The sequence below is a fragment of the Pseudomonas sp. 2VD genome (assembly GCF_005503585.1).
GTDB classification, from domain to species: Bacteria; Pseudomonadota; Gammaproteobacteria; order Pseudomonadales; family Pseudomonadaceae; genus Pseudomonas; species Pseudomonas aeruginosa.
In genome coordinates this window covers 1-42,526 of the sequence record NZ_SCND01000007.1, presented here as the reverse complement: position 1 = coordinate 42,526, position 42,526 = coordinate 1, and the positions used below count along the sequence as shown (strand labels likewise).

Here is a 42,526-nt window from a genome sequence, read left to right as displayed (position 1 = left end):
GGGTACGCCACCGGCGCGTTGCTTGGCGGGGTCGCGCCGGTGGCGTACCCGCCCTACGCAACCCGCCCGGCTCAACTGCTTACCTTGCCGGTGCGGTCGTTGATCACGAACAGCTTGCCGTTGGCGTCGCGCACGAGGATTTCCGCGCCCGGCTGGCCATCCATGTCGGCCACCGAATCGATGCTGTAGTTGACGTCGCCGATGCGGTAGTCGCTGCTGGCACCGCTGGCGTGGTGGATGACCCGCACCTTGCCCTGCATCACCACGATCAGCTCGTTGCCCGGCTTGCCGTCGGTGTCCGCGGTGCCGCCATAGAGTGCCCAGGCGCTGGCGCCGATGCTGTATTCCTTGCGGGAACTGGCGTTGCTGATCACGTAGATGCCGGTGCTGGTGCGGCCGATGATCTCCGCGCCGGGCTGGCCGTCGAGGTCGGCGATCTGTGCGAGCGCGTGGTAGCCGCTGAAGGTGAAGTCCTTGGCGCCACTGGTGCGCGGGTCGATGACCTTGACGCCGTTGCCCATGTTCAGCACCAGTTCCTTGCCCGGCGCGCCGTCCACGTCGGCGACGTCGAACAGGCCCCAGGTGCCGTTGTAGCTGAAGGTGGCGTCGCGTTGCGTACGGGTGCGATCGAATACGGTGCGCACGCCGTTGCCGATGCTGAGGATGACTTCGTCGCCGGCGACGTTGTCGACGTCGGTGGCACGCATGATCGCCCAGGAGACGTTGCCTACCGGGTACTTGCGCTGGGTGGTGCTGGCGTGGGAGACGATCACCAGGTCGGGACCGGCCTTGACCAGGATTTCCGCGCCGGGCTGGCCGTCGGTATCGGTGGCGCCGAAGACCGACCAGACCACGTTGCCGAAGCTGTAGTTGCGGGTGCTGCCGCCTTCCACCACCTGCAGGTTGGCGCCGTCGCGGTAGACCGCGGCGAGCTGGCCGTTGCCCCGCAGGTCCCAGGTTCCTACCAGAACGCCGGCCGCCTGGGCTGCGCTGGCGCAGAGGGAGAACAGTGCCGTGCCGAGCAGGCAGGCGCGCTTGATCGCTGGTTTCATAAAGTCCCTTTCATATCGCTGTCGAGGCCGGCCGGATGCCGGCCGCAGCAGCATAGGACAGCGCTTGCCGCGCTCAAGGGAAACGCGAGGGATTTGTCGAGCGCTTGGCATTTGTTCGTGAAACTGGTTGCCCGCCCAGCAGGCGGGCGCGGGTGTCGCTCGGCGGCTCGCCGGTCCAGCGCTTGAAGGCGCGGGTGAAGTTGGTTGGATCGCTGTAGCCCAGGTACAGGGCGATACGCTGCAACGACACCTCGGGACGCCGCAGCAATCGCAAGGCCTGGCGCTGGCGAGCCTGGCCGAGCAACTGGCGAAAGCTGGTGCCGGCGTCATGCAGATGCCGCTTGAGGCTGCGGCTGGACAGGTGCAGGCGCGTGGCTACTTCCTCCAGGTTGGGGAAACGCTGTTCCTGGCGTTCCAGCTCCAGCCGCACGCGGGCGCAGATGTCCCGGCGGCCGGCATCGAGCAGCGCCAGTTCGCGTTCGCAGTGTTCGCGGGCGCGGCGCAATGCAGCCGGATCGGCCATCGGTAGCGAGCGGGCGAGCAGGATGGCGGGGAACACCAGCTGGACGTGGGCCTGGTCGTAGCGGCACTGCGGCAGCGGCACAGGCACGGCAGGTTCGGGATAGTCGAAGTCGAGCCTGCCGGCCAGGGCCGGTTCGCCGAGCAGCCAGGCGCCGGAGCGATACAGGCCGATCAGCAGGGCTTCGCTGAAGTACCGGTGCAGCGCCGGCGGGAGCGCAGGGCCTGGCAGCAGGCGCAGGATCACCTGCTCGTCCTCGCGCAGCAGGCTGATTTCGACGTTGCCCTGCAGCAGCGGCATGTAGCGCAGCGCCAGGCACAAGGCATCGCCGAGCGTCGCCGAGGCCATCATCGCGTAGCCCAGGCTGCCATGGGCGGTGGGAGGCGTGCGCAAGGCGAGCTGTGCGCCCAGGCCGGGGTCGCCGCTCAGCGCGAGCGCCGTGGCGGCGATCGCCTGGTACTGCTGCGATGTTACGCGTGCTTCCGGCTCTTCCAGTCGCAGCGTCGACAGACCGATTTCCCGCAGCAGCGCGCGTCCGTCCAGGCCGCGTTCCTCCAGCAGGCCGAGCAGCAGGCGCGGATAGGCGGCGGTGATGGTCGGTGCGTCGGAGTCCGTGCGGCGGCTCATGCTGGCGTGTCCTGGCCCGAAATGATCGGCAGTCTGGCGCGAGCGCGTCTGCCGCTGCATTGGCTGGCGCCGCGATACTGCCCGGCAACGCAGTCAAGCGGAGAACGAGCGATGCATCCCTGGGTACGACGCAACATTCCGCAACTGGCCGGGCGCCTGGCGCTGGTCACCGGCGCCAACAGCGGCCTGGGTTGGCAGGCGGCGCGCACGCTGGCCGGCAAAGGGGCGACCGTGGTGATGGCCTGCCGCAATCGCGAACAGGCGGAGCGGGCGCGGCGGGCGATCCTCGACGAGTATCCCCAGGCACGCCTGGAGCTGGCCGATCTCGACCTGGCCGACCTCGCCTCGATCCGCGCCTGCGCCGCCGGTTTCCGCCAGCGCCACGAACGCCTCGATCTCTTGTTCAACAACGCCGGAGTGATGTTCCTGCCCCTGCGGCGTACCCGCGACGGTTTCGAGATGCAGATGGGCACCAATCACCTTGGCCACTTCGCGCTTACGGGACTGCTGCTGGACTCGTTGCTGGCCGCTCCACGGCCCAGGGTGGTGGGCATGACCAGCGGTTTCAACCAGTTCGGCCGGCTGCCGCTCGACGACCTCAACGCCGAGCGCGGCTACAACCGCTATCTCGCCTATTGCCACAGCAAGCAGGCCAATCTGCTGTTCAGCCTGGAGTTGCAGCGCCGCGCCGGCCAGCGGGGCGTGCTTCTGCAGAGCCTGGCGGCGCATCCGGGCTACGCGGCGACCAACCTGCAGTACGCGGCGCCGGCGATGTCTGGTTCGCGCCTGGGACGCTGGGCGATGAAGGTGGCCAACGGAGCGTTCGCGCAATCGGCGGAGATGGGGGCGCTGCCGGCACTTTCCGCGCTGACCGAACAGCGCTGGTATGGCGGCGCCTATGTCGGCCCAGATCGCTGGCTGGAAACCCGCGGTTATCCGGCGGCGGCGCGGATTCCGCGGAATGCGCGCGACCTGGGGCTGGCCGCGCGGCTGTGGGCGCTATCGGAAGAACTGACCGGAGTACGCTTCTGGTCGTAGTGAAGGCGCCGGGAGACCGGCGCCTCGAACTCAGTGGGCGGCCTGCGCCAGAGTGTTGCCAGGCAGGGCCGGCAGGCGCGCCAGGTGCAGCGAGACCAATACCGCGACCACCAGCAGCGAGCCGATGAACAGTCCGATGCCGTTCCAGCCGTAGTAATGCCAGAACACCCCGCCGAGGGTGCCGGCCAGGCTCGAGCCGACGTAGTAGCTGAACAGGTAGAGCGACGAGGCCTGGCCCTTGGCGCGCAGGGCGCGGCGCCCGATCCAGCTGCTCGCCACCGAGTGCGCGCCGAAGAAGCCGAAGGTGAACAGCAACAGGCCGGCGAGCATCAGCGGGATCGGCTCGAACAGGGTCAGCAGCAGGCCGCCGAGCATCAGCAGGATGACCGCCCAGAGCACCTTGCGTCGCCCCAGCTTGTCGGCCAGCGAACCGACCCAGGCCGAGCTGTAGATGCCCGAGAGGTAAACCACCGAGAGCACGCCGACCACCGCCTGGCTCATGTGGTAGGGCTCGGCCAGCAGGCGGTAGCCGATGTAGTTGAACAGGGTGACGAAGCTGCCCATCAGCAGGAAGCCGATCAGGAACAGCCAGGGCAGTCCGGCGTCGCGGAAGTGCAAGCGGTAGCCGTTGAGCAGGGTCGCCGGCTTCAGCGGTGCCGGCCGGAAGTGTTTCGACTCGGGCAGCACGCGCCAGAACACCAGCGCGGCGACCAGGGCCAGGCCGCCGAGGACCGCCAGTGCGGCATGCCAGGAGATGAAATCGACCAGGACGCCGCTGATCAGGCGTCCGCTCATCCCGCCGATGGCGTTGCCGCCGATGTACAGGCCCATCGACAAGCCGATGTGCTGCGGATGGATCTCTTCGCTGAGATAGGTCATCGCCACCGCGGCCAGGCCGCTCAAGGACAGCCCGACCAGCGCGCGCATCAGCAGCACGCCATGCCAGGTGGGCATCACCGCGCTGCCGAGGGTGAACAGCGCGGCGGCCAGCAGCGAGACGACCATCACCGGCTTGCGGCCGATCGCGTCGGAGATCGGGCCGGTGACCAGCAGGCCAAGGGCGAGCATGGCGGTGGCGACGGACAATGCCAGGCTGCTTTCCGCGGCGCTGATGGAAAACGCCTTGGACAGCACCGGCATCATCGGCTGGATGCAGTAGAGCAGGGCAAAGGTGGCGAAACCGCCGGAGAACAGCGCCAGGGAGGTGCGCATGAACTGCGGGGTGCCTTTTTCGATATAGCGTTCGACTTCGGTGGCGGCTTCCAGCACCTCGTTGGCTGCTTCGCGGGCCGCCTCGATTAACGCGGGTTCTTCTTCGGCCTGTGGCCGGACTTGCGGATTGCTCACGGGGCACCTCTGGGGACGGTGGCGAGCAGGCACAACGAGGCCGCGCCACCTGGATTTCAGGGACAAGGGGTCGTTGTTGGAGGTTATGTGGCAAAGGATATAGATAGGTTTATATGATTTCCAATATATTGATCGACACGATTGATATGTAAAAAGACCTAATTGGAGGGGCCGTGTGGAACTCAGGCACCTGCGCTATTTCATCGCCGTCGCCGAGGAGCTGCACTTCGGCCGCGCCGCCGAGCGCCTGGGGATCTCCCAGCCGCCGTTGAGCCAGCAGATCCAGGCGCTGGAGGAGGAAATCGGTGCGCGCCTGTTCGAGCGCACCAACCGCCGCGTCGAACTCACCGACGCCGGCCGGCTGTTCCTCGACGAGTCCCGCCAGGTGCTGGCCCAGGTAGACAAGGCGGTGCTGCTGGCGCGTCGCGCCCACCTGGGGGAACTGGGCGAGCTGAAGATCGGTTTCACTTCCTCGGCACCCTTCACCTCGACCATACCCAGCAGCATCCATGCCTTCCGCAAGGCCTATCCGGACGTACACCTCGACCTGCAGGAAATGAGCAGCCGCCAGGTACTCAAGGCGCTGCTCGAGGAAAGCCTGCAGGTGGGCGTGATCCGCCCGCTGGCGCTGCCGGATGCGGTGCATTGGGTGGAGTTGTTCCGCGAACCGCTGGTGGCGGTGCTGCGGGCCGACCATCCGCTGGCGGCCGGCAGCGAGGATGGCCTGGCCATCGCCGCCCTGGCCGAGGAGCCCTTCGTGTTCTTCCCGCGCAGCTACGGCACCGGGCTCTACGACCAGGTCATCGCCCTGACCCGACAGGCCGGCTTCAGCCCGCGCATCGCCCAGGAGGCCAGCGAGGCGATGACCATCATCGGCCTGGTCTCGGCCGGACTGGGGGTGTCGATCCTGCCGGCGTCGTTCCGCCGCACCCGGGTCGACGGCGTGGTCTACCGCACCCTGAGCGATCCCGAGGCGACGACTGCGGTATGGCTGGTCCGCCGGCAGAACGAGGGCTCGCCGCTGGCGCTGTCCTTCATCGACCTGGTGACCCGCGAGGCGGCCAGCCTGCGCCGGCGCTGAACCGCTCTATGTCAGGACCGAGACGGCGCTCGCGCTTGCCCGCGGCTTTGCCTATCATCCGGGATCAGGCTCGGCTCACGGAGATTTCCCATGCGGCGCGTGGTGTTCAATCAGAAAGGCGGGGTAGGCAAGTCCAGCATCGCCTGCAACCTGGCGGCGGTCAGCGCGGCGGAGGGCTATCGCACCCTGCTGGTGGACCTGGACGCCCAGGCCAACTCCACGCACTACCTGACCGGACTGACCGGCGAGGACCTGCCGGTGGGGATCGCCGACTTCTTCAAGCAGACCTTGTCTTCCGGGCCCTTCAGCAAGAAGGGCAGGGTCGAGATCTACGAGACGCCGTTCGACAACCTGCACATCGTCACCTCCAGCCCCGAACTGGCCGACCTGCAGCCGAAGCTGGAGTCGAAGCACAAGATCAACAAGCTGCGCAAATTGCTGGACGAACTGGACGAAGACTACGACCGGATCTACCTGGATACCCCGCCGGCACTGAATTTCTACACGGTATCTGCGCTGATCGCTGCCGATCGCTGCCTGATTCCCTTCGATTGCGACAGCTTCTCCCGCCAGGCGCTGTATGGCCTTCTCCAGGAGATCGAGGAACTGCGCGACGACCACAACGAAGACCTGCAGGTCGAGGGCATCGTGGTCAACCAGTTCCAGCCGCGCGCCAGCCTGCCGCAGCAACTGCTCGACGAGCTGGTGGCGGAGGAACTGCCGGTGCTGCCGGTGTACCTGATGAGTTCGGTGAAGATGCGCGAGTCGCACCAGGCTTGCACTCCGCTGATCTTCCTCGAACCGCGGCACAAGCTGACCCAGCAGTTCGTCGAGTTGCACGGGCTGCTCGAAAGCTGAGCAGCCTCTGCGGCAGCGCTTCTACGAGGTAACCAGGACGTCGCAGCTCGGCTGGCGCAGGTAACGCTGCGCCAGGTTGCCGAGCAGCGCCTGCATCAGCGCGTTTCGGCTGTGCCGGCCGAGGGCGAGCAGCTCCGGCTGGCGCTGCTTCAACGCGGCGTCCAGGCTGTACGGCAGCACGCCGGGAACCACTTCGTGGCTCAGCTGCGGCCCGACGCCCGGCAGGCGCTCCTGCTCGTCGCTCAGCAATTGTTCGATCAGCCCGGCCTGGGTGGCCAGGTGCGCGGCATTCTGCCGGGGCAGGCCGAGCACGCCGTCGTCGGGGGACTCGAACACGTGCAGGGCGTGCAGGTCGGCTTCCACCGGCAGCAGGCGGTAGGCCTGGCGCAGCGCGGTACAGGCGCACTGGGAAAAGTCCAGGGCGCTGAGCGCCTGGCGGTAGGGTTCGTCCGCCTCGCGCACGGCGAGCAGCACCGGCACCCGGCTGCGCCGCACCACTTGGTCGAGGGTGGTGTTGCCGAAGCGTTCGAAGGTCTTCTGGTGGTGTGCGCCCATCAGCAGCAGGTCCGGTTCGAGCGCCCGGGTCTGCTGCAGGATGCCGTCGATCGGCTGGCCCCTGAACAGGTGGATGGCGCTGTCCTCGTCGAGGCCGGCCTCCTTGCGCTTGAGTTGCAGCATGGCGCTGACGGTCTTCACCGCCGACGCCGATAGCCCCGGGTCGTACACGTGCAGCAGACTGACCCGCGCATCGTGCTGGCGGGCCAACTGGGCGGCGCGGGCGAGGGCGACGTCGGCTTCCGGGGTGAGGTCGTGGGCGACCAGGAGGTGGCGGATCATGGCGGACTCCGTGGGATGGCTACGCTGGCTTCCCCACTGTCGCGCCGCAGCTCGCTACGGACCTTGATCCACGGCAGAAAAAACCTTCGCCGGGCCCTGCGAAATCTGCCAGTCAGGGTCGCGCGTGGCTGCGTAGCTGGTACAGCGCGGCGCTTTCCGCCACTACCTCGTCCTGCTCGTCGGTGAGTTGCAGTTCGAGGCTGTATTCGGCCTTGCCGCGCTCCCCGGCCTCGGTTTCCAGTTGGCGGATGCGCTCGGCATCCAGGCGTGCCTCGACGCGTATGTCGCCCTTGGCAGGACGGCGGAAGCGCAAGGTCATCTCCTTGACGATGGGATAGAAGCGGGCGCTGTCGAAGCTGGTCAGGAACAGCGCGCCACCGGGAAGTTCGGCGAGGGTGAAGAGCGCCCCGGCGTACATGCTGCCGATGTGGTTCTCGTTGCCGGCGCCCGGCATGCGCAGGCGCACGTAGCCGGGTTCGAGGACTTCCGCCCTGAGTCCGCTGCGCTGGACGAAGGCGATCTTTTCTTCGGTCAGGTGCCTGGCGAGTTCGGTGGGCAGTGGCATGGCGCTCTCCATGTCGGGGATCCCAGCCAGACTAGCCGGCCGGCCAGGCCGGGCAAGGACCGAAACGCTCGCCCGGACTGACCGATCCGCTCAGCGTGCGGCGGCGGCCAGGGCCTGGTCGAGGTCGGCGAGGATGTCGTCGATGTGCTCGATGCCGATCGACAGCCGCACCATGTCGTCGGAGACTCCGGCGCGGGCCAGTTCCTCCGCGTTCAACTGGCGGTGGGTGGTGCTCGCCGGGTGGCAGGCCAGGGACTTGGCGTCGCCGATGTTGACCAGCCGCACCACCAGCTTCAAGGCGTCGATGAAGCGCGCGCCGGCGGCGCTGCCGCCCTGGATGCCGAAGGACAGGATCGCCGCCGGGCGGCCCCCCAGGTAGCGCCGGGCCAGGGCGTGCTCGGGGTTGTCGGCGAGGCCGGCGTATTTCACCCAGGCCACCTGCGGATGCTGCTGCAGGTAGCGGGCCACGGCGAGGGCGTTGTCGCAGTGGCGCTCCATGCGCAGCGCCAGGGTCTCCAGGCCTTGGAGGATGAGGAAGGCGTTGAACGGCGAGAGCGCCGCGCCCATGTTGCGCAGCGGTACCACCCGGCAGCGGCCGATGAAGGCGGCGGGTCCGAAGGCCTCGGTGTAGGTGACGCCGTGGTAGGACGGATCGGGCGTGTTCAGCAGCGGGAAGCGCGACTTGTTCGCCGCCCAGTCGAATCTGCCGGAGTCGACCACGATCCCGCCGATGCTGGTGCCGTGGCCGCCCATGTACTTGGTCAGCGAGTGCACGACGATGTCGGCGCCGTGCTCGAACGGCCGGCAGAGCACCGGGGTGGCTACCGTGTTGTCGACGATCAGCGGCACGCCGTGGCGGTGAGCGGCGTCGGCTAGTGCCTGCAGGTCGATGATGTTGCCCGCCGGGTTGCCGATGGTTTCGCAGAACACGGCCTTGGTCCGCTCGTCGATCAGCGCTTCCAGGGCGGCGATGTCGTCGTGGGCGGCGAAGCGCGCCTGGATGCCGATGCGTGGGAGTGTGTGGGCCAGCAGGTTGTAGGTGCCGCCGTAGAGCTTGGCCACCGAGACGATGTTGTCGCCGGCCTCGGCGACGGTCTGGATCGCGTAGGTGATGGCCGCCATCCCCGAGGCCACCGCCAGCGCCCCGACCCCGCCTTCCAGCGCCGCGACGCGCTGTTCCAGTACGTCGTTGGTGGGGTTCATGATCCGTGTGTAGATGTTGCCCGGTACCTTCAGGTCGAACAGGTCGGCGCCATGCTGGGTGTCGTCGAAGGCGTAGGAGGTGGTCTGGTAGATCGGCACCGCCACCGCGCGGGTGGTCGGGTCAGGGCTGTAGCCGGCGTGGACGGCCAGGGTTTCCAGTTTCATGCAGCGTTCCTTCGGGCAGATTGGAAGGACGCAGCATGGGAAAGCGCGCCGGGCGGGTCAATGCGCCCGGGCAAGGAAAAGCGTGCCTGGTTAGACTGTTGTGTTCGCCGCTTATGCCTGTCAGCGCAGGCCGATGTAGATGTTGTAGGCGCTGATCAGGGTGATCAGGGTGCCGACGATGACCAGCAGGGTGCGCGGCGAAAGCTTCTTGCACAGCAGGGCGGCGAACGGTGCGGCGAACAGGCCGCCGAAGACCAGCCCGGCGACCATCTTCCAGGTGTCCGGCTGGCCGGCGAGGAGGATGAAGGAGGTGGCGCTGGCGATGGTCAGGAAGAACTCGGCGAAGTTCACCGAGCCGATGGTGGTGCGCGGGTCGCTACCCGAGCCGATCAGGCTGCTGGTGACCACCGGGCCCCAGCCGCCGCCGCCGGCAGCATCGACGAAGCCGCCGAAGAGTGCCAGCTTGGCCACGTGGCGCGGTGCCCGGCGCTTGATCACGTGGCGGTAGGCCTTGCTCAGGATGTACAGGCCCATCAGCAGCAGGTAGGCGGAGATGAAGGGCTTGAGCTGGTGGCCGTCGAAGCGGGTTATCAGCACGGCGCCGAGCACCGCGCCGATCATTCCCGGCAGCAGCAGGCGGAGGAAGAGTGACTTGTTGACGTTGCCGAGCTTGACGTGGGAAATCCCGGAAAAGCCGGTGGTGAACACTTCGGCGATGTGCACGCTGGCGCTGGCAGCGGCCGGCGTGGCACCGGCGCTGAGCAGGAAGGTAGTCGCGGTGATGCCATAGGCCATGCCCAGCGCACCGTCGATCACCTGGGCGAAGAAGCCCACCGCCACCGCGCTCCAGAAACCCCGGCTGGTCAGGGCCTGCTCGATGATCTCGAAGCCGTTGCTGCCGCCGTTGTCGAAGAACAGGCGCCAGGCCAGGAAGGCGAGCAGGCCGACCAGGATCAGCACCGCCGCCCACATGGCGGCGCGCAGTACCGGGTGGTCGTCCGGATGGGTGACGAAATCTTCGACAGGAGGCAGACCTAGCGCCTGGTGTTCGGTGTTGATCGAACTCTGGCTGAGATCGAGGTCGCGTATCTTCATGCGGCAAGGCGCCTGACAGGAGGTGGTAGAACAGGCTGGAATAAGTGTGGCGGCGAAGATAATCGGCTTTTCTTAGTGCGTCTAAGAAGTTTTCCGAAGGTATTTATTCCATTGCGGCATTATCGGCCGCCGTTCTGTCAGGGCATCCCGTCAGGAGGAGCAACTGATTTCCAGGTGCCGCCCCCAGTCCGGCGGGCGCCGAGTGAAGCGCTCCATGCCCGGCTGTTCCTCGAACGGGCGACTCAGCACCTGGTGCAGCAAGCGGACTTCCGTGTAGTCGCCCTGCTCGGCCGCTTCGATAGCCTGCTGTGCCAGGTAGTTGCGTAGCACATAGAGCGGATTGACCGCGTGCATGCGCCGGCGCCGCGACTCCTGGTCTCCGCCTTCTTCCTCGACGCGCCGGCGGTAGGCCTCGGCCCAGCGGTCGAAGGCCTCGCGGTCGACGAAGTCGTCGCGCAGGCTGGCCAGCGCCCGCTCCGGAGTTTCTTCGCCGAGTTGGCGGAAGAACAGCGAGTAATCCACCGCGCTGCCCTGCATGCGCTGCAACAGTTCCTGGACCAGGGCCTGGTCGTTCTCCGCGGCGACGCCCAGGCCCAGGCGCCGGCGCATCAGATCGAGGTAGTGGGCCTGGTAGAGGGGCAGGAACAGGTCGAGGCTGGCGCGCAGTTCGTCCACTTCCACCAGTGGTGTCAGCGCCTGGGCCAGGGCGGCCAGGTTCCAATGGGCGATCGGTACCTGGTTGCTGAAGGAGTAGCGGCCGGCGTCGTCGGAGTGATTGCAGATGTGATTGGCGTCGAAATCGTCGAGGAAGGCGTAGGGCCCGTAGTCAAAGGTAATACCGAGGATCGACATGTTGTCGGTGTTCATCACCCCGTGGCAGAAGCCATAGGCCTGCCAGCGGGCGATGAGTTCGGCGTTGCGCTCGACGACCTGGCGGAACATCGCCGCGTACGGCCGCTCGGCTGCGTTGCAGTCGGCGAAGTGGTGTTCCTGGACGAACGCCGCCAACTGTTTCAACTGGTCGTGCTGGCGGGTGTAGTAGAAGTATTCGAAGTGACCGAAGCGCACGTGACTGGGCGCCAGGCGCAGCAGCATCGCCGCGCTTTCCTTCTTCTCGCGCCAGACCGGCGTGCTCGAACCGATCACGCAGAGCGCCCGGCTGCTGGGAATGCCCAGTGCCGGAAGGGCTTCGGAGGCGAGGAACTCGCGGATCGACGAGCGCAGCACGGCGCGGCCGTCGCCCATCCGCGAGTAGGGGGTCTGGCCGGCGCCCTTGAGGTGCAGGTCCCAGTGCTCGCCGGCCTGGTTGATCACCTCGCCGAGCAGCAGGCCGCGGCCGTCGCCCAGGCGCGGGTTATAGGAGCCGAACTGGTGGCCGGAATACACCATCGCCCGCGGCTCGGCCTCCGACCACAGCTTGTGCCCGCCGAACAGCTCGGCGAACAGCGCTTCGTCACTGGTTTCCGCTGGCAGGTCGAGCAGCGCCAGGGTGGCGGGGCTGGCTACCACCAGGCGCGGCTCGGCGATGGGGTCGGGCAGGACTTCGGTGGAGAAGGCGTCGCCCAGGCGGGCGAAGCGGTTGTCGAAGTCGAGGTCGTCGAGTGATTTCAAGAGAGGCCTCCGGCAATTCCCGAGCATTGTGCTGGGAATTGCCGGAGGGCGTCCAGGCCCGAAGGTTCAGCGGGTCGGTTCGGCGGGACCGTCCTGGCCCTTGAGCGCGGGCGGATTGCCGACGCCGCTGTGCTGCGGCTCGCCGACGAACAGCTGGACCTGCTGGCCCTGGAGGTTCTTGACGAACACATCGACCTGGTTGAAAGCCATGTCGATCTTGTGTTCGCGGAAGCTGGTGGCGATCTTCGTCAGGATCTCGTCGGTGGAGGGGTTGCGGTCGCCCAGTTCGCGGACGTGGAAGCGCAGCTCGTAGTCGAAGGTGCTGGCGCTGATGGTCAGGAAGTACAGCAGCGGCTCCGGGTCGCGCAGTACCCGCGGGTTTTCCTTGACCGCCTGCATCATCAGCTTGCGCGCCAGCGGCAGGTCGGTCTCGTAGGCCAGGCCGATCTTGATGGTGACCCGGGTCACGGTATCGCTCAGCGACCAGTTCACCAGTTGCCCGGTGATGAAGGTCTGGTTCGGGACGATGATCTCCTTGCGGTCGAAATCGGTGATGGTGGTGGCACGGATGCGGATCCGACTGACCGTGCCGGACAGGTTGCCGATGGTCACCACGTCGCCTATTCGCACCGGACGCTCGAAAAGGATGATCAGGCCGGAGACGAAGTTGGAGAAGATCGCCTGCAGGCCGAAGCCGAGCCCTACCGAGAGCGCCGCCACCAGCCATTGCAGCTTGTCCCAGCTGACCCCGAGAGTGGACAGGGCGCTGACGATGCCGATGCCGCTGATGGCATAGGAAAGCAGGGTGGTGGTGGCGTAGGCGCTGCCCTGGGCCAGGGTCAGGCGCTGTAGCACCAATACCTCCAGCAGGCCGGGCAGGTTGCGCGCCAGGGCCACGGTGACCACCGCGATGGCCAGCGCCGCGAGGAAGTCGCGCAGGCTGATCGGCACGCTGGTGGCCGCTTCGCCGGTGCCGGCGGTGTACTGGTACAGGGTGACGTTGTCGAGGTAGGAGATCACGCTGATCAGGTCGGCCCAGACCCAGTACAGGCAGACGATGAAGCCGATCAGCAGGGCCAGGCGGATCAGCCGCAGCGATTGCTGGTTGATCTGCTCGATGCCGAGGGTCGGCTCCTCGACGTTGGTCTCGCCGTCGACGCCTTCCTTCGCCGCGTTCTGCCGTTTCGCCAGGGCCCGGGCGTAGGCCAGGCGCCGGGCCGCCACACCCAGGCCGCGGACGAAGGCGGCCTCGATGACGAACCAGAGCAGCAGCAGGTAAAGGGTATCGATGAGACGGTCGGTGAGCTTCAGCGAGGTGTAGTAGTAGCCGAAGCAGACCGCGACGAAGAGCACCAGCGGCAGCGCGGTGAAGAGGAGGCCGACGATCATCTTGATCAGCGACGGACGCTCGTCGCCGGGGCTGCTGAACAGCAGGCGGCTGAGCAGCCAGGCCATGGCCGCGTAGCCGAGCAGGACCACGGCGATGCCGATCACGTCGTCGGCCAGACTCGCCGGCTGGTGCTCGGCCACCGTCACCACGCCGACCAGCGCCAGGACCACAACGCCGAGGCGGACCAGGTGCCTGTCGAGGAAGCCGACCTGTTCGCGGCTCCAGTGGAAATGCCGCTCGGCGATGCCGCCCGGGGTGAGGATGCGATGGGCGGTGTAGAACAGCAGCCAGACCTGGGCCATTTCCAGCAGGGCGCTGCCGAGGGTGGCGTTCTGGCCGCGGGCGTCCAGCAGCAGGGCCAGGCCGGCGACGGCGAAGGTCAGGGTGCCGGGCAGGGCGAGGAGGATGGTGATCAGGATCGCCAGCGGGGTATGCAGCTGGCTGTCGCGCTTGAAGTGGCCGATGTCGTCGTTCAGCTCCGCCAGCTTGTCGTACAGGTAGCGGCGTTTCCACAGCAGAGCGGCGATCAGCAGGAACAGCGGCAGGAACAGCAGCGGCCGATCGACCAGGCCTTCGCCCAGTTCACGCACCCCGGAGCCCCAGGGGATCTCGGTGAGCTGGTTCTTCAGCAGGGTCGGGGTCATCTTGAACCAGGACAGGTCGAGCGGCTGGTTGCTGGGAATCCAGAACATCTGCTCGTCGAGGGTGGTGCGCAGGCTCTCGCTGGTGGAAAGCAGCTGCTTCTGGTTCAACTGCAAGGTGATCGCTTCGTTGAGCAGCGCGTTGAGTTCGTGGTTGAGCCGTTCGAGCAGCTCGGAACGGGTTGCCAGCAGGGTGTCGAGATCCTTGCGCAGTTCCGGCGTGACCTGCTCGCTGGGCTGCTGGGCGAGCAGGTCGTCCAGGTATTGCTGCGGGGTCGCCAGCTTGTCGCGTTCCTGGTTCAGTTCGAACTGGCCGAGGCGCAGGTCGGCGATCTCGTCGGCCAGGCTCTGGTCGGTCTTGATCTTCGGCAGCGCCTGTTTCTGCTTGTAGAGGATGCGCGACAGCAGCAGGCTGCCGCGCAGGACGTTGATCTGTTCCTCGAGGGCCTGGTTGGACTGGGTCAGGTTGTCCAGTTGCTGCTTGGTTTCGAGGTTGCGCCGGGTGAGCACGTTGAGGCGGTCGGTGGCGCGCAGCAGGTAGTCGGAGAGACGCAGGTTCTTGGCGTTCTCCTGACTCAGCAGGCTGTCGGTGCCGGCCCCCTGGGCGCCTTCCTTGGACAGCTCGGCGACGGTCTTTTCCGACTGCTCGCGGCGCTTCTCGCTGATTAGCGCCTGCAGGTCGAGGGTTTCCTTTTCCAGGCGCGAGATCTTCTCGGTGAGCAGATCGTGCTGGCTCTTGCCGAGGTCCTGCAGCAGGTTGTTGCCGGCCAGTTCCTGGCGCAACAGCTGGCTCTGCACGGTCAGCGCGGCCTGCTCGGCGAGCAGCTCGCCGCGACGGTCGGCGTTGATCGCCTTGCCGCTTTCCTTGCCGGCCTTGAGCAGCGAGCCGATCTCCAGGATTCGTGCCTGCATGCTGCTGATGCCGGCCTGGGCTCGTTCCGGGCGGGTCTCGGCGGTGATCGACAGGCTGTTGGCCTCGCCCAGGGCCTTCTGCCACTCGGCCTGCTGGGTGGTGCGGTCGTTGAGCAGCATCTCCAGGCGGGCCACGCTCTCGCCGCTGTAGCGCTCGCTGACCGGGCGTTCGCGGGTCTTCTTCAGGCGCTCCAGTTCGCGCTGGTTATCCTCGATCTGCCGGGGCGCGTCGCTCAGGCGCTTTTTCAGGTCTTCCAGGCTCTGTAGCGCTTCGTCGCGCGCGGCGAGGAACTTGAGGGTCTGTTCGAGTCTGGCCTTGACGACCTTCTGGTCGGCTTCGGCGAGCTTGCGTTCGGCCAGCTTGTCGAGGCTTTGCTGGACGGCTTCGGCCGAGGGCGGCTCGGACTGGGCGAGGAGCGGCGGACTGGCAAGGCAGAGGCCGAGGAAAAGAGTAGCGATCAGGGAGCGGAGGGCAGGCATGGTCGAGAAGAGACTCGAAGAAGGGTGAATGCAGGTTAGTGGTGGCTCCGGGACGCCGCAAGGCGTCACGGAACGGGGATTCGACAGGAAATCAGAGGAAAAGTCCGGGCCCTGGGCGGCCTTCCGGAAACTTCACGCCGACCTTGCGGATACGGTTGCCTTCCAGGGCGGCCACGGTCCAGGTCAGGCCGTTCCACTCCACCTGGTCGCCGATCACCGCTTCGCCGCCGATCTCGTGGGCGATGAAGCGGCCCAGCGCTTGCTCGCCGTCGATGCCGTCGAGCTTCAGGCCGTAGAGCGAGGCCACCGCCGACAGTTGGGCATCGCCTTCCAGCACGAAGTCGCCGAAGAAGCGCGCGCCGAGGCCGCGGTCGGGCGCCTGGCTGAACAGCTTGCCGAGAGCCGGCAGGTCGTGTTCGTGGCCGATCACGCAGAGGATGTCGTCGGCCTCGAGGATGGTGCTGCCCGACGGGTGGAGCAGTTCGGTGCCGCGGAACAGCGCGGCGATCCGGGTCCCGCCGGGCATCTTCAGCTCGCGCAGGGCGGCGCCGATGCACCACTTTTCCTTGTTCAGGTGGTAGACGAACAGCTCCCACTCGCTGGTCGGGTGGATCTCCAGGCCGGCGCGGGATATCGGTGCCGGGTCCGGCGGCACCACCACCCGCAGCAGCCTGGCCGCCCAGGGCAGGCTGGTGCCCTGCACCAGCAGCGAGACTAGGACGATGAAGAAGGCCACGTTGAAGAACAGCTGGGCGTTCGGCAGGCCGGCCATCAGCGGGAACACCGCGAGGATGATCGGCACCGCGCCGCGCAGGCCGACCCAGGCGATGAAGGCTTTCTCGCGGTCGTGGAAGGCGCGGAACGGGATCAGTCCGATCAGCACCGACAGCGGCCGCGCCACCAGGATCATCCACAGCGCCAGGGCCAGCGCCGGCAGGGCGATCGGCCACAGGTCGTGGGGGGTGACCAGCAGGCCGAGGACCAGGAACATGCCGATCTGCGCCAGCCAGGCCATGCCGTCGAGCATGTGCAGGATGCCGTGGCGGCTGCGGATCGGCCGGTTGCCGAGGAGCAGGCCGCACAGGTAGATGGCCAGGATGCCGCTGCCGCCGACGGCGTTGGCCAGGGCGAACACCAGCAGGCCGCCGCTGATCACCAGCAGCGGGTAGAGGCCGCCGGCCAGGTGCATGCGGTTGATCAGTTGCAGCAGCAACCAGCCGCCGCCGAGACCGAGCAGGGCGCCGAGACCGAACTGCTGCACCAGGTGCAGGACGAAGCCCCAGCTGAGGCCGGTCTGGCCGCTGGCGAGCATCTCGATCAGGGTCACGGTGAGGAATACCGCCATCGGGTCGTTGCTGCCCGATTCGATCTCCAGGGTCGCGGTGACCCGCTCGTTGAGACCTTTGCCGCCGAGCAGGGAGAACACCGCGGCGGCGTCGGTGGAGCCGACGATGGCGCCGATCAGCAGGCCTTCCATCCAGTGCAGGTCGAACAGCCAGGCCGCCGCGATGCCGGTCAGGCCGGTGGTCACCAACACGCCCAGGGTGGCCAGCGACAATGCCGGCCAGAGCGCCACGCGGAAGCTGGAGACGCGGGTGCGCAGGCCGCCGTCGAGGAGGATCACGGCGAGCGCCAGGTTGCCCACCAGGTAGGCCACCGGATAGTTGTCGAAGACGATGCCGCCGACCCCATCGTTGCCGGCGATCATGCCGACGGCGAGGAAGATCACCAGGATCGGGATGCCCAGGCGGGAGGACAGCGAGCTGACGAGGATGCTCATGCCGACCAGCACCGCCCCGATCAGGAAGAAATTATTGACGGTGACGGCGTCCAAGGTCGGCCTCCTCGCGGCGGGACAGGGGGAAGGCGACGCTACGGGTCGGTTTTACGTAGGGGAATTACGTAGACAGGATGCAGGCCGCATGCCAAGTGATTCTAACCTGCGGATTTGGCGGACTGTAAAGGGGCGTCGGCGGTTTTTTTCGAAGGAATTCCGAGGCTTTCGCGTTGTCCGGGCGAGTGCGCGCGAACTCGCTGGCGTGGCCGCCAGGCAACGGCAACCCGGCGTTCATGCCCGGACATAAAAAAGCCCCGGACGTGACCGGGGCGGGAAAGGGCAGGCAGGATCAGAACCATTCTTCCTGCATGCTCGAACACACGTCGTCGCGGGCCTCCAGCAGCGCCAGTTCGTGGTGGCAGCCAGGCACTTCCCAGGTCAGGAAGTAGCGAGCGGCCTGCAACTTGCCGCGATAGAAGTCGGCGTCGGCGCAGTCGCCGCGAGCCAGCCCTTCCTCGGCGCGGATCGCCTGCTCCAGCCAGCGCCAGCCGATCACCGCATGGCCGAACACCTTCAGGTACAGCGCCGAGTTGGCCAGGCCCTGGTTGACCTGGCCCTGCATCAGGTCGCCGAGCAGTGCCAGGGTCACTTCGGACAGCCGCGCCACCAGCCGTTCCAGCGGCTGGCGCAGGGCGGCCAGGGATGGATGGGCTTCGGCGCGCCGGCAGGCGTCCTGGATCAGGCGGGTCAGCTGGCGCAGGCCGGCGCCGTTGTTCTGCCCGACCTTGCGTCCCAGCAGGTCGAGGGACTGGATGCCGTGGGTGCCTTCGTGGATCGGGTTCAGGCGATTGTCGCGGTAGTACTGTTCCACCGGGTATTCGCGGGTGTAGCCGTGGCCGCCGAGGATCTGGATCGCCAGCTCGTTGGCCTTCAGGCAGAACTCCGAGGGCCAGGACTTGACGATCGGGGTCAGCAGGTCGAGCAGTTCGTGGGCCTGGCGGCGCTGTTCGTCGTCCTCCAGGGTCTGGCTGTCGTCGAACAGGCGCGCGGCGTACAGGCCCAGGTCGAAGGCGCCTTCGACATAGGCCTTCTGGGTCAGCAGCATGCGCCGCACGTCGGCGTGGCGGATGATCGCCACCTGTGGCGCGCTCGGGTCCTTGCCGTCCGGCAGGCGGCCCTGCGGGCGTTCGCGGGCGTACTCCAGCGAATAGAGGTAACCGGCATAGCCAAGCATCACCGCGCCCATGCCGACGCCGATGCGCGCCTCGTTCATCATCTGGAACATGTAGGCCAGGCCGTGGTGCGGCTTGCCCACCAGGTAGCCGACGCAGGCGCCGTTGTCGCCGAAGTTCAGCGCGGTGGAGGTGGTGCCGCGATAACCCATCTTGTGGAACAGGCCGGCGAGGATCACGTCGTTGCGCGGCCCGAGGCTGCCGTCGGCGTTGACCAGGAACTTCGGCACGATGAACAGCGAGATGCCTTTCACCCCCGGCGGGGCATCCGGCAGCTTGGCCAGGACCATGTGTACGATGTTCTCGGAGAGCGGGTGGTCGCCGCCGGAGATGAAGATCTTGTTGCCCTTGATCCGATAGCTGCCGTCGGCGGCCGGTTCGGCACGGGTACGGATGTCGGAGAGGGAGGAGCCGGCGTGCGGTTCGGTGAGGGCCATGGTGCCGAAGAAGCGGCCCTCGATCATCGGTTGCAGGAAGCGCTGCTTCTGCTCCTCGCTGCCGAAGCTCTCGATCAGGTTGGCGGCGCCCATGGTCAGGAACGGATAGGCCGAGCTACCGACGTTGGCCGCCTGGAAGTGGGCGAAGCAGGCCTGCGACAGCAGGGTCGGCAACTGCATGCCGCCCTGCTCGAAGCTGCGGGTGGCGTTGAGGAAGCCGGCGTCGAGGAAGGCATCCACTGCCGGCTTCACTTCCGGAATCAGCGTGGCTGAGCCATTCTCATAGAGCGGCTCGTGTTCGTCGCCCTTGCGGTTGTGCGGGGCGAACAGCTTTTCCGCCAGGCTCCGCGCGGTGCCGAGGGCGGCATCGAAGGTTTCGCGGCTATGTTCGGCGAAGCGCGGGCGCTGGGTCAGGGCTTCGGCATCGAGGACTTCGTACAGCTCGAACGCCAGGTTGCGGGAACTGAGCAGGGTTTCGGACATGACGACCTCGGCGAAAGGGGATCGTGGGGCGGCGCGGCGAAGGCATCGACCGTCGCAGGCGGTGCCAGGGTGCCAGCGATTCTAGGCTGGTGAATGAAGGTCGCCAACCAACATCGATATGCGTGATACAAGGGCCAAACCTGCGACGGCGAGACCGCTGCCGAAGCCTCGGGAGGCTGGTAGAATCCGCGCCCCTCGCCCATGGGCGAGGGCCTGTGCCGACGCGGGGTCGGCGCGAATCCGCCGGGGCCGGGCGGTCCGGCTAGCAGCGCTGCCTGGCGCTGTCCAAGGAGCAGTCATCATGAACTATCGTCACGCTTACCACGCCGGCAACCATGCCGATGTCTTCAAGCACCTGGTGCTGGCGCGGATCTTCGCCCTGCTGGGGCGCAAGGACACGCCGTACGCCTACCTGGACAGCCATTCCGGGGTCGGCCTCTACGACTTGCAGGGTGACGAGGCCAGCCGCACCGGCGAGTGGGAGCAGGGCATCGCCCGCCTGTGGGAGCGCGAAGGCCTGCCCGAGCAACTGGACGATTACCTGGACGTGATCCGTCACCTGAACCCGGACGGCTCCCTGCGCTACTACCCGGGCTCGCCGGAACTGGCGCGGCGCCTGACCCGCGCCCAGGACCGCGTGCTGCTCAACGAACTGCATCCCGAGGACGGCCGCCTGCTCAAGGCCAACATGGCTGGCGAACGGCGGGTCGCCGTGCACCAGGGCGACGGTTGGCTGCTGCCGCGGGCGTTCCTGCCGGCGCCGGAAAAGCGCGCGGTGCTGCTGATCGATCCGCCGTTCGAGCAGGCCGACGAATTGCAGCGTTGTGTCGCTGCGCTCGACGAGGCGATCGGGCGGATGCGCCAGACGGTGGTGGTGATCTGGTATCCGATCAAGGACGAGCGCCAGCTCAAGCGTTTCTACCAGGCCCTGGAACGTAGCGTCGCGCCGAAGCTGCTGCGTGCCGAGCTGCACGTGCATCCGATCGACGACGCCGAGCGTTTCAACGGCTCCGGGCTGGCCATCGTCAATCCGCCGTGGCCGCTGGAGGACGAACTGCGCGACCTGCTGCCCTGGCTGGCCGAGGTCATGGCCCAGAGCCAGGGCGACTGGCGTCTCGACTGGCTGGTGGCGGAATAGTCGTCAGGCCGGCAGGCACACCCCGGTGCCGCCCAGGCCGCAGTAGCCGTTGGGGTTCTTCGCCAGGTACTGCTGGTGGTAGGCCTCGGCGTAGTAGAAGGGCGGGACGTCGGCGATCTCGGTGGTGATGCGGTCGTAGCCGGCTTTCGCCAGTTCGGCCTGGAAGCTCTCCCGGCTGGCCATGGCCGCGGCCTTCTGGGCCGCGTCGAAGGTGTAGATCACCGAGCGGTACTGGGTGCCGATGTCGCCGCCCTGGCGCATGCCCTGGGTCGGGTCGTGGGCTTCCCAGAATACCTTGAGCAACTGTTCGAAGCTGGTCTCCTGCGGGTTGTAGACCACCAGCACGACCTCGCTGTGGCCGGTCAGGCCGGAGCAGACTTCGTCGTAGGTCGGGTTCGGCGTGTAGCCGCCGGCATAACCCACCGCAGTCACCCAGACGCCCGGTTGCTGCCAGAGGCGACGCTCGGCGCCCCAGAAGCAGCCCATGCCGAACAGCACCTGTTGCAGGCCGGCGGGGAACGGCGCGGTCAGCGGGCGGCCATTGACGAAGTGCGCTTCGGGCACCGGCATGGCGCTTTCGCGACCCGGCAGGGCCTGGTCCGGCGTGGGCAGCTCGCTTTTCTTGGTGAGGATTTCAGAACGCAGAACCATGGCTCTCGTCTCCTGCTCAGGGGGTAGGCGAATGACTCGCGGATGAGCACAGAGAGTACAGCCTTTCCGCGCCGGCGGGGGAGGCCTGGGCGATCAGTGCAGGGTGCGGCAGGGATAGCGCAGCAGGCTGGTATTGAGCAGGTCGCTGGGGATCGGCCGGTCGAACAGGTAGCCCTGGCCGATGTCGCAGCGGTTGCGCCGGAGGAAGGCCAGTTGCTCGGCGCTCTCCACGCCTTCGGCGACTACCTTGAGCTTGAGGTTGTGGGCCATGGCGATCACCGCCGAGGTGATTTCCATGTCGTCCTGGCTGTCCGGGATGTCCTTGATGAAGCTGCGGTCGATCTTGATCACGTCGATGGGGAATTTCTTCAGGTAGCTCAGTGACGAGTAGCCGGTGCCGAAGTCGTCCATCGCCAGGGTCAGGCCGAGGCTCTTCAGGCGTTCGAGTTGCTGGCGGGTATCGTCGGTGGCGTCCAGCAGCAGGCTTTCGGTGAGCTCCAGTTCCAGCTGGCTGGCCGGAATGTTCTCTTCGTGGAGGATCGCCGCGATCGAGCCGACCAGGTCCGGGTCGGTGAACTGCTTGGGCGACAGGTTGATGGCGATCTGCAGCTCGCCCAGCCCGGCCTCGGCCAGCTCGCGGGCCTGGCGACAGGCTTCGCGGATCACCCACTTGCCGATCGGCACGATCAGCCCGGTTTCCTCGGCCACGCTGATGAAGCGGTCCGGGCGGATCATGCCTTTTTCCGGATGCTGCCAGCGCAGCAGGGCTTCCAGGCCGAGCAACTGGCCGCTGCGCAGGCACAGCTTGGGCTGGTAGTGCACCGCCAGTTCGTTCTGCGCCAGGGCGCGGCGCAGGTTGCTCTCGACGAACAGCTTGTAGCTGGCCTCGGCGGTCAGCGCCTCGGTGAACACCTGGACCTGGTGCTTGCCGTTGGCCTTGGCCTTGTGCAGCGCCAGGCCGGCGTACTTCATCAGGGTCTGCGGGTCGCAGCCGTGCTGCGGGGCGCTGGCCAGGCCGATGGAGCCGGTGATGTTGATCAACTGGTTGTCGACGAACAGCGGCTTGTCGAGCATGTGCAGGACCTGCGCGGCAATGCTTTCGCCCTTTTCCACCGCGGTGTCGTCGAGCAGCACGGCGAACTCGTTGCTGGCGAAGCGCGCCAGGGTGGCGCCGTCGCCGAGGCAACTGCGCAAGCGCCGGGCCAGGCTGACCAGCAGCTTGTCGCCGGTCTGGTGGCCGAGGCTGTCATTGATCCGCTTGAAGTTGTCGATGTCCACCAGCAGCAGGCTGAGCGGGCGGTCGCCGCTGCTTTCCAGGCGTTCCTCGAGGGCGCCGATGAAATAGTGCCGGTTGGCCAGGCCGGTGAGGTTGTCGCGGTAGGCGAGTTTCTCGATGTGCTGCTGGGCCAGCTTGTTCTGCGTGATGTCTTCGTAGATGCCGATGTAGTGGGTCAGCTCGCCGAGATCGTCGTAGACCTTCGACAGCGACAACTGGCCCCAGTAAGGCTCGTGGTTCTTGCGGCGGCTGCGGAACTCGCCCTGCCAGCTGTTCTGCTGGGTCAGCGCGGAACGCGCGTCGAACAGCAGCTCGCTGAGGTTCTCCAGCGCCGGAAGCTCGGACAGGCGTCGGTTACGCACTTCGTCGGCGCTGTACTGGGTGATCGAGGTGAAGCTCGGATTGACGTATTCCACCACGCCGTCGCGGTCGATCAGCAGGAAGGCGCTGGCGCTCTGTTCCACCGCGCGCTGGAACAGGTGCAGGGCGCTGGAGACATTGCGTCGCTCGTGGTTCATCAGGACCTGCGCGTACTGGTCGGCGAGTTCCCCGGCGAAGGCGATCTCGTCGCTCTGCCACATGCGGTTCTCGCCGGCGTGTTCCAGGCACAGCACGCCGACCACCTCGCCGCCGATGCGGATGGTGGCGTCGAGCAGGGCGTTGACGCCCAGCGGCTTCAGGTAGTCCTTGTAGAGTTCCTGGGTGCGTGGGTCGCGCTGGGCGTTGTGGGCGTCGATGGCGCGCCCGCTGTGTACCGCCTCGAGGTAGGCGGGGTAGCGGCTGGCGTCGATGCTCTGGGGCTTCTCGTACTGGTCGAGGTCGCGGCGGTAGACGGTCACCGCTTCCAGGCGCTGGTCGTCGAGCAGGCGCCAGATGCCGGCGCGCGCGGTGCCGTAGGCTTCGCAGGCGGCCTGGGTGATCAGTTGCGCGGCTTCCAGCAGCGGGTCGCTGGACAGGTAGCGATGGCGGGCCAGGCGGACGATCAGGTTCTGCTGGGTGCGCGAGCGCAGCAGGTGTTGCAGGTGGTCGTCCTGGGAGCGCTGGTAGAGGTCCAGGGACGCCTTCAGGCGCAGGTTCTGCGATTCCAGGTCGAGCAACTGTTCGCTGCGCTCGGCGCTCTCCGTTCGCTCCTCGACCATCAGGTAGCCGTGCAGCAACTGGCGGCCATGCTGCTGGAAGGCTTCGCCGAACTCCAGCATGGTCAGCAAGCCGTTGGGTGTGTGCAGCTTGTAGCTCACCTGGTAGTGCGGGCGCTTCACCAGTTGCTGCTGGATCTGCTCGTGCAGGCGGTGGCGGGCCTCGGGTTCCATCAGGCTGGCGTAAGGCGCATCGAGCAGTGCGCAGAGGGTAGTCGCCGGCAGCCCGAGCTGGCGCTCGCAGGCAGGATCGAGGAACAGCAGTGCCCAGCTCGGCTCGTTCAGCCGCTCGAAACGCAGCAGCCCGAGCCGCGACGGCACGGGTAGCTGCGTGACAACCTCGGCCGCCGAACGGCTGGCGGCATCGGGATGACTTTTCATGCGAGGCTGATTCCAGGTACTGAGCGAGGGGGAGGCCTCGACCCGTTTCGATGGGGTGCAGGCAAAGGGTGCATTATGCCGATTGGTCTGACAAGTAACTCTGTATCGGCCCGGCAGGGCCCAAGTTAAGCGTATCCGGGAAAAAACCGCTGGACGGTCGGAGGTCTGCGGCGCCGCTGGAAAAGCCCTGTTTTTCGTAGGGTTGGCTTCGCCGGGAGGGTTGGCGTCGAGCGCCTGTCATCGTGCGCGTCGAACTCGCGCCTGCGGGTCCTGTGGCATTCGCTGGCGGTACGACGGGACGCAGTTTCGCCGAGCCGTCAGGCGGGCAAAAAAAGCCCCACCATCCGGTGGGGCCGAGAGACGAGCGTGGCATGCTCGCGAGAGGGGCTGGCCGCTCCGTGGGGAGCGGCGCAGGTATTACAGGAGCAGGGTGCGGATGTCCGCCAGCAGCTCGCCCAGGCGCTTGGTGAAGCGCGCCGCGGCGGCGCCGTTGATCACGCGATGGTCGTAGGACAGCGACAGCGGCAGCATCAGGCGCGGCTGGAAGGCCTTGCCGTCCCATACCGGCTGCATGGTCGCCTTGGACACACCGAGGATCGCCACTTCCGGCGCGTTGACGATCGGCGTGAAGCCGGTGCCGCCGATGTGGCCGAGACTGGAGATGGTGAAGCAGGCGCCCTGCATGGCATCGGCCGAGAGCTTCTTGTTGCGGGCCTTGTCGGCCAGCTCGGCGGCCTCGGCGGCCAGTTGCAGGAGGCTCTTCCGGTCGACATCGCGGATCACCGGGACCAGCAGGCCGTCCGGAGTGTCCACGGCGAAGCCGATGTGTACGTACTTCTTGCGAATCAGCGCCTTGCCGCTGGGGGCCAGCGAACTGTTGAAGTCCGGCAGTTCCTTGAGCAGGTGGGCGCAGGCCTTGAGCAGGATCGGCAGTACGGTCAGCTTGACCCCGGCCTTCTCCGCCGCGGCCTTCTGGGCAACGCGGAAGGCTTCCATGTCGGTGATGTCCGACTGGTCGAACTGGGTCACGTGCGGCACGTTCAGCCAGCTGCGATGCAGGTTGGCGGCGCCGACCTGCATCAGGCGGGTCATCGCCACTTCTTCCACTTCGCCGAACTTGCTGAAGTCGACTTCCGGGATCGGCGGGATGCCGGCTCCGCCGGTGGCGCCGGCACCGCCGGACTTGGCGCGCTGCAGTTGCTCCTTGACGAAGACCTGGACGTCTTCCTTGAGGATGCGGCCCTTGGGACCGCTGGCTTTCACTTCGCTCAGCTCGACGCCGAACTCGCGCGCCAGCATGCGCACCGCCGGGCCGGCGTGGACCTTGGCGCCATCGCGGCTGGGTGCGCCGACCGGAGCCGGGGTATCGGCCTTGGCTGGCGCAGGGGCCGCCGCGGCGGGCTTCTGCTCGGCGGCGGGCGCCGCGGACTGGGCCGGAGCGGCTGCCGGTTGCTCTTCGGCTGCCGGAGCGGCGCCTTCCACCTTCAGCTTGAGGATCAGGTCGCCGGTGCCGACTTCGTCACCGACCTTGATCGAGACGCTTTCCACCACGCCGGAGGCCGGCGAAGGGATCTCCATGCTGGCCTTGTCGGATTCCAGGGTGATCAGCGACTGGTCGGCCTCGACCGTGTCGCCGGCCTTGACCATCACTTCGATGACGTTGGCCTTGCCGGCCGAGCCGATGTCCGGGACCTTGATGTCCTGGACACTGGCTGCGGCGGGGGCGGCCGGCTTGCTCTCGCTCGGGGCGGGAGCAGGCGCTTCGGCTTTCGGCGCTTCCGGTTGGGCGGGCGCTGCCTCGGCCTTGGCTTCGGCAGGCTGTTCGCCGCCTTCCACTTCCAGCTCGAGGATTTCGTCACCTTCTTTCAAGGTGTCGCCGACCTTCGCCTTGATGCTTTTCACTACCCCGGCCTTGGGACTGGGGATTTCCATGCTGGCCTTGTCGGATTCCAGGGTCAGCAGGCTCTGATCGGCCTCGACCTTGTCGCCGGGCTTGACCAGCAGCTCGATGACTTCACCCTCACCGTTGCCGATGTCGGGTACGCGAATGAGTTCGCTCACATTCCTCTCCTTTTACGTGCCACCACCGCTGTGCGGCGCGCAAAACAAAGACTTTTGGTCCTTGGTTCGTTGTGAGCCGGCGCCGCCCGTTGGCGGCGCCGGCGTGCTCGAAACCCCTCGCTGCCGAGGGGAGTATGGAGCGAATTAGCAATCCAGCGGGTTGCGCTTCTCCGGATCGATACCGTACTTGGCGATGGCCTCGGCCACCACTTTCGGCTCGATATCGCCGCGATCGGCCAGCGCTTCGAGCGCGGCCAGCACCACCCAGTGACGATCCACTTCGAAGAAGTTGCGCAGCTTCTTGCGGCTGTCGCTACGGCCGAAGCCGTCGGTGCCGAGCACCTTGTACTCCTTGGAGGGAACCCACTGGCGGATCTGCTCGGCATAGAGCTTCATGTAGTCGGTGGAGGCGATCACCGGGCCGCGACGGCCGCCCAGGCACTCCTCGACGTAGCTCTGCTTCGGCTTCTGGCCCGGATGCAGGCGGTTCCAGCGCTCGACGGCAAGGCCGTCGCGACGCAGTTCGTTGAAGCTCGGCACGCTCCAGACGTCGGCGCCGATGCCGAAGTCGTTGCGCAGCAGCTTGGCCGCTTCCTCGACTTCGCGCAGGATGGTGCCGGAGCCCAGCAGTTGCACGTGGTGAGCGGCTTCCTTCTTGTCCTCCTCGAGGAGGTACATGCCCTTGATGATGCCTTCCTCTGCGCCCTTCGGCATGGCCGGCTGGACGTAGTTCTCGTTCATCACGGTGATGTAGTAGAAGATGTCCTGCTGCTCTTCGATCATCTGCCGCGAGCCTTCGCGGATGATCACCGCCAGTTCGTAGGCGTAGGTCGGATCGTAGGTGCGGCAGTTCGGGATGGTCGAGGCCAGCAGGTGGCTGTGGCCGTCCTCGTGCTGCAGGCCTTCGCCGTTCAGCGTGGTGCGACCGGCGGTGCCGCCGATCAGGAAGCCGTGCGCGCGGCTGTCGCCGGCGGCCCAGGCCAGGTCGCCGATGCGCTGGAAGCCGAACATCGAATAGAAGATGTAGAACGGCAGCATCGGCTGATTGTGGGTGCTGTAGGAGGTACCGGCGGCAATCCAGCTGGACATGGCGCCGGCCTCGTTGATGCCTTCCTCGAGGATCTGGCCCTTCTTGTCCTCGCGGTAGAACATCACCTGGTCCTTGTCCACCGGCTCGTAGAGCTGGCCGACCGAGGAGTAGATGCCGAGCTGGCGGAACATGCCTTCCATGCCGAAGGTACGGGCCTCGTCCGGGACGATCGGGACGATGCGCGGGCCGAGTTCCTTGTCCTTGACCAGCTGCGAGATGATCCGCACGAAGGCCATGGTGGTGGAGATCTCGCGATCGCCGGAGCCGTCGAGCATGGCCTTCAGGGTTTCCAGCGGCGGAACCGGCACGCTCATGCTCTTCTGCCGGCGCACCGGCATGAAGCCGCCCAGCGCGGCGCGGCGCTCGGCCAGGTACTTGGCCTCGGCGCTGCCTTCTTCAGGCTTGTAGAACGGCAGCTTCTCCAGGTCGGCGTCCTTGACCGGGATGTCGAACTTGTCGCGGAACGCGCGCAGGCTGTCGACGTCGACCTTCTTCACGTTGTGCGCGATGTTCTTCGCTTCGCCGCTGCCGGTGCCGTAGCCCTTGATGGTCTTGGCCAGGATGACGGTCGGCTGGCCCTTGTGGTTGACCGCCTGGTGGTAGGCCGCATAGACCTTGTAGGGGTCGTGGCCGCCGCGGTTGAGCTTCCAGATTTCCTCGTCGGAAAGGTCCTTGACCATTTCCAGCAGTTCCGGACGCGCGCCGAAGAAGTGCTCGCGCACGTAGGCGCCGTCTTTCGCCTTGTAGTTCTGGTATTCGCCGTCGATGACCTCGTCCATGCGCTGCTGCAGCAGGCCGGCGGTGTCCTTGGCGAACAGCGGGTCCCAGAAGCGACCCCAGATGACCTTGTTGACGTTCCACTCGGCGCCGCGGAACACGCCTTCCAGTTCCTGGATGATCTTGGCGTTGCCGCGGACCGGGCCGTCGAGGCGCTGCAGGTTGCAGTTGATGACGAAGATCAGGTTGTCGAGTTTCTCGCGGCCGGCCAGGGAGATCGCGCCGAGGGATTCCGGCTCGTCGCACTCGCCGTCGCCCATGAAGCACCAGACCTTCTGCTTGCCGGCGGGGATGAAGCCGCGGCTTTCCAGGTACTTCATGAAGCGTGCCTGGTAGATCGCCTGGATCGGGCCAAGGCCCATGGATACGGTGGGGAACTGCCAGAAGTCCGGCATCAGCCAGGGGTGCGGATAGGAGGACAGGCCGTTGCCGTCCACTTCCTGGCGGAAGTTCTCCAGTTGTTCCTCGCTGATGCGGCCTTCGAGGAAGGCGCGGGCGTAGACGCCGGGGGACGCGTGGCCCTGGAAGAACACCAGGTCGCCGCCATGTTCGTCGGTGGGAGCCTGGAAGAAATAGTTGAAGCCGATGTCGTAGAGGGTCGCCGAGGAGGCGAAGGTGGAGATGTGGCCGCCCAGGTCCGGGTCGTGCTTGTTCGCCCGCATCACCATCGCCAGGGCGTTCCAGCGCACCAGGGAGCGGATCCGGCGCTCCATGAACAGGTCGCCGGGCATGCGTGCTTCGTGGGTTACCGGAATGGTGTTGCGGTAGGGCGTGGTGATCGCGTAGGGCAGTTGGGTGCCGCTACGGCTGGCCAGCTCGCCCATGCGGGTCATCAGGTAATGAGCGCGGTCTTCACCTTCGCGGTCGAGTACGGACTCCAGGGCGTCCAGCCATTCCTGGGTTTCGACGGGATCGAGGTCTTGCATGGCTTGCTCCAGGGCGGAAAGGCTTCCAGAATCGGATGCCATAGGTGAGCGGCCGGCCTCGTGGGCGACCGCAGCTAATTCTTGGATGTTCTCCGGGGGTGTACCCGGCGACTTGTAGTTTTACTACAGATCAGTCTGAGAAACAGCCCTCTGGATACAATTTTTAGTAGTAAAACTACATTTCGATTGTCGCTGTCAGGCTATAAGGCCCGATGTAGAGCCTTTTCGACGTTGTGCGTCGAGCCTGTGGTCTTCGGTCGGAAGCCCAAACAGGATAGACCATGAGCCTGCCTTCGCTGGCGAATCTGCCGGCCACCCTGCTGCCTGCCGCCGAACGCGCCGGGACTGCCCTCCGCTCCGCTGTCGCCGCCCTCGATGCCGCCGCCCTGGCCCGCCTGGAGGCCTGGCCCGAGGAGCGCCTGGAGGATTTCCGACGGGTCGCTGCGGCCAGCGATTTCGTCGCCGAGCAGGCAGTGCGCGACCCGGCGATGCTGCTGGATCTGGCCGAACGCGGCGAGCTGGAGAACCCCCACGCGCCCGGCGAATTGCGCAGCCAGTTGCAGGCGCGGCTGGAGGATTGCGCCGACGAGGACGAACTCGGTCGGCGCCTGCGACGTTTCCGCACACGCCAGCAACTGCGCATCATCTGGCGCGACCTGACCCGCCGCGCCGCGCTGGCGGAAACCTGTCGCGACCTGTCGGCCCTGGCCGACGCCTGCATCGACCTGGCTTGCGAGTGGCTCCATCGGCGCCAGTGCGAGCAGTTCGGCACGCCGATCGGCCGGCGCTCCGGCGAACCGCAGCGGATGGTGGTCCTCGGCATGGGCAAGCTGGGCGCGGTGGAGCTCAACCTGTCGTCGGACATCGACCTGATCTTCGGTTACCCGGAGGGCGGCGAGACCGAGGGGGCGAAGCGTTCGCTGGACAACCAGGAGTTCTTCACCCGCCTGGGGCAGAAGCTGATCAAGGCGCTGGATGCGATCACCGTCGACGGCTTCGTCTTCCGCGTCGACATGCGCCTGCGTCCCTACGGCTCCAGCGGACCGCTGGTCTACAGCTTCGCCGCGCTGGAGCAGTACTACCAGGACCAGGGGCGCGACTGGGAGCGCTACGCGATGATCAAGGCGCGGGTGGTCGGCGGCGACCAGCAGGCAGGCGAGCAACTGCTCGGCATGCTGCGGCCGTTCGTCTATCGGCGCTACCTGGACTTCTCCGCCATCGAGGCGCTGCGCACCATGAAGCAGCTGATCCAGCAGGAGGTCCGGCGCAAGGGGATGTCGGAAAACATCAAGCTGGGCGAAGGCGGTATCCGCGAGGTGGAGTTCATCGCCCAGGCCTTCCAGTTGATCCATGGCGGGCGCGACCTGAGCTTGCAGCAACGACCGCTGCTGAAGGTGCTGGCGACCCTGGAGGGGCAGGGCTACCTGCCGCCGGCGGTGGTCGAGGAGCTGCGCGGCGGCTACGAGTTCCTGCGCTACGCCGAGCATGCCATCCAGGCGCTGGCCGACCGGCAGACGCAAATGCTGCCCAGCGACGAATACGACCGCATCCGCGTGGCCTTCATCATGGGCTTCGCCAGTTGGGCCGCATTCCACGAGCGCCTGAGCCACTGGCGGGCGCGCATCGACTGGCACTTCCGCCAGGTGATCGCCGACCCGGACGAGGACGAAAGCGGCGAGGCGGCCTGCGGCAGCGTCGGCGCCGAGTGGATCCCGCTGTGGGAGGAGGCGCTGGACGAGGAGTCGGCCAGCCGGCAACTGGCCGACGCCGGCTTCGTCGATGCCGAGGCGGCCTGGAAGCGTCTCAGCGATCTGCGCCACGGCCCCCAGGTGCGAGCGATGCAGCGTCTCGGCCGGGAGCGCCTGGATGCCTTCGTTCCGCGCCTGCTGGCGATGACCGTGGAAAACCCCCAGCCGGACCTGGTGCTGGAGCGGGTCCTGCCGCTGGTGGAAGCGGTGGCGCGGCGTTCCGCCTACCTGGTGTTGCTGACCGAGAACCCTGGCGCGCTGGAGCGCCTGCTGACCCTCTGCGCGGCCAGCCCGATGGTTGCCGAGCAGATCGCGCGGTTCCCGATCCTGCTCGACGAACTGCTCAACGAGGGGCGCCTGTTCCGTCCTCCACAGGCCGCCGAGCTGGCCGCCGAGCTGCGCGAACGGCTGATGCGGATTCCCGAGGACGACCTCGAGCAGCAGATGGAGACCCTTCGTCACTTCAAGCTGGCCCACGGGCTGCGGGTGGCGGCCTCGGAGATCGCCGGCACGCTGCCGTTGATGAAGGTCAGCGACTACCTGACCTGGCTGGCCGAGGCGATCCTCGTCGAGGTCCTCGAACTGGCCTGGCGGCAGTTGGTGCAGCGTCACGGCCGGCCGTTGCGCGCCGACGGCACGCCGTGCGATCCGGACTTCGTCATCGTCGGCTACGGCAAGGTCGGCGGGCTGGAGTTCGGTCATGGCTCGGACCTCGACCTGGTGTTCATCCATGACGGCGACCCCCACTGCGAGACCGATGGCGGCAAATCCATCGATGGCGCGCAGTTCTTTACCCGCCTGGGGCAGAAGATCATCCATTTCCTCACCGCGCAGACGCCATCCGGCACCCTCTACGAGGTCGACATGCGCCTGCGTCCGAGCGGCGCGGCCGGCCTGCTGGTGAGTTCGCTGGGCGCCTTCCAGCGCTACCAGGAGCAGGAGGCCTGGACCTGGGAGCACCAGGCGTTGGTCCGCGCCCGGGTGCTGGCCGGTTGCCGGCGGGTGCAGGCGAGCTTCGAGGCGGTACGTGCCGAGGTGCTGGCGAGGCCGCGCGATCTCGACGCGTTGCGCACCGAAGTCAGCGAAATGCGCGCCAAGATGCGCGACAACCTGGGAACCCGCGCGACCGCCGCCGGTACCGCCTCGAATGCCTTCGAGGCCACGGCAGCCTTCGATCTCAAGCACGATGCCGGTGGTATCGTCGATATCGAATTTATGGTGCAATATGCGGTTCTAGCTTGGTCCGGAGAACACCCGGCGCTGCTCGAATTCACCGATAACATCCGCATTCTGGAAGGACTGGAACGGGCTGGCCTGATCGCCAGCGAGGACGTCCGTCTCCTGCAGGAGGCCTACAAGGCCTATCGCGCAGCCGCACACCGCCTGGCACTACAGAAGGAGGCCGGGGTCGTGAGCGGCGAGCACTTCCAGACGGAGCGGCGAGAAGTGATCAGGATCTGGCGCGAGCTGCGGCTCGGCTGATCCACTCAGGCACGTAACGCAAGTACGTAACGAATATCTGAAGGAGCTGGCAACTATGTCGATGGCCGATCGTGATGGCGTGATCTGGTATGACGGTGAACTGGTGCAGTGGCGCGATGCGACCACGCACGTGCTGACCCATACCCTGCACTATGGAATGGGCGTGTTCGAGGGCGTGCGCGCCTACGACACCCCGCAGGGCACGGCGATCTTCCGCCTGCAGGCGCACACTGACCGGCTGTTCGACTCCGCGCACATCATGAACATGCAGATCCCGTACAGCCGCGACGAGATCAACGAGGCGACCCGCGCCGCCGTGCGCGAGAACAACCTGGAAAGCGCCTATATCCGCCCGATGGTGTTCTACGGAAGCGAAGGCATGGGCCTGCGCGCCAGCGGCCTGAAGGTCCATGTGATCATCGCCGCCTGGAGCTGGGGCGCCTACATGGGCGAGGAAGCCCTGCAGCAAGGCATCAAGGTGCGCACCAGTTCCTTCACCCGCCACCACGTCAACATCTCGATGACCCGCGCCAAGTCCAACGGTGCCTACATCAACTCGATGCTGGCCCTCCAGGAGGCGATCTCCGGCGGCGCCGACGAGGCCATGATGCTCGATCCGGAAGGCTATGTGGCCGAAGGCTCCGGCGAGAACATCTTCATCATCAAGGATGGCGTGATCTACACCCCGGAAGTCACCGCCTGCCTGAACGGCATCACTCGTAACACTATCCTGACCCTGGCCGCCGAACACGGTTTTAAACTGGTCGAGAAGCGCATCACCCGCGACGAGGTGTACATCGCCGACGAGGCCTTCTTCACCGGCACTGCCGCGGAAGTCACGCCGATCCGCGAAGTGGACGGTCGCAAGATCGGCGCCGGCCGCCGTGGCCCGGTCACCGAAAAGCTGCAGAAAGCCTATTTCGACCTGGTCAGCGGCAAGACCGAGGCCCACGCCGAGTGGCGTACCCTGGTCAAGTAAGCACCGAAGAAGGGTGTGACAGGGAGGCGAAAGCCTCCCTGATCATTTCCGGAGCCTGAATGAGAATTCTGATCGTAGGTCCCTCCTGGGTGGGGGATATGGTGATGGCGCAGACCCTGTTCCAGTGTCTGCGCCAGCGGCATCCCGAGTGCGTGATCGACGTGCTGGCGCCCGAGTGGAGCCGACCGATCCTCGAGCGCATGCCCGAGGTGCGCCAGGCCCTGAGCTTCCCGCTCGGCCACGGGGTGATGGACGTCGCCACCCGGCGCCGGATCGGACGCGGCCTGCGCGGTCAGTACGAGCAGGCGATCCTGCTGCCCAACTCGCTGAAGTCGGCGCTGGTGCCCTGGTTCGCCGGAATACCGAAGCGCACCGGCTGGCGCGGCGAGATGCGCTACGGGCTGCTCAATGACATCCGCAAGCTCGACAAGCAGCGCTATCCGCTGATGATCGAACGCTTCATGGCCCTGGCCTTCGAGCCGGGCGTGGAGTTGCCGAAGCCCTATCCGCAGCCGCGCCTGCGGATCGACGACGGCAGCCGCCAGGCGGCGCTCGACAAGTTCGCCCTGAGCCTGGACCGCCCGGTGCTGGCGCTCTGTCCCGGCGCCGAGTTCGGCGAGGCCAAGCGCTGGCCGGCGGAACACTACGCCGCGGTCGCCGAGGCGAAGATCCGTGCCGGCTGGCAGGTCTGGCTGTTCGGCTCGAAGAACGACCATCCCGGTGGAGAGGAGATTCGCCAGCGCCTGATTCCGGGGTTGCGCGAGGAGTCCTTCAATCTTGCCGGGGAGACTTCGCTGGCCGAGGCCATCGACCTGATGTCCTGCGCTGGCGCGGTGGTGTCCAACGATTCCGGCCTGATGCACGTGGCGGCCGCGCTGGATCGCCCGCTGGTGGGCGTCTATGGCTCCACCTCGCCGCAGTTCACCCCGCCGCTGGCGGACCGGGTGGAGATCGTCCGCCTCGGTCTCGAGTGCAGCCCGTGCTTCGAGCGCACCTGTCGCTTCGGCCACTACAATTGCCTCCGCGAGCTGCCGCCTGGCCTGGTATTGCAAGCCCTGGAGCGGCTGGTCGGCGACCCTGCCGAGGTCGCCGGATGAGGGTACTGCTGGTCAAGACCTCGTCCCTCGGCGACGTGATCCACACCCTGCCGGCGCTTACCGACGCCGCCCGGGCGATTCCCGGCATCCAGTTCGACTGGGTGGTGGAGGAAGGTTTCGCCGAGATTCCCGCCTGGCATCCGGCGGTGGCGCGGGTGATCCCGGTGGCGATCCGGCGCTGGCGCAAGAATCTCTGGCAGACCCTGCGCAACGGCGAATGGCGGCGCTTCAAGCAGCGCCTGAAGGAAGTCGACTATGACCTGGTGATCGACGCCCAGGGGCTGCTGAAGAGTGCCTGGCTGACCCGCTACGTGGGCAAGACGCCGGTCGCCGGTCTCGATCGTGACTCGGCGCGCGAGCCGCTCGCCAGCCGCTTCTATCGCCGTGCCTATCCGGTCGCCTGGGGACAGCATGCGGTGGAGCGCACGCGCCAGTTGTTCGCCCAGGCGCTGGACTACCCGTTGCCCGAGTCGGTCGGTGACTATGGCCTGGACCGCGAGCAGTTGGCCGACGCCGACCCTGGCGCGCCGTACCTGGTGTTCCTGCACGGTACTACCTGGGTCACCAAGCATTGGCCGGAAGCCTACTGGCGCGAACTGGCCGAGCGCATGTGCGAGCGCGGCTGGTCGGTGCGCCTGCCCTGGGGCAGCACCGCCGAGCGGGAGCGGGCCGGGCGCCTGGCAGCGGGGTTGGAAAATGCCGCGGTACTCCCCAGATTATCCCTGGCCGGCATGGCCAAGGTGCTTGCCGGCGCGCGCGCCTGCGTGGCGGTGGATACCGGCCTCGGTCACCTGGCGGCGGCGCTGGACGTGCCGACGCTGTCGCTGTTCGGCCCGACCAATCCTGGCTTCACCGGCGCCTACGGGCGCTCCCAGGTCCACCTGGGCAGCGACTTCCCCTGTGCGCCGTGCCTGAAGAAGACCTGTACCTACCAGCCGACCGAAGAGGACCGCAAACTGTTCGATCTCAAGCGTGAGCAGCCGCTGTGCTTCACCCGGCTGAATCCCCAGCGCGTGGCCACCCAGCTGGAGGCCATGCTGCTGGCCCCGGAGACCCTCCGATGACCCTGGCGTTCATCCTCTACAAATACTTCCCCTTCGGCGGCCTGCAGCGCGACTTCATGCGCATCGCCCTGGAATGCCAGCGGCGCGGGCACGACATCCGCGTCTATACCCTGATCTGGGAGGGCGACGTGCCGGACGGCTTCGAAGTGCTGGTGGCCCCGGTGCGCTCGATCTTCAACCACCGGCGCAACGAGAAGTTCACCGCGTGGGTCCGCGCCGACCTGGCCAGGCGCCCGGTGCAGCGGGTGATCGGCTTCAACAAGATGCCCGGACTGGATGTCTACTACGCCGCCGACGCCTGTTTCGAGGAAAAGGCCCAGACCTTGCGCAACCCGCTGTACCGCCAGTGGGGCCGCTACCGCCACTTCGCCGGCTACGAACGGGCAGTGTTCGACCCGGCCTCGAAGACCGAGATCCTGATGATCTCCGAGGTGCAGCAGCCGCTCTTCGTCAAGCACTACGGCACCCAGGCCGAGCGTTTCCATCTGCTGCCGCCGGGGATCAGCCAGGATCGCCGGGCGCCGGCCAACGCCGCGGACGTGCGTGCGGAATTCCGCCGCGAGTTCGGCCTGGAGGAGGACGACCTGCTGCTGGTGCAGATTGGCTCCGGCTTCAAGACCAAGGGCCTGGATCGCAGCCTGAAGGCGCTGGCCGCGCTGCCCAAGGCGTTGCGCAGGCGTACCCGGCTGATCGCCATCGGCCAGGACGATCCCAAGCCGTTCCTGCTACAGATCGCCGCCCTCGGTCTCAACGACCAGGTACAGATCCTCAAGGGTCGCAGCGATATCCCGCGCTTCCTGCTCGGCGCCGACCTGCTGATCCACCCGGCCTACAACGAGAACACCGGTACGGTGCTGCTGGAGGCGCTGGTCTCCGGCCTGCCGGTGTTGGTGACCGATGTCTGCGGCTATGCCCACTACATCGCCGAGGCCGACGCCGGGCGGGTGCTGCCGAGTCCGTTCGAGCAGGACAGTCTCAACCGCCTGCTCGCGGAAATGCTGGAGGACGCTCCGGCGCGCGCCGCCTGGTCGCGCAATGGCCTGGCCTACGCCGATCACGCCGACCTCTACAGCATGCCGCAGCGCGCCGCCGACCTGATCCTCGGGGAGGCCTCATGAGGCTGGTGCTGGAAGAGCCGTTCAAGCGCCTGTGGAGCGGGCGCGACCCGTTCGAGGCGGTGGAGGCGCTGCAAGGCAAGGTCTACCGCGAACTGGAGGGGCGCCGCACCCTGCGCACCGAGGTCGACGGGCGCGGCTACTTCGTCAAGATCCACCGTGGCATCGGCTGGGGCGAGATCGCCAAGAACCTGCTCACCGCCAAGCTCCCGGTGCTCGGCGCGCGCCAGGAGTGGCAGGCCATCCGGCGCCTGCACGAGGCCGGCGTAGCGACCATGACCGCGGTCGCCTACGGCGAGCGCGGCAGCGATCCGGCGCGGCAGCATTCCTTCATCGTCACCGAGGAACTGGCGCCGACCGTGGACCTCGAGGTGTTCTCCCAGGACTGGCGCGAACGTCCTCCACCGCCGCGGCTCAAGCGCGCGCTGGTCGAGGCGGTGGCGCGGATGGTCGGCGACATGCACCGTGCCGGAGTCAACCATCGCGACTGCTACATCTGTCATTTCCTGTTGCACACCGACAAGCCGGTGAGCGCGGACGATTTCCGCCTCTCGGTGATCGACCTGCACCGTGCCCAGACCCGCGACGCCACGCCGAAACGCTGGCGTAACAAGGATCTGGCGGCATTGTATTTCTCTGCGCTGGACATCGGACTGACGCGTCGCGACAAGCTACGCTTCCTGCGCACCTATTTCCGCCGGCCGTTGCGCGAGATACTGCGCGACGAGGCCGGCCTGCTGGCCTGGATGGAACGCAAGGCGGAAAAACTCTACGAACGCAAGCAGCGTTACGGAGACCTGCTCTGATGGCGGGGTGGACCCTCGAACCCAATTACCGTCACCTGGCCGCCGACTTCGGTAGCCTCGATAGTGTGTTCGCCCTGGAGGGCGAGCGCCTGACCCGCGACCCGTTGTCCGAAGTCATCCGCATCGAGCGCGACGGCGTGCGTTACTACGTCAAGCGCTACCGCAGCGCCGGCAAGGGCCTGCGCCGCTACCTGGCGCGACCGCGGATCAAGGCCGAGTGGCAGAACCTCAAGCGCTTCGAGAAGTGGGGCATTCCCACCGCCGAAGTGGTCGCCTGGGGGCTGGAGCGCAAGGCCGGCGCCTTCCAGCGCGGCGCCATGATCACCCGCGAACTGCCGGGCACCGAGGACTTGTCGGTACTCGCCTGCAACCGGGATCCGCGCCTGAAGGACCCGCGCTGGGTGGACGGCGTCAGCCGGCAGATCGCCAAGGCTACGCGCCTGATGCACGACCAGCATTTCACCCATAACGACCTGAAGTGGCGCAACCTGCTGGTGGACGCCCAGCCGCTGGTGTATTTCATCGACTGCCCGAACGGCGCGTTCTGGTGGAGCTTCATGCTGCGCTACCGGATCACCAAGGACCTGGCCTGCCTGGACAAGGTGGCCAAGTACCACCTGTCGCGCACCCAGCGCCTGCGCTTCTACCTGCAATATCGCCGTCGCCGGCACCTGAACGAATCCGACAAGAAGCGTATTCGCCAGGTGGTGGCTTTCTTCGAGGGGCGCGAATGAGCGTTTTCATCGCCGCGCAGGACCACGACCTGCTCCAGCGCAACCGTCTGGACAGCTTCGACGCCCTGTGGGCCTTGCAGCTGGATGCCGTGGACGAACCGAATACCGAACGGGGTGGCTGGAGCAGCGTCTACCGCCTCGACCTGGGCGACTCCGCCTACTACCTGAAGCGCCAGAGCAACCACCTGACCCGCAGCCTGCGCCATCCGCTGGGCGAGCCGACCTTCGCCCGCGAGTTCCGCAACATCGAGCGCTACCGGGCGCTGGGCATTCCCGCCCTGCAGGCGGCGTTCTTCGCCCAGCAGGCGGTCGGCGGAGAGCGCCAGGCGATCCTCCTGACCCGTGCCCTGGACGGTTGGCAGGACCTGGACACCTGGCTGGCGTCCTGGCACGACCTGGCCGAAGAGCGGCGCCGGGCGATTCTCCGGGCGGTTGGCAGGCTGGCGCGCCAGCTGCACGCGGCCGGACAGATGCATGGTTGCTTCTATCCCAAGCATGTATTCCTCCGCGAGGGGGCCGATGGTGTCTTCGAGGCCTGCCTGATCGACCTGGAGAAGACCCGCCCGATCTGGTTCGGCCGCCGCGACCAGGTCAAGGACCTGGAGCCGATGCTGCGCCGTGCCCCGGACTGGAGCGAAGCGGACGTGCACGAATTCATCTCCGCCTATGTCGACGAACCCCTCGACTCGGCCGAGGTCGAGCAGTGGTATCGCCTTCTCGACCAGCGCCGCCGGCGCAAGGAGTCGCGCCGATGAGACTGGCCGAACTGCAAGCCGCCGGGCGCCACCCGCAACTGCCATTGCGGGTGACCCTGGCGGATGGCGCTGGCGCTGCCGAACTGCGCCTGGACAGTCTGCTGCGGGTGCTGCCCGGGCAGCGCTACGTCGGTGCCGGCGAATGGCGTGGGCGCAAGGTGCTGGCCAAGCTGCTGGTGGGCGGCAAGGCCGCACGGCATTTCCAGCGCGAACTGGAAGGGGCGCGTCTGCTCGCGGCCCAGGGGCTGACCACCCCGGCGCTGCTGGCCGACGGGCTGCAGCAGGGCGAGGGCGGCTGGCTGCTGTTCGACTACCTCGACGCGGCGCAGAGCCTCGGTGACGCCTGGCGTGCGGTGGAGGCCCAGGCGCCGCTGGGCGATGCCCAGCAAGCGGTGCTCGGCGAAGCCCTGGCAGCCATTGGCGAGCTGCATGCAAAGGGCCTCTGGCAGGACGACCTGCATCTGGACAACCTGTTGCGCCACGCCGGCCGCCTGTATCTCATCGACGGTGGCGGCGTGCGTGCGGAAACTCCCGGCCAGCCGCTGTCGCGACAGAAAGTGCTGGAAAACCTCGGGGTGTTCTTCGCCCAGTTGCCGGCGCTCCTCGATCCTTTCCTGGAGGAGTTGCTGGTGCACTACCTGCTGGCCAACGGCGAGCATGCGCTGCCGCTGGAAGCCTTGCAGAAGGAAATCGCCAAGGTTCGCCGCTGGCGGGTACGCGACCTGCTGAGGAAGGTCGGTCGCGACTGTAGCCTGTTCAGCGTCGTGCGCGGTCCGTTCCGCCTGTTCGCCGCCCGCCGCAGCGAGGCCGAGACGATGGCGCCGCTGCTGGCGGACGCGGACCGCCTGATCGCCGCCGGCCACGTCTACAAGGACGGCGGCGCGGCCACCGTCGCCCGGGTCGAAGCGAACGGCCGCACGCTGATCATCAAGCGCTACAACATCAAGGGCTGGGTCCATTGGCTGAAGCGCTTCTGGCGGCCGAGCCGGGCCTGGGCCTCCTGGCGCGAAGGCAACCGCCTGGAATTCCTCGGCATCGCCACCGCCCGTCCGCTGGCGATGCTGGAGCGGCGCTGGTGCTGGCTGCGCGGGCGCGCCTACCTGATTACCGATTATCTCGGCGGTCAGGATATAATCGCTCGTTTTAAGCCTTGCCTGGACATGCCCGATGGCGCCGTTTCGCCACCGGAAGCCGAGTTGGCGGCACTGGATCGGCTGTTTTCGACGCTGATCCGCGAACGCATCAGCCACGGCGACCTGAAGGGACACAACCTGTTCTGGCAGGCCCATGAACAAGGCGGCGAATGGGCGCTGATCGACCTGGACGCGATGCGCAAGCATCACAGCCAGGCGTCCTTTGCCCGCGCCTACGCCCGCGACCGCGCGCGCTTCCTGCGCAACTGGCCGCAGAACAGCGGCCTCTACCGGCTGCTGGAGCAACGGATTCCCCGCCTCGGCGACGCCGCCGGGGCTTGAACGACAAGCGACGACCACCGCCTGCGGCGGTCGACGAGTTAAACGAAAGCCGCGGTTGTCGGTCCCACTCCGCAATCGCGAGCTGCTTTGAAGAGGTTCTACCGTGGCATTGACCGTCCTAGGCCTGTCTGGCGCCGTAAGCCATGACCCGTCCGCCGCCCTGTACATCGAGGGCAAGCTGGTCGCGGCCGTCGAGGAAGAGCGCTTCGTGCGCGACAAGCACGCGAAGAACCGCATGCCCTACGAATCGGCGAAGTTCTGCCTGGAGCAGGCAGGGATCGAGCCGGCCGATGTCGACGTGGTGGCGATTCCCTTCGCTCCCATCAGCATCATGGAAAAGGCCCGCTGGCACTATGCCAAGCGCTACGCCTACGCGCCGGATCGCGCGCTGGATGCGATCCTGCTCGGCAACCGCCGCTACAAGCGTTACTACAAGCGCATCGAGTGGTGCCTGCAGCAACTCGGCTTCGACCTGAAGAAAATCAAGATCCAGCCGGTCGAGCACCACCTTGCCCATGCCTCCAGCGCCTACCATTGCTCGGGGTTCAAGGAAAAGACCGCGATCCTCGGCATCGACGGCAAGGGCGAGTACGCCACCACTTTCTTCGGCTGGGGCGAGAACGGTCGGATCCACAAGATCAAGGAGTTCTACGATCCGGATTCGCTGGGCGGCCTGTACGGCGCGATCACCGAGTACCTCGGCTTCGACATGCTCGACGGCGAGTTCAAGGTCATGGGCATGGCGCCCTACGGTGACGCCAGCAAGTACGATTTCTCCCGTCTCGCCAAGTTCGAGAACGGCGAACTGGTGATCAACACCGACTATGCCAACGTCATCGGCTTCCGCCGCTACAAGGAGAAAGGCAAGGGCTACTACTTCTCGCCCAAGCTGATCGAGTGGCTGGGGCCCAAGCGCGAAGGCGACATCGCCGACGATCCCTACATCCATTACGCCGCGAGCATCCAGGCGCTGTTCGAGAAGCTCGCGCTGGAGATGATGGACTACTACCTCGGCGATATCATCCGCGAGACCGGCAAGGTCGCTTTCGCCGGCGGCTGCGCGCTGAACGTCAAGCTCAACCAGAAGATCATCTCGCGTCCCGAAGTGAAGGAGCTGTTCGTCCAGCCGGCGGCCAGCGACGCCGGCACCGCGGTCGGCGCGGCGGCCTACGTGTCGCACCAGCGCGGCGTGCCGGTGGAGAAGATGGAGCACGTCTACCTCGGCCCGGAGTATTCCAACGAGGACGTCATCGCCGCCTGCGCCCGTCACGAGGCCAGGCCGCAGTGGCAGAAGATCGACAACCGCAGCCGGCGTATCGGCAGGATCCTTGCCGACGGCAACCCGGTGGCCTGGTTCCAGGGACGCATGGAGTTCGGTCCGCGTGCCCTCGGTGGCCGCTCCATTCTCGGCTGCCCGAGCGTGCCGGGCGTGGCCGACCGGATCAATGCGCAGATCAAGTTCCGCGAGCGCTGGCGACCCTTCTGCCCGTCGATGCTGGATACCGTCGGCCCGCAGATGTTCAAGATCGACCACCCGGCCCCGTTCATGACCTTCACCTTCGAAGTCAACGAAGAGTGGAAGGAGCGAGTGCCGGAAGTGGTGCACGAGGACGGCACCTCCCGCGCCCAGGTGCTGAAGCGCGAGTACAACCCGCGCTACTACGACCTGATGAAGGAACTGGAGAACCTCACCGGCAACGGCGTGGCCCTGAACACTTCGCTCAATCGTCGTGGCGAACCGATGATCTGCTCGCCGACCGACGCCCTGAACATGTTCTTCGGCTCCGATCTGCAGTACCTGATCATGGAGGACATCCTGGTGGTGAAGGAGGGCGTGGACTGGTATGACTCGGTCGGCTGAACCTCGCGTCCTGCAGTTCTGTCACGGCTACGACGGGCCTTTCCTCGACTGTGCCCGTCAGTACGCCAGCCTGTTCGCCGGAACCCCGTACAAGGTCACCACGGTGTTCCTCACCGGGCGTTCCGATCCTGAGGTGGCGGCGCGTTGCGCCTCCGACGAGGTACTGTTCCTCGAGTACGGCTCCAGGGACATCCGTGGCCTCAAGCTGAAGGCGATCCGCGACTTGCGCGAGATCGCCCGTTCGCGCGACTTCCGCTTCTGCATCGCGCACCGCTTCAAGCCGATCTGGATCGCCAGCCTGGCCACTCGTCTGCCGATCGTTGGCGTGCACCACGCCTTCGGCGATTACCAGCGGTTGTCGCGCAAGGTCTTCGCCGGCCTGATGAGCAAGCGCCTGAGCCTGCTGGCGGTGTCCGACGCGGTGCGCGACGATATCCGCCGTTGCCTGCCGAAGTGGCCGGCGGAGCGGATCGAGACGCTCTACAACCGCATCGACGTCGCTGCGCTGCAGACCGAGCAGGTCGAGCGCCTGAGTGCGCGCCGGCAACTGCGCCTGCCCGACGAGGCCTGGGTGGTCGGCAACGTCGGCCGCCTGCATCCGGACAAGGACCAGGCTACCCTGC

At 66.7% G+C, this 42,526-nt stretch carries 30 protein-coding genes; 15 read left to right on the top strand and 15 right to left on the bottom strand.

Annotated features, from left to right (window positions below; genetic code table 11):
* Positions 1-71: 71 nt before the first annotated feature.
* Complete coding sequence (locus FFS27_RS01620; RefSeq protein ID WP_003114568.1) at positions 72-1,052, bottom strand: hypothetical protein; 981 nt, start codon at positions 1,050-1,052, stop codon at positions 72-74.
* A 73-nt stretch (positions 1,053-1,125) separates the two neighbouring features.
* Positions 1,126-2,199 (bottom strand): AraC family transcriptional regulator, encoded by a 1,074-nt coding sequence (locus tag FFS27_RS01615; RefSeq protein WP_021263522.1) that lies wholly within the window; start codon positions 2,197-2,199, stop codon positions 1,126-1,128.
* 111 nt (positions 2,200-2,310) lie between these two features.
* Between FFS27_RS01615 and FFS27_RS01610 the strand changes: the two genes are divergently transcribed.
* Positions 2,311-3,237: an oxidoreductase gene (locus FFS27_RS01610; protein WP_137951917.1), complete on the top strand. Its 927-nt coding sequence runs from the start codon at positions 2,311-2,313 to the stop codon at positions 3,235-3,237.
* A 30-nt stretch (positions 3,238-3,267) separates the two neighbouring features.
* Here the strand turns inward: FFS27_RS01610 and FFS27_RS01605 are convergent, their stop codons facing one another.
* Entirely contained in the window at positions 3,268-4,584 is a 1,317-nt protein-coding gene (locus tag FFS27_RS01605; RefSeq protein WP_003103690.1) for an MFS transporter, read from the bottom strand.
* A 175-nt stretch (positions 4,585-4,759) separates the two neighbouring features.
* On the opposite strand from FFS27_RS01605, the gene FFS27_RS01600 reads away from it, so the two are divergent.
* Positions 4,760-5,665 (top strand): LysR family transcriptional regulator, encoded by a 906-nt coding sequence (locus tag FFS27_RS01600; RefSeq protein ID WP_003095817.1) that lies wholly within the window; start codon positions 4,760-4,762, stop codon positions 5,663-5,665.
* Between the two features lie 90 nt (positions 5,666-5,755).
* Positions 5,756-6,523 carry a ParA family protein gene (locus FFS27_RS01595; RefSeq protein ID WP_003103688.1) on the top strand — a complete coding sequence of 256 codons (768 nt, stop codon included), beginning with the start codon at positions 5,756-5,758 and terminating at the stop codon, positions 6,521-6,523.
* Between the two features lie 21 nt (positions 6,524-6,544).
* Here FFS27_RS01595 and FFS27_RS01590 read toward each other — a convergent pair whose 3' ends face one another.
* The 8 genes from FFS27_RS01590 to FFS27_RS01550 all read right to left on the bottom strand — a co-directional run bounded on the left by FFS27_RS01590 (position 6,545) and on the right by FFS27_RS01550 (position 19,351).
* Positions 6,545-7,360, bottom strand: a complete 816-nt coding sequence (locus FFS27_RS01590) for a universal stress protein (RefSeq protein WP_003095811.1) — start codon at positions 7,358-7,360, stop codon at positions 6,545-6,547.
* 112 nt (positions 7,361-7,472) lie between these two features.
* Positions 7,473-7,925 carry a YiiD C-terminal domain-containing protein gene (locus tag FFS27_RS01585; protein ID WP_021263523.1) on the bottom strand — a complete coding sequence of 151 codons (453 nt, stop codon included), beginning with the start codon at positions 7,923-7,925 and terminating at the stop codon, positions 7,473-7,475.
* A gap of 90 nt (positions 7,926-8,015) precedes the next feature.
* A complete protein-coding gene (locus FFS27_RS01580) occupies positions 8,016-9,293 on the bottom strand; it encodes a bifunctional O-acetylhomoserine aminocarboxypropyltransferase/cysteine synthase (protein ID WP_021263524.1) in 1,278 nt (425 codons plus the stop codon).
* A 120-nt stretch (positions 9,294-9,413) separates the two neighbouring features.
* A complete protein-coding gene (locus FFS27_RS01575) occupies positions 9,414-10,388 on the bottom strand; it encodes a sulfite exporter TauE/SafE family protein (RefSeq protein ID WP_003095804.1) in 975 nt (324 codons plus the stop codon).
* Positions 10,389-10,538: 150 nt separating this feature from the next.
* Positions 10,539-11,999 carry a protein adenylyltransferase SelO gene (gene selO, locus FFS27_RS01570; RefSeq protein WP_021263525.1) on the bottom strand — a complete coding sequence of 487 codons (1,461 nt, stop codon included), beginning with the start codon at positions 11,997-11,999 and terminating at the stop codon, positions 10,539-10,541.
* A 66-nt stretch (positions 12,000-12,065) separates the two neighbouring features.
* The gene (mscK, locus tag FFS27_RS01565) at positions 12,066-15,422 is read right to left on the bottom strand and encodes a mechanosensitive channel MscK (RefSeq protein WP_003095799.1); all 3,357 of its coding nucleotides are present in this window, start codon (positions 15,420-15,422) and stop codon (positions 12,066-12,068) included.
* Between the two features lie 91 nt (positions 15,423-15,513).
* On the bottom strand, positions 15,514-17,256 hold the full coding sequence (locus FFS27_RS01560) for a potassium/proton antiporter (RefSeq protein ID WP_003095795.1): 1,743 nt from the start codon (positions 17,254-17,256) through the stop codon (positions 15,514-15,516).
* 292 nt (positions 17,257-17,548) lie between these two features.
* Entirely contained in the window at positions 17,549-19,351 is a 1,803-nt protein-coding gene (locus FFS27_RS01550; protein WP_003095792.1) for an acyl-CoA dehydrogenase, read from the bottom strand.
* Positions 19,352-19,652: 301 nt separating this feature from the next.
* Here FFS27_RS01550 and FFS27_RS01545 point away from each other — a divergent pair, with 301 nt between their 5' ends.
* Positions 19,653-20,489 carry a 23S rRNA (adenine(2030)-N(6))-methyltransferase RlmJ gene (locus tag FFS27_RS01545; RefSeq protein ID WP_021263526.1) on the top strand — a complete coding sequence of 279 codons (837 nt, stop codon included), beginning with the start codon at positions 19,653-19,655 and terminating at the stop codon, positions 20,487-20,489.
* A 3-nt stretch (positions 20,490-20,492) separates the two neighbouring features.
* On the opposite strand, the gene msrA is transcribed toward FFS27_RS01545, so the two are convergent.
* From msrA to aceE, 4 genes are all read right to left on the bottom strand, one after another.
* Entirely contained in the window at positions 20,493-21,140 is a 648-nt protein-coding gene (gene msrA, locus FFS27_RS01540) for a peptide-methionine (S)-S-oxide reductase MsrA (protein WP_003095789.1), read from the bottom strand.
* Between the two features lie 93 nt (positions 21,141-21,233).
* Positions 21,234-23,933, bottom strand: coding sequence for a phosphodiesterase DipA (gene dipA / locus FFS27_RS01535; RefSeq protein ID WP_021263527.1), 2,700 nt, complete (start codon positions 23,931-23,933; stop codon positions 21,234-21,236).
* A gap of 417 nt (positions 23,934-24,350) precedes the next feature.
* On the bottom strand, positions 24,351-25,994 hold the full coding sequence (gene aceF, locus FFS27_RS01525) for a dihydrolipoyllysine-residue acetyltransferase (protein WP_015503765.1): 1,644 nt from the start codon (positions 25,992-25,994) through the stop codon (positions 24,351-24,353).
* A gap of 144 nt (positions 25,995-26,138) precedes the next feature.
* Positions 26,139-28,787 carry a pyruvate dehydrogenase (acetyl-transferring), homodimeric type gene (gene aceE / locus FFS27_RS01515; RefSeq protein WP_003114556.1) on the bottom strand — a complete coding sequence of 883 codons (2,649 nt, stop codon included), beginning with the start codon at positions 28,785-28,787 and terminating at the stop codon, positions 26,139-26,141.
* Positions 28,788-29,068: 281 nt separating this feature from the next.
* On the opposite strand from aceE, the gene glnE reads away from it, so the two are divergent.
* The 11 genes from glnE to FFS27_RS01460 all read left to right on the top strand — a co-directional run.
* Positions 29,069-32,017 carry a bifunctional [glutamate--ammonia ligase]-adenylyl-L-tyrosine phosphorylase/[glutamate--ammonia-ligase] adenylyltransferase gene (gene glnE, locus FFS27_RS01510; RefSeq protein ID WP_003109906.1) on the top strand — a complete coding sequence of 983 codons (2,949 nt, stop codon included), beginning with the start codon at positions 29,069-29,071 and terminating at the stop codon, positions 32,015-32,017.
* 55 nt (positions 32,018-32,072) lie between these two features.
* Positions 32,073-32,996: a branched-chain-amino-acid transaminase gene (ilvE, locus tag FFS27_RS01505; protein WP_003095783.1), complete on the top strand. Its 924-nt coding sequence runs from the start codon at positions 32,073-32,075 to the stop codon at positions 32,994-32,996.
* Between the two features lie 59 nt (positions 32,997-33,055).
* Positions 33,056-34,093 (top strand): lipopolysaccharide heptosyltransferase II, encoded by a 1,038-nt coding sequence (gene waaF, locus FFS27_RS01500; RefSeq protein ID WP_003109905.1) that lies wholly within the window; start codon positions 33,056-33,058, stop codon positions 34,091-34,093.
* Positions 34,090-35,157 (top strand): lipopolysaccharide heptosyltransferase I, encoded by a 1,068-nt coding sequence (gene waaC / locus FFS27_RS01495; RefSeq protein WP_019485817.1) that lies wholly within the window; start codon positions 34,090-34,092, stop codon positions 35,155-35,157. Before waaF ends, waaC begins: the two co-directional genes overlap by 4 nt.
* The gene (locus FFS27_RS01490; RefSeq protein WP_003135667.1) at positions 35,154-36,275 is read left to right on the top strand and encodes a glycosyltransferase family 4 protein; all 1,122 of its coding nucleotides are present in this window, start codon (positions 35,154-35,156) and stop codon (positions 36,273-36,275) included. Before waaC ends, FFS27_RS01490 begins: the two co-directional genes overlap by 4 nt.
* Positions 36,272-37,078, top strand: coding sequence for a lipopolysaccharide core heptose(I) kinase RfaP (gene rfaP, locus FFS27_RS01485; protein WP_003095775.1), 807 nt, complete (start codon positions 36,272-36,274; stop codon positions 37,076-37,078). The genes FFS27_RS01490 and rfaP overlap by 4 nt, the downstream gene beginning before the upstream one ends.
* A complete protein-coding gene (locus FFS27_RS01480) occupies positions 37,078-37,812 on the top strand; it encodes a lipopolysaccharide kinase InaA family protein (protein ID WP_009314386.1) in 735 nt (244 codons plus the stop codon). Before rfaP ends, FFS27_RS01480 begins: the two co-directional genes overlap by 1 nt.
* Positions 37,809-38,567 carry a lipopolysaccharide kinase InaA family protein gene (locus FFS27_RS01475; RefSeq protein ID WP_003095770.1) on the top strand — a complete coding sequence of 253 codons (759 nt, stop codon included), beginning with the start codon at positions 37,809-37,811 and terminating at the stop codon, positions 38,565-38,567. The genes FFS27_RS01480 and FFS27_RS01475 overlap by 4 nt, the downstream gene beginning before the upstream one ends.
* Positions 38,564-40,042 carry a lipopolysaccharide kinase InaA family protein gene (locus FFS27_RS01470; protein ID WP_023101640.1) on the top strand — a complete coding sequence of 493 codons (1,479 nt, stop codon included), beginning with the start codon at positions 38,564-38,566 and terminating at the stop codon, positions 40,040-40,042. The genes FFS27_RS01475 and FFS27_RS01470 overlap by 4 nt, the downstream gene beginning before the upstream one ends.
* A gap of 103 nt (positions 40,043-40,145) precedes the next feature.
* Positions 40,146-41,903, top strand: coding sequence for a carbamoyltransferase family protein (locus FFS27_RS01465; RefSeq protein ID WP_021263529.1), 1,758 nt, complete (start codon positions 40,146-40,148; stop codon positions 41,901-41,903).
* Positions 41,887-42,526: glycosyltransferase (locus FFS27_RS01460; protein WP_137951916.1), on the top strand; the 640-nt coding region annotated here is incomplete at its 3' end. The genes FFS27_RS01465 and FFS27_RS01460, both read left to right, overlap by 17 nt.

Coding starts and splice junctions, on each gene's coding strand:
- FFS27_RS01620 (WP_003114568.1), bottom strand. CDS start 1,052: ATGAAACCAGCGATCAAGCGCGCCTGCCTGCTCGGCACGGCACTGTTC.
- FFS27_RS01615 (WP_021263522.1), bottom strand. CDS start 2,199: ATGAGCCGCCGCACGGACTCCGACGCACCGACCATCACCGCCGCCTAT.
- FFS27_RS01610 (WP_137951917.1), top strand. CDS start 2,311: ATGCATCCCTGGGTACGACGCAACATTCCGCAACTGGCCGGGCGCCTG.
- FFS27_RS01595 (WP_003103688.1), top strand. CDS start 5,756: ATGCGGCGCGTGGTGTTCAATCAGAAAGGCGGGGTAGGCAAGTCCAGC.
- FFS27_RS01590 (WP_003095811.1), bottom strand. CDS start 7,360: ATGATCCGCCACCTCCTGGTCGCCCACGACCTCACCCCGGAAGCCGAC.
- FFS27_RS01585 (WP_021263523.1), bottom strand. CDS start 7,925: ATGCCACTGCCCACCGAACTCGCCAGGCACCTGACCGAAGAAAAGATC.
- FFS27_RS01580 (WP_021263524.1), bottom strand. CDS start 9,293: ATGAAACTGGAAACCCTGGCCGTCCACGCCGGCTACAGCCCTGACCCG.
- FFS27_RS01575 (WP_003095804.1), bottom strand. CDS start 10,388: ATGAAGATACGCGACCTCGATCTCAGCCAGAGTTCGATCAACACCGAA.
- mscK (WP_003095799.1), bottom strand. CDS start 15,422: ATGCCTGCCCTCCGCTCCCTGATCGCTACTCTTTTCCTCGGCCTCTGC.
- FFS27_RS01550 (WP_003095792.1), bottom strand. CDS start 19,351: ATGTCCGAAACCCTGCTCAGTTCCCGCAACCTGGCGTTCGAGCTGTAC.
- FFS27_RS01545 (WP_021263526.1), top strand. CDS start 19,653: ATGAACTATCGTCACGCTTACCACGCCGGCAACCATGCCGATGTCTTC.
- msrA (WP_003095789.1), bottom strand. CDS start 21,140: ATGGTTCTGCGTTCTGAAATCCTCACCAAGAAAAGCGAGCTGCCCACG.
- dipA (WP_021263527.1), bottom strand. CDS start 23,933: ATGAAAAGTCATCCCGATGCCGCCAGCCGTTCGGCGGCCGAGGTTGTC.
- aceE (WP_003114556.1), bottom strand. CDS start 28,787: ATGCAAGACCTCGATCCCGTCGAAACCCAGGAATGGCTGGACGCCCTG.
- glnE (WP_003109906.1), top strand. CDS start 29,069: ATGAGCCTGCCTTCGCTGGCGAATCTGCCGGCCACCCTGCTGCCTGCC.
- ilvE (WP_003095783.1), top strand. CDS start 32,073: ATGTCGATGGCCGATCGTGATGGCGTGATCTGGTATGACGGTGAACTG.
- waaF (WP_003109905.1), top strand. CDS start 33,056: ATGAGAATTCTGATCGTAGGTCCCTCCTGGGTGGGGGATATGGTGATG.
- waaC (WP_019485817.1), top strand. CDS start 34,090: ATGAGGGTACTGCTGGTCAAGACCTCGTCCCTCGGCGACGTGATCCAC.
- FFS27_RS01490 (WP_003135667.1), top strand. CDS start 35,154: ATGACCCTGGCGTTCATCCTCTACAAATACTTCCCCTTCGGCGGCCTG.
- rfaP (WP_003095775.1), top strand. CDS start 36,272: ATGAGGCTGGTGCTGGAAGAGCCGTTCAAGCGCCTGTGGAGCGGGCGC.
- FFS27_RS01480 (WP_009314386.1), top strand. CDS start 37,078: ATGGCGGGGTGGACCCTCGAACCCAATTACCGTCACCTGGCCGCCGAC.
- FFS27_RS01475 (WP_003095770.1), top strand. CDS start 37,809: ATGAGCGTTTTCATCGCCGCGCAGGACCACGACCTGCTCCAGCGCAAC.
- FFS27_RS01470 (WP_023101640.1), top strand. CDS start 38,564: ATGAGACTGGCCGAACTGCAAGCCGCCGGGCGCCACCCGCAACTGCCA.